Annotated in this window: 46 protein-coding genes, 5 tRNA genes and 1 other RNA gene; 49 read left to right on the forward strand and 3 right to left on the reverse strand. The window is 48.3% G+C overall.

The features are described from left to right. Positions 1-21 precede the first annotated feature (21 nt). From DXB18_RS14695 to DXB18_RS14720, 6 genes are all read left to right on the forward strand, one after another. Positions 22-94, forward strand: a tRNA-Thr gene (locus DXB18_RS14695). Between the two features lie 38 nt (positions 95-132). After that, positions 133-214 (forward strand) — tRNA-Tyr (locus tag DXB18_RS14700). A 28-nt stretch (positions 215-242) separates the two neighbouring features. Further along, positions 243-316, forward strand: a tRNA-Met gene (locus DXB18_RS14705). 4 nt (positions 317-320) lie between these two features. Continuing rightward, positions 321-393, forward strand: a tRNA-Phe gene (locus DXB18_RS14710). Positions 394-396: 3 nt separating this feature from the next. Then, positions 397-469, forward strand: a tRNA-Lys gene (locus DXB18_RS14715). A gap of 210 nt (positions 470-679) precedes the next feature. After that, positions 680-2,344, forward strand: coding sequence for a hypothetical protein (locus DXB18_RS14720; protein ID WP_118708655.1), 1,665 nt, complete (start codon positions 680-682; stop codon positions 2,342-2,344). 119 nt (positions 2,345-2,463) lie between these two features. Here the strand turns inward: DXB18_RS14720 and DXB18_RS14725 are convergent, their stop codons facing one another. After that, on the reverse strand, positions 2,464-2,691 hold the full coding sequence (locus DXB18_RS14725) for a hypothetical protein (RefSeq protein ID WP_118544110.1): 228 nt from the start codon (positions 2,689-2,691) through the stop codon (positions 2,464-2,466). A gap of 168 nt (positions 2,692-2,859) precedes the next feature. On the opposite strand from DXB18_RS14725, the gene DXB18_RS14730 reads away from it, so the two are divergent. The 28 genes from DXB18_RS14730 to araA all read left to right on the forward strand — a co-directional run bounded on the left by DXB18_RS14730 (position 2,860) and on the right by araA (position 30,756). Further along, entirely contained in the window at positions 2,860-4,371 is a 1,512-nt protein-coding gene (locus tag DXB18_RS14730) for an aminotransferase class I/II-fold pyridoxal phosphate-dependent enzyme (protein ID WP_118708657.1), read from the forward strand. Between the two features lie 55 nt (positions 4,372-4,426). Beyond that, on the forward strand, positions 4,427-5,035 hold the full coding sequence (locus DXB18_RS14735; RefSeq protein WP_118708659.1) for a guanylate kinase: 609 nt from the start codon (positions 4,427-4,429) through the stop codon (positions 5,033-5,035). 147 nt (positions 5,036-5,182) lie between these two features. Next, positions 5,183-6,175, forward strand: coding sequence for a DNA polymerase III subunit delta' (gene holB, locus DXB18_RS14740; protein ID WP_118708661.1), 993 nt, complete (start codon positions 5,183-5,185; stop codon positions 6,173-6,175). Between the two features lie 75 nt (positions 6,176-6,250). Next, on the forward strand, positions 6,251-7,162 hold the full coding sequence (locus DXB18_RS14745) for a stage 0 sporulation family protein (protein ID WP_118708663.1): 912 nt from the start codon (positions 6,251-6,253) through the stop codon (positions 7,160-7,162). Then, complete coding sequence (locus tag DXB18_RS14750; protein ID WP_118544115.1) at positions 7,155-7,895, forward strand: tRNA1(Val) (adenine(37)-N6)-methyltransferase; 741 nt, start codon at positions 7,155-7,157, stop codon at positions 7,893-7,895. The genes DXB18_RS14745 and DXB18_RS14750 overlap by 8 nt, the downstream gene beginning before the upstream one ends. 161 nt (positions 7,896-8,056) lie before the next feature. After that, positions 8,057-8,929, forward strand: coding sequence for a 16S rRNA (cytidine(1402)-2'-O)-methyltransferase (gene rsmI / locus DXB18_RS14755; protein WP_118708665.1), 873 nt, complete (start codon positions 8,057-8,059; stop codon positions 8,927-8,929). A gap of 188 nt (positions 8,930-9,117) precedes the next feature. Next, complete coding sequence (locus DXB18_RS14760) at positions 9,118-9,456, forward strand: helix-turn-helix transcriptional regulator (RefSeq protein WP_118544117.1); 339 nt, start codon at positions 9,118-9,120, stop codon at positions 9,454-9,456. A 214-nt stretch (positions 9,457-9,670) separates the two neighbouring features. Continuing rightward, the gene (locus DXB18_RS14765; RefSeq protein ID WP_118708667.1) at positions 9,671-10,636 is read left to right on the forward strand and encodes a beta-ketoacyl-ACP synthase III; all 966 of its coding nucleotides are present in this window, start codon (positions 9,671-9,673) and stop codon (positions 10,634-10,636) included. Between the two features lie 73 nt (positions 10,637-10,709). Beyond that, positions 10,710-10,943, forward strand: a complete 234-nt coding sequence (acpP, locus tag DXB18_RS14770; protein WP_118533698.1) for an acyl carrier protein — start codon at positions 10,710-10,712, stop codon at positions 10,941-10,943. Between the two features lie 92 nt (positions 10,944-11,035). Beyond that, complete coding sequence (gene fabK / locus DXB18_RS14775; RefSeq protein ID WP_118544119.1) at positions 11,036-11,962, forward strand: enoyl-[acyl-carrier-protein] reductase FabK; 927 nt, start codon at positions 11,036-11,038, stop codon at positions 11,960-11,962. A 45-nt stretch (positions 11,963-12,007) separates the two neighbouring features. Further along, positions 12,008-12,931, forward strand: coding sequence for an ACP S-malonyltransferase (gene fabD, locus DXB18_RS14780; RefSeq protein WP_118708669.1), 924 nt, complete (start codon positions 12,008-12,010; stop codon positions 12,929-12,931). Continuing rightward, entirely contained in the window at positions 12,925-13,665 is a 741-nt protein-coding gene (fabG, locus tag DXB18_RS14785) for a 3-oxoacyl-[acyl-carrier-protein] reductase (protein ID WP_118708671.1), read from the forward strand. The genes fabD and fabG overlap by 7 nt, the downstream gene beginning before the upstream one ends. A 30-nt stretch (positions 13,666-13,695) precedes the next feature. Continuing rightward, positions 13,696-14,934 carry a beta-ketoacyl-ACP synthase II gene (gene fabF / locus DXB18_RS14790; RefSeq protein ID WP_118708673.1) on the forward strand — a complete coding sequence of 413 codons (1,239 nt, stop codon included), beginning with the start codon at positions 13,696-13,698 and terminating at the stop codon, positions 14,932-14,934. Between the two features lie 18 nt (positions 14,935-14,952). Continuing rightward, positions 14,953-15,462, forward strand: a complete 510-nt coding sequence (accB, locus tag DXB18_RS14795; RefSeq protein ID WP_118708675.1) for an acetyl-CoA carboxylase biotin carboxyl carrier protein — start codon at positions 14,953-14,955, stop codon at positions 15,460-15,462. Positions 15,463-15,472: 10 nt separating this feature from the next. Beyond that, positions 15,473-15,901, forward strand: coding sequence for a 3-hydroxyacyl-ACP dehydratase FabZ (gene fabZ / locus DXB18_RS14800; RefSeq protein WP_118544124.1), 429 nt, complete (start codon positions 15,473-15,475; stop codon positions 15,899-15,901). 46 nt (positions 15,902-15,947) lie between these two features. After that, positions 15,948-17,303 carry an acetyl-CoA carboxylase biotin carboxylase subunit gene (locus DXB18_RS14805; RefSeq protein WP_118708677.1) on the forward strand — a complete coding sequence of 452 codons (1,356 nt, stop codon included), beginning with the start codon at positions 15,948-15,950 and terminating at the stop codon, positions 17,301-17,303. A gap of 74 nt (positions 17,304-17,377) precedes the next feature. Beyond that, positions 17,378-19,099, forward strand: coding sequence for an acetyl-CoA carboxylase carboxyltransferase subunit alpha (locus tag DXB18_RS14810; RefSeq protein ID WP_118708679.1), 1,722 nt, complete (start codon positions 17,378-17,380; stop codon positions 19,097-19,099). Positions 19,100-19,172: 73 nt separating this feature from the next. Then, positions 19,173-20,285 (forward strand): nitronate monooxygenase family protein, encoded by a 1,113-nt coding sequence (locus tag DXB18_RS14815; protein ID WP_118708681.1) that lies wholly within the window; start codon positions 19,173-19,175, stop codon positions 20,283-20,285. 133 nt (positions 20,286-20,418) lie between these two features. Further along, a complete protein-coding gene (locus tag DXB18_RS14820) occupies positions 20,419-21,111 on the forward strand; it encodes a nucleoside recognition domain-containing protein (protein ID WP_347560904.1) in 693 nt (230 codons plus the stop codon). Next, a complete protein-coding gene (locus tag DXB18_RS14825) occupies positions 21,108-21,623 on the forward strand; it encodes a spore maturation protein (protein ID WP_118708683.1) in 516 nt (171 codons plus the stop codon). Before DXB18_RS14820 ends, DXB18_RS14825 begins: the two co-directional genes overlap by 4 nt. 187 nt (positions 21,624-21,810) lie before the next feature. Continuing rightward, positions 21,811-22,251, forward strand: a complete 441-nt coding sequence (locus DXB18_RS14830; protein ID WP_243103527.1) for a MarR family transcriptional regulator — start codon at positions 21,811-21,813, stop codon at positions 22,249-22,251. Positions 22,252-22,275: 24 nt separating this feature from the next. After that, entirely contained in the window at positions 22,276-22,845 is a 570-nt protein-coding gene (locus DXB18_RS14835) for a hypothetical protein (protein ID WP_118544129.1), read from the forward strand. Positions 22,846-23,275: 430 nt separating this feature from the next. Continuing rightward, positions 23,276-24,496, forward strand: coding sequence for a sugar ABC transporter substrate-binding protein (locus tag DXB18_RS14840; RefSeq protein ID WP_118708685.1), 1,221 nt, complete (start codon positions 23,276-23,278; stop codon positions 24,494-24,496). A 102-nt stretch (positions 24,497-24,598) separates the two neighbouring features. After that, on the forward strand, positions 24,599-25,570 hold the full coding sequence (locus tag DXB18_RS14845) for an ABC transporter permease (RefSeq protein WP_118708687.1): 972 nt from the start codon (positions 24,599-24,601) through the stop codon (positions 25,568-25,570). Between the two features lie 19 nt (positions 25,571-25,589). Next, entirely contained in the window at positions 25,590-27,089 is a 1,500-nt protein-coding gene (locus DXB18_RS14850; protein ID WP_118708689.1) for a sugar ABC transporter ATP-binding protein, read from the forward strand. A 10-nt stretch (positions 27,090-27,099) separates the two neighbouring features. Then, a complete protein-coding gene (locus DXB18_RS14855) occupies positions 27,100-28,071 on the forward strand; it encodes an ABC transporter permease (protein WP_118708691.1) in 972 nt (323 codons plus the stop codon). Positions 28,072-28,169: 98 nt separating this feature from the next. Next, entirely contained in the window at positions 28,170-29,285 is a 1,116-nt protein-coding gene (locus tag DXB18_RS14860; RefSeq protein WP_118708693.1) for a GntR family transcriptional regulator, read from the forward strand. A 31-nt stretch (positions 29,286-29,316) separates the two neighbouring features. After that, positions 29,317-30,756: an L-arabinose isomerase gene (araA, locus tag DXB18_RS14865; RefSeq protein ID WP_118708695.1), complete on the forward strand. Its 1,440-nt coding sequence runs from the start codon at positions 29,317-29,319 to the stop codon at positions 30,754-30,756. 137 nt (positions 30,757-30,893) lie between these two features. On the opposite strand, the gene DXB18_RS14870 is transcribed toward araA, so the two are convergent. Then, positions 30,894-32,738, reverse strand: coding sequence for a DUF885 domain-containing protein (locus tag DXB18_RS14870; RefSeq protein ID WP_118708697.1), 1,845 nt, complete (start codon positions 32,736-32,738; stop codon positions 30,894-30,896). 273 nt (positions 32,739-33,011) lie between these two features. On the opposite strand from DXB18_RS14870, the gene metG reads away from it, so the two are divergent. From metG to DXB18_RS14945, 15 genes are all read left to right on the forward strand, one after another. Next, on the forward strand, positions 33,012-35,003 hold the full coding sequence (metG, locus tag DXB18_RS14875) for a methionine--tRNA ligase (RefSeq protein ID WP_118708699.1): 1,992 nt from the start codon (positions 33,012-33,014) through the stop codon (positions 35,001-35,003). 67 nt (positions 35,004-35,070) lie between these two features. Then, on the forward strand, positions 35,071-35,832 hold the full coding sequence (locus DXB18_RS14880; RefSeq protein ID WP_118708701.1) for a TraX family protein: 762 nt from the start codon (positions 35,071-35,073) through the stop codon (positions 35,830-35,832). Between the two features lie 15 nt (positions 35,833-35,847). After that, positions 35,848-36,618, forward strand: a complete 771-nt coding sequence (locus tag DXB18_RS14885; RefSeq protein WP_118708703.1) for a TatD family hydrolase — start codon at positions 35,848-35,850, stop codon at positions 36,616-36,618. A 14-nt stretch (positions 36,619-36,632) separates the two neighbouring features. Beyond that, positions 36,633-37,505, forward strand: a complete 873-nt coding sequence (rsmA, locus tag DXB18_RS14890) for a 16S rRNA (adenine(1518)-N(6)/adenine(1519)-N(6))-dimethyltransferase RsmA (protein ID WP_118544140.1) — start codon at positions 36,633-36,635, stop codon at positions 37,503-37,505. A 201-nt stretch (positions 37,506-37,706) separates the two neighbouring features. Next, positions 37,707-39,071 (forward strand): DUF6128 domain-containing protein, encoded by a 1,365-nt coding sequence (locus tag DXB18_RS14895; RefSeq protein ID WP_118708705.1) that lies wholly within the window; start codon positions 37,707-37,709, stop codon positions 39,069-39,071. A gap of 192 nt (positions 39,072-39,263) precedes the next feature. Next, the gene (gene tadA / locus DXB18_RS14900) at positions 39,264-39,794 is read left to right on the forward strand and encodes a tRNA adenosine(34) deaminase TadA (RefSeq protein ID WP_279220684.1); all 531 of its coding nucleotides are present in this window, start codon (positions 39,264-39,266) and stop codon (positions 39,792-39,794) included. A gap of 103 nt (positions 39,795-39,897) precedes the next feature. Continuing rightward, positions 39,898-40,815: an alpha/beta hydrolase gene (locus DXB18_RS14905; RefSeq protein WP_118708707.1), complete on the forward strand. Its 918-nt coding sequence runs from the start codon at positions 39,898-39,900 to the stop codon at positions 40,813-40,815. A 122-nt stretch (positions 40,816-40,937) separates the two neighbouring features. Further along, positions 40,938-41,199: signal recognition particle sRNA large type (gene ffs, locus DXB18_RS14910), an RNA gene on the forward strand. Between the two features lie 160 nt (positions 41,200-41,359). After that, positions 41,360-42,436 carry an ATP-dependent 6-phosphofructokinase gene (locus DXB18_RS14915; RefSeq protein WP_118544143.1) on the forward strand — a complete coding sequence of 359 codons (1,077 nt, stop codon included), beginning with the start codon at positions 41,360-41,362 and terminating at the stop codon, positions 42,434-42,436. 63 nt (positions 42,437-42,499) lie between these two features. After that, on the forward strand, positions 42,500-44,113 hold the full coding sequence (dnaX, locus tag DXB18_RS14920; RefSeq protein ID WP_118544144.1) for a DNA polymerase III subunit gamma/tau: 1,614 nt from the start codon (positions 42,500-42,502) through the stop codon (positions 44,111-44,113). Positions 44,114-44,165: 52 nt separating this feature from the next. After that, positions 44,166-44,519 carry a YbaB/EbfC family nucleoid-associated protein gene (locus DXB18_RS14925; RefSeq protein WP_118544145.1) on the forward strand — a complete coding sequence of 118 codons (354 nt, stop codon included), beginning with the start codon at positions 44,166-44,168 and terminating at the stop codon, positions 44,517-44,519. Between the two features lies 1 nt (position 44,520). Further along, positions 44,521-45,117: a recombination mediator RecR gene (gene recR / locus DXB18_RS14930; protein WP_118533726.1), complete on the forward strand. Its 597-nt coding sequence runs from the start codon at positions 44,521-44,523 to the stop codon at positions 45,115-45,117. A gap of 129 nt (positions 45,118-45,246) precedes the next feature. Further along, positions 45,247-47,238 (forward strand): tetratricopeptide repeat protein, encoded by a 1,992-nt coding sequence (locus tag DXB18_RS14935; RefSeq protein ID WP_118708709.1) that lies wholly within the window; start codon positions 45,247-45,249, stop codon positions 47,236-47,238. After that, a complete protein-coding gene (locus DXB18_RS14940) occupies positions 47,238-48,062 on the forward strand; it encodes a Cof-type HAD-IIB family hydrolase (protein WP_118544147.1) in 825 nt (274 codons plus the stop codon). Before DXB18_RS14935 ends, DXB18_RS14940 begins: the two co-directional genes overlap by 1 nt. A gap of 61 nt (positions 48,063-48,123) precedes the next feature. Further along, entirely contained in the window at positions 48,124-48,864 is a 741-nt protein-coding gene (locus tag DXB18_RS14945) for a CvpA family protein (RefSeq protein ID WP_118544151.1), read from the forward strand. On the opposite strand, the gene DXB18_RS16380 is transcribed toward DXB18_RS14945, so the two are convergent. Then, positions 48,824-49,265 (reverse strand): hypothetical protein (locus tag DXB18_RS16380; protein WP_207665799.1); only part of this gene is annotated, 442 nt, incomplete at its 5' end. The two genes, DXB18_RS14945 and DXB18_RS16380, sit on opposite strands and share 41 nt — an antisense overlap.

Raw genomic sequence — 49,265 nt, forward strand, 5'->3', positions numbered from 1 at the left:
CTTTCAAAGAAAACCTGGTTCGCCGATATGGCTCAATTGGCAGAGCAGCTGATTTGTAATCAGCAGGTTATCGGTTCGAGTCCGATTATCGGCTTTGAGATTTCCGCTTTGCGGTAATTAAATAATGATTATGGGGGAATTCCCGAGTGGCCAAAGGGGGCAGACTGTAAATCTGTTAGCTGTGCTTTCGGTGGTTCGAATCCACCTTCCCCCACTCAACAACTTCATATTTTCGCGAATATCGCGGGGTGGAGCAGTCTGGAAGCTCGTCGGGCTCATAACCCGAAGGTCATAGGTTCAAATCCTATCCCCGCAATTTTGCCTTGGTAGCTCAGTTGGTAGAGCAGAGGACTGAAAATCCTCGTGTCACTGGTTCGATTCCGGTCCAAGGCATACGGGCGTGTAGCTCAGTCGGTAGAGCACTTGACTTTTAATCAAGTTGTCCGGGGTTCGAATCCCCGCACGCTCATCTTTGAAAATGGCTTAAATCCTTGAAAACCTTGGATTTAAGCCATTTTTTGTTTCAGGTGACAAATATCTTCAGACAATCCCCGCACAGAAAAAGTGCTTTTGTAATCATCTATTGTATGATAAAATATAACGAGCGAATGATAATATCTTCAATTTATCTTCAAAAATGTTTGTATTACTGGGCTCCGATGAAAGAGGAAACGATGGAATGAAAGGAACCAAAACGCATAAAGTTTCAGAACAGGATAAATGGATTCATGAGTTTGAAAATCTGTATATTTTGACTTACAAATCTTTGTACCGTCATGCAAAGCTTATTTTCGGGCAGGAAGAGAAGGCAAAAGAACTTTTGATTCAGGTTTATATGGAAGCTTATCAGAGAGGAAGTCAGCTTCAGAAGGAAAAGAGTCCAGCAGACTGGCTTTTAAAGCGATCTGATTTTTTGGCAGAAACGAAGTTGGAAGCTACACGGGAAATGATTGAGGCATCTTATGCAGAAGAAAAAATGCAGTCAAAAGAAGCCAGAAAAGAAAATCTGACGAATCTGGATGAGACTTCTTTGCTTCTGGAAATAGAAGACCGCCTGGGAATTGTAGAAGGAACCGGAGAATACCCGGATGAGACGGATGTTTCCCGGGGAAAGAGAATTTGGTCCATTGTACTGCTGATAGCGGCAATTTTGCTGGCGATTGTTGGAATCTGGAAAGTGAAACACCAGCTGGATCTTTTGCAGGCACCATTTGAACGGACGTTTCATCAGACCGAAGAGACGGAAGCAAAGAAGGAAACGATAGAGATTCAATTAGGCGATAAAGCAGTAGTTCTCTCGGAAGCGGGGCAGATTCTCTATACTGTGCCATTGGAAGAAAGCAACCTCGCAGGAGAGCACGATTACAATGAAGAAATTCAGACAAGAGATGGCTGGACGTATTATCTGCCTTGTCCGGAACGAAAAGACAGTCAGCTTTCGAAGGTTCATCCATCTTTGTATCATACCTTATACCGGTCGGATACGGATCAGGAGATTGAGGTGATTGCCCAGGATGTAGATAATTTTACGTTTTGGGAAGATGGAATCTATATTATGCAGTATGGGTCTGTGCAGCGGATCAGTGTAGATGCAGCTTTTGCAACACAGCAGATAGGCGCCTATGCAGCTGTACAAAATGATGAGATTTATTTGTATGATACCCTTGGAAGAACACTGCAGACAGACATAGATGGAAATCTCCAATATGGTGATCGTGTTTTTAAAATGTCTGGAAACCGGATTGAAGATATCATGACTGCAAAACATCAGTATGGAAGTTCAGAATATTATTTGAAAGAGCAGAATGATGGAGAGGGTCAGGCAATCTTTTGCAAAAAGGGCGGAAATGAAAAACTTTTTGAGTCTATGGGCAAGTCGATTGACAGTTTCTGCATTGTAGGAGACTGGATTTATTACAGTGCATGGATGAAGGGAAAAGAGCGCGGAAAACAGTACAGTCAGTTATTTCGCCTTTCTCTGACTGAGGAAGATGCAGAAGTGGAAGAATTACACAAACGATATCCGGGAAGAATCTGGCAGTTGTATTATTCCGAAGAGGGAGACCAGATCTATGGGAATTATGCCCCTGAAAACTGGAAAAATGGTTATGGGGTGATTGCTGTTATCTCCCGTTCTGGTCAAATGAGTTATCTGGATGATGCAGAACTTCGGGAAAGACAGGAAACGACAGGCAATGACCGGGTTAAATTTGTTATGATGCAGGATGGTCAGGTGTATGGTTATTGGGAAGACTGTTACTGGAAAAAAGGAGAAGTACCGGTACCAATGTGGCGCAAGGTTCTGGTGATTCCGGATAAAAACAGAGTTGTGATAGAAGATTGATCTTCTGTCGCAACTCTGTTTTTTCTTACGGTATACAAGTTCCTCTTTCTGGATATAAACTCCTCTTTTGTCACATAAGTGGATAAGCTTATTTCTCAGTACATAAAATAAGTTCGGTTTTATTCATCAAATTCTGCAATCACGTAAAAACCGCGTGAATTTTCCTGAATATCTTTTATTACACCTTGTTTGGATTTGAGCCGGTCCCTTGACTTGTAGCAGCCGGACATGGCAACAGCCGGTTCGATGATATAGCTGTAGTTAAAGCCTTCTCGTTCTGTGACATCTACGACATCCCCGATTTTCACAAGACCCTGGCGTTCCATTTTGAATTCCATTTCGCGCAAAATATGTCATCTCTTTTCTTTTTCTGTGAATGTTTTCATGCTGCCGATTGGTAATGCGAAGCATTGGCAACGTACGGTTCGCAACATATCGATTATAATGAAAAGAGGTTGGAATGTAAAGGTGTTCTATGTTACAATCTCTTATTATAGAAGGATGAATAGAGACAAATGGAGAGAAAAGAGTTATTAACAGAGCGGTTGAAGCGCTATGCTGCATCTGATGCAGCGGCTTTTCACATGCCGGGACATAAACGGAATCTGGAGTTTGGAATGACGCGAGAGTTTCCTAACCCATTTTCCATTGATATTACGGAAATTGAAGGTTTTGACAATCTGCATCATGCAGAGGGAATTTTAAAGGAATCCATGCGCTGGGCAGCAGGTGTGTATGGTGCAGATCGCACCTATTATCTGGTCAATGGGAGCAGCTGTGGAATTTTAAGTGCCATTGGGGCAGTCATGCGTCCGGGTGAAACGATGCTTGTCAGCCGCAACTGCCATAAATCGGTATATCATGGACTTATCCTCAATTCGTTGAAACCGGAATACGTTTATCCACAAATTATTGAGGATTTGGGGATACAGGGCGGAATCTCGCCGGATGATGTGGAAAAACAATTAGAAGAATGCCCGGAAATTCGCGGAGTTTTGATCGTGTCTCCAACGTATGACGGCGTGGTTTCTGATATCAGCAAAATTGCAGAGATTGTTCACAGGCACAACATTCCTCTTATCGTGGATGAAGCGCATGGTGCACATTTCCCGTTTGGCAATGGATGTTTTCCAAAGTCGGCTTTATCATGTGGAGCGGATCTGGTAATCCAGAGTCTGCATAAAACGCTGCCCAGTCTGACGCAGACAGCAGTCCTGCATCTGAAAGGAAACAGGGTCAGCAGGGAACGTCTGGAACGTTGCCTGCAGATGTATCAGAGCAGCAGTCCTTCCTATGTGTTTATGGCAGTCATGGAGCAGTGTATTTTTGAAATGGAGAAACATGGGAGCAATTGCATGGAAGCATTTTCAAAACGCATTCGAAATATACGTGAAAGACTGGAAGCGCTGCAGATTTTGAAACTGTTAAGCCGGAAGATAAATGGAGCATATGGCGTATTCGACGTCGATGAATCAAAACTGGTGATTTCCTGCCGGGGCGCGATGACAGGCGAGGAACTTAGTGAATGGATGCGCCGGGATTTTGCAATTGAGCTGGAAATGTGCGGAGCGGATTATGTGGTAGCAATCCTGACCTTTTTGGATTCGGAGGAGCATTTGGAGCGCCTGGCAAATGCGTTGCTTGCGATAGATCAAAAATTAGTAATGCAGGGAAACGATATGAATGCGGCTGCAGGACTTGGTGGGAGAAGCGGATTCTGTGAAGCAGAAAAAGGATGGGAAAAAAGACCGGAAATCTGTATCTCCCCCGCGGAGGCATGGAATGCACCGCTTGAGCGTATCCGCCTGGAAGAATCGGCAGGACGGATTTCCGGGGAGTTCATTTATTTGTATCCGCCTGGAATTCCGATCATCACTCCAGGTGAAAAAATGACGGAGGAAATCATTCGTGAGGTCGTATATGACCGGAAGATCGGACTTCCAGTCCAGGGAATGGAGGATAAACGGGCGGAGTATCTGCGGGTGACCAGAGAAAATCTGGCAAATGAGGTAAGATTGTGTGAGTGAAGTACGATTCTGTGAATCGGAAAATTGAAAAATCAGCAGCAGGAGAAAACAAAAAATGGGGAAAATTTTTTATCTGATGGGAAAGAGTGCATCAGGAAAGGACAGTATTTATAAACGTCTGCGCAGTGACTGTCCCCAGTTGCAGAGTATTGTACTCTACACGACACGTCCGATCCGGGACGGAGAACGGGAAGGGGTCGAATACCATTTTATAGACGATGAAAAACTGCATGATCTGGAACAAAGTGGAAAAGTAATTGAAGTACGGACGTATCAGACGGTTTACGGACCATGGAGTTATGCAACGGTGGATGATGGGCAGATTGATCTGAAACATCAGAATTATCTGGTCATCGGTACCCTGGATTCGTATGAGAAGCTGCGGGAATATTACGGGGAAAAAAATCTGATTCCGTTGTATGTTACCGTAGAGGATGGGGTGCGCCTGGAGCGTGCACTTTTGCGTGAACGGCAGCAGAGGGAACCCAAATACGCCGAAATGTGCCGGCGTTTTCTGGCGGATGAAGCAGATTTTGCGCCAGAGCGCCTGGCACGTCTTGGTGTGACGGAAAACTTTGAAAATACGGAATTGGAAAGCTGCGTCAAAAAGATTACAGAGCGAATCCGGAAAGCGTGTTTTTCTACCTGTGTGCAGGAACCGTGATTTTTATGATTTAGGAGCCGGGGCATTGGCTGGGAAGAAAAAGTGTGTTATACTTTTGGCAGGCGCATTTGGCATCCCTGAATTCACGCCGCCTGATCGGCGGCAGAATTTTTATAGTAAAAATGAAAAGACTGCGAGGTGACTGTCATGTTGAATTTTCAGGAAATCATCGGTCATGAACAGATAAAAGAACATTTTCAAAAGGCAATTGAGTACAACAAGGTATCGCATGCCTATATTCTTACCGGAGAGGCCGGAATGGGGCGGAAATCCCTGGCAAATGCTTTTGCGCTCACACTTCTTTGTGAGAAGGGAAAAAGTGAGCCTTGTATGGAATGTCATGCCTGCAAACAGGTGTTGAGCGGCAGCCATCCGGATCTGATCTATGTGTCCCACGAAAAACCAGGAACGATTGGTGTGGATGATATCCGTAAACAGATCAATGATACCATCATGATCCGTCCATACAGCAGCTATTATAAAGTGTATATTGTGGATGAAGCGGAAAAGATGACCCAGCAGGCACAGAATGCGCTGTTAAAAACCATTGAGGAGCCGCCGTCCTATGCGGTTATCCTGCTTTTGACAACCAATCAGGAGGCATTTTTGCCGACGATCCTTTCCCGCTGCGTACAGTTAAAATTGAAGCCTCTTAGGGATTTTACCGTAAAGAAATATCTGACGGACAATCTGCATATTGGAGAAGCAGATGCCGATATTTACGCAGCATTTGCGCGTGGAAACCTTGGAAAAGCGATTTCCCTGGCTTCTTCCGAGGACTTTAAGTTTTTGCATGGAGAAATGCTCCATCTTTTAAAACATGTGAAGGAGATGGATATTTCTGAACTGCTGGATTATATCCGTAAAATGAAAGAAGAAAACCTGGATATCTATGAGTGTCTGGATTTTATGCAGCTCTGGTACCGGGATGTGCTGCTTTACAAAGTTGCGCGCGATATGAACCAGCTGATCTTTAAAGATGAATACAGCAGTATCAATGCAATTGGACAGACATGTTCCTATGCAGGACTGGAGAAAGTGCTTGAAGCGATTGAGAAAGCCCGTGTCCGGCTGGATGCCAATGTCAATATGGAACTAGCCATGGAACTGATGCTGCTGGTTATGAAAGAAAATAGTTAGTGTGTTGGAAGGTCTGGTAATGATTTCTGATCGTTGCAGAAATGTACTGGAAAACAGATAGGAGATAGAAAAATTATGGTAACAGTGATTGGAGTGCGCTTTCGTACGGCTGGAAAAATTTATTATTTTTCGCCTGGAAAGCTGGAAATTAAAAATGGTGATCATGTGATCGTGGAGACTGCACGTGGAATTGAATATGGTCATGTGGTTTTAGGAAACCGCGATGTGGACGATCATAAGGTTGTACAGCCTTTAAAGGCTGTAATCCGTATGGCAAATAAAGAAGATATTGCCCGGGAAGAGGCAAACCGGAAAAAAGAAAAGGATGCTTTTAAAATTTGTCAGGAAAAGATCCGTAAGCATAAGCTGGAGATGAAACTGATCGATGTGGAATACACATTTGATAATAACAAGATCCTTTTTTATTTTACGGCAGATGGAAGAATCGATTTCCGTGAGCTGGTAAAAGATCTTGCATCCGTATTTAAGACCAGGATTGAGCTTCGCCAGGTTGGCGTCCGGGACGAGACGAAAATTATAGGAGGCATTGGCATCTGCGGCAGACCGCTTTGCTGTCATTCTTACCTGTCTGAGTTTATTCCGGTATCCATCAAGATGGCAAAGGAACAGAATCTTTCCTTAAATCCGACGAAGATTTCCGGTGTATGCGGACGTCTGATGTGCTGCCTGAAGAATGAGGAAGAAACCTACGAATATTTAAACAGCAAACTTCCGGGTGTAGGAGATTATGTAACGACCGACGATGGCCTAAAGGGAGAAGTACAGAGTGTGAATGTGCTGCGCCAGCTGGTTAAGGTTGTCGTTATGGTGGAAAAAGATGAAAAAGAAATCCGGGAATACAAAGTAGAGCAGTTGAAGTTTAAACCACGCCGCAGAAAAGGCAAAGGAGAGCAGGCAGAAGATTCGGAACTGAAGAAGCTGGAAGCACTGGAAAAAAAGGAAGGAAAGTCGAAACTGAATGAATAAGGTGATCTGCGGTGAGGATGAGCGGATCGATGATCTTCAGAGAAATGGTTACCGTATCATCCAGAAAAAGAAAGGTTTTTGTTTTGGCATGGATGCCGTACTTTTGTCCGGATTTGCCCAGGTAAAAGAGGGAGAGATGGCAGTGGATCTGGGAACTGGAACCGGGATCATTCCCATTCTCCTGGAGGCAAAAACAAAAGGACGACATTTTACCGGGCTGGAGATTCAGGAGGAAGTAGCTGAGATGGCAAACCGCAGTGTAAGACTGAATCATCTGGAAGACCGGGTAGATATCGTAAGAGGAGACATCAAAGAAGCCAGCCGGCTGTTCGGCAAGGCTTCTTTTGATGTGGTTACCTCCAATCCGCCTTATATGAATGACAATCATGGATTGAAAAATCCGGATCTCCCCAAGGCAATTGCCCGCCACGAAGTGTTCTGCACGCTGGATGATGTATGCCGGGAAGCTTCGCTGCTTTTAAAAACCGGAGGACGGTTTTATATGGTACACCGGCCTCACAGGCTGGCTGAGATCATTACAGCATTAAAAAATTACAAACTGGAACCGAAGCGTATGAAACTGGTACATCCTTTTATCGACAAGGATGCGAATATGGTGCTGATCGAGGCCGTGCGGGGCGGAAAATCTATGATGAAGGTGGAAGCCCCCATCATTGTATATCAGAAACCTGGCGTGTATACACAGGAAATTTACGATATTTACGGATATTAGAGAACAGAAAACACGCAAGTACGTACAGGAACAAAAATACAGAATGATTGCGCATATTAAGGCAAAAACGGAACTGAGAGAAAAACAGTTGCAGCGAAAATTCGTTATAGCTTTGTCTGGCAGGCGAGGTATGACGGATTTTCTGCTATCAGGAGGAAATTATGGCTGAGCAGGAAAAGACAGCAGGTAAGTTATATCTTTGTGCGACCCCGATCGGAAATCTGGATGATATTACACTTCGGGTACTCAATACGTTAAAGGAAGCAGATCTGATTGCAGCAGAAGACACCAGACACAGCATCAAACTGCTGAATCATTTTGGAATCAAAACTCCGATGACCAGTTATCATGAGTACAATAAGATTGACAAAGCACGCTATCTGGTGGAACAGATGCGCCAGGGGGTCAATATTGCACTGGTGACCGATGCGGGAACACCGGGAATTTCAGATCCGGGTGAAGAACTGGTGAAACAGTGTTATGAAGCCGGAATTGAAGTGACTTCCCTGCCGGGACCGGCAGCCTGCATTACAGCGTTGACTTTATCGGGGCTGGGAACAAGACGATTCTGTTTTGAGGCATTTCTTCCGGTGGATAAAAAGGAACGTCAGTGGATTCTGGAAGAATTAAAAAGCGAGACACGGACGATGATCGTATATGAGGCACCGCATCATCTGGTGCGGACTTTGCAGGAATTATCCGATACGTTAGGAGCAAACCGGCGCATTACCATTTGCCGGGAACTGACAAAAAAATATGAGGAAGCATATCGGACTACCTTTGCGGAGGCACTGGTTCATTATGAAAGTGAAGAGCCCAAAGGGGAATGTGTCATTGTAATTGAGGGAAAAAGCATCGATGAGTTGAAGGCAGAGCAGCAAAAATCCTGGGATGAAATGAGCCTGGAAGAACATATGGATCTTTACTTAAGCCAGGGGATGGATCGGAAAGATGCCATGAAGCAGGTTGCGAAAGACCGCGGTATCACAAAGCGCGATGTATATCGTATATTAATGGAACATAAGGAAGCATAAACGCAGGGCTGAAATACAAGAACAAAGAATGCCGTGAATTCGAAGCAGGATGCATGTATAATCGGATTTGCGGCAAAAAAATGGGAAAATATGTCAAAATATCGCCATATATTATCAAAATATTAAATCTATGGCATGTCTCTGAAATCCAATAAGATAGAGGTATTCAAAGGATAAGGAGATATGACATGGAAAATGAAAGGTTGCTGCTGAAGATTGAAGAATTGATGAAGCAGCGAGGATACAGCCGGTATCGGCTTTCTCAGTTAAGTGGAATCAAGCAATCAACCCTGACAACAATGTTTAACAAAAGAAGTACGGTCAGCATCGACAATTTGACTAAGATCAGCAAAGCATTTGACATGAAATGTTCGGAATTTTTAAGTCTGGTTGAAGACGATCCGGCGAAAAGCACTGCAAAAGACTTCCCGGTATGCGAATGGGAAGCGCTGAACAAAGATCTGAAGCATGTGGTGGTTCTGATGATGCGGCTTTTAAAAGACAATCAGCTTCAAAATCAGTCCTAATCGTTTGCGCAGAACAGATCTCAGGGCGGCAGGAAAAAAGAATACCGAAACCAGGAAGCGTTTTGTCAGGAATATTGCTTGACAAAACGCTTTTTATTCTATAATATATAAAACGTCAAAATACTTTGAATATCAAAACATTTGAAAATAAAAGTAAATTTAGGATGGTTGCGACAGAGTATCGCACGAATTTCAAGAGGAAACAGGTACGAACATGACAGGCAGAATTATTGGAACCGGTTCTTATGTTCCGGAGCGCATTGTGACGAATGAAGAATTGGCAGAAGTTGTGGATACCAGTGATGAGTGGATCGTTACCCGCACCGGAATCCATGAACGCCGGATCGCTGAGACAGAGGGTACCAGTGTACTGGCTTCCCGGGCAGCCGAGCGTGCCCTGGAGAACGCAAAGGTTACGGCAGAAGAGATTGAGTTTATTTTGCTTGCAACTTCTTCTCCGGATTACTGTTTCCCAAATGGGGCCTGTGAAGTACAGGCGGCGATTGGTGCAGTACACGCGATGGCATTTGATATCAGTGCGGCATGTTCCGGATTTGAGATTGCCCTCAGCACGGCACAGGCCTTTCTTCAGGCAGGTACGTACAAGACAGGACTGATCATTGGTGCAGACTGTTTAAGCAAGCTGACAGACTGGAGCGACCGGGGCACCTGTGTGTTGTTTGGTGATGGGGCCGGGGCAGCGGTGATCCGCGCAGATGAAAAGACCGGCGTTATTCACAGTGTTATGGGTTCCGACGGTGCGCGAGGCATGGTACTTTCCTGTCTAGCACGCAGCGAGGGGAACTTTTTAAACGGAAAGAAACCGGAACTGGGTTACATTTCTATGAATGGTCAGGAAGTGTTTAAGTTCGCAGTGAAAAAAGTTCCGGAATGCATTCATCAGGTACTTTCTGAAAGCGGTACAGATATGGATGATATTCGGTACTTTATTCTTCATCAGGCAAACTACCGGATCTGTGAGGCTGTGGCAAAACGGTTGAAGCAGCCGCTCGATAAGGTGCCGATGAACATTGACAAGTATGGAAATACCTCCGGGGCTACGGTTCCGATCCTGTTAGATCAGTTAAACCGGGAAGGAAAGCTGAAACGGGGTGACAAACTGGTGCTTGCCGGTTTTGGCGGAGGACTTACCTGGGGCGCAGTGCTGCTGGAATGGTAGTAAGGAAAACAGATTTACGATCCGTTTTCTTCAAACATATAAAAACAATTACATAGTAAAGGAGATTAAAATTATGTTAGAGAAGATGAAAGAAATTATTGCAGATCAGTTAAGCGTAGATGCAGACAGCATCACTGAGGCTTCTTCCTTCAAAGAGGATTTAGGTGCGGATTCCCTGGATCTGTTCGAGCTGGTAATGGCTCTGGAGGATGAGTACTCCGTAGAGATCCCGTCTGACGACCTGCAGAACCTGCTGACAGTTGGTGATGTTATGAATTACCTGAAGGAGAAAGGTGTAGAGGCATAAGCCCTGCACCCTTTTTTGGCGAATGCCGCGACAACGGGAGAAACTGCGCAGAATATGTTTCACCTGTTAAAAGAGTGAGTTGGAGGAGTCAGATGAAAACGAGAATTACAGAACTCTTGGGAATTGAATACCCGATCATTCAGGGTGGTATGGCATGGGTGGCAGAGAGCCATCTGGCAGCTGCGGTATCCGCTGCTGGCGGTCTGGGACTGATCGGCGGGGCGAATGCACCGGCTGAGGTCATCCGGAATTATATCCGTGAGGTAAAAGCTGCAACAGACAAGCCATTCGGTGTCAATGTGATGCTGATGAGCCCTTACGCAGATGAAGTAGCAAAAGTAGTCGTGGAAGAAGGCGTGAAGGTTGTTACGACCGGAGCCGGAAACCCGGAAAAATATATGGAGATGTGGAAGGCAGCAGGTGTGAAGGTCATCCCGGTTGTTGCATCTGTAGCTCTGGCAAAGAGAATGGAGCGCTACGGCGCAGATGCAGTTGTAGCAGAGGGCACAGAGTCCGGCGGACATATCGGTGAGGCAACCACCATGACACTGGTACCGCAGGTAGTAGATGCTGTTTCCATTCCGGTGATCGCAGCAGGCGGTATCGGTGATGGCAGAGGCATCGCAGCGGCATTTATGCTGGGGGCTGAGGCCGTGCAGATGGGAACCCGTTTCCTGGTAGCGAAAGAGTGTATTGTCCATCAGAATTATAAAGACCGTGTCTTAAAGGCAAAGGATATCGATTCTACCGTAACCGGACGCACTCATGGACATCCGGTGCGCTGTCTGAGAAACCAGATGACCAGAGAGTATGTGAAGCTGGAGAACGAAGGAAAGAGCTTTGAGGAACTGGAGTACCTGACACTTGGAACGCTGCGCAAGGCAGTCCAGGAGGGCGATGTAGCGCATGGAACCGTGATGGCAGGACAGATTGCAGGTATGGTTTCCAAGGAGCAGACCTGTAAGGAAATGATCGATGAGATGATGGCACAGGCGGAGAAACTTCTGGGCCGCAAATAGAGTAGGAATAGATTAAGTATTTGAACGCAAAAAGGAGCAAGAGTGATGAGCAGGATCGCATTTATTTACCCGGGACAGGGCGCGCAGGTGTGCGGCATGGGACAGGATTTTTATGAGCAGACAAAGGCTGGAAAAGAGACCTTTGACCTGGCAAGCGAGATTCTGGGTTTTTCCGTTCCGGAGCTTTGCTTTACGGAGAATGACCGTCTGGATATCACAGAGTATACCCAGGCTGCGATGGTGACTACCAGCATTGCCATGACAAAGGTACTGGAAGAAAAGGGCGTGAAGCCGGATGTAACAGCAGGGCTTAGCCTGGGCGAATATTGCGCACTCTATGCGGCCGGTGTTATGAGCGAGAAGGATGCCATTGCAACGGTAAGACAGAGAGGCATTCTGATGCAGCAGGCAGTTCCGGCAGGACAGGGAGCGATGGCTGCTGTCCTGGCTATGGATGCCGCAGCCATTGAAGAAACCATTGCAGATATCGATGGCGTGCAGATCGCGAACTATAACTGTCCGGGACAGATCGTAATTTCCGGAAAAAAAGAGGCAGTCGAGACTGCCTGTGAGAAACTAAAGGAAGCAGGGGCAAAGCGCACGATTCTGTTAAATGTGAGCGGACCATTCCATTCCCGCATGCTGACCGGTGCCGGTGAGAAGCTGGGTGAGGTACTGGAAAACGTGGAGGTTCACACTCCGGTGATCCCGTATGTGGCGAATGTGACTGCACAGTATGTAACGGATGCCGCAGAGGTAAAACCGCTTCTGATGAAACAGGTTTCTTCTTCTGTCAGATGGGAACAGAGTGTACGCACCATGCTGGCTGACGGAGTAGATACCTTTGTCGAGATCGGACCGGGTAAGACTTTAAGCGGATTTATGAGAAAGATCGACAGAACCGTAAAGGTTCTTAATATAGAGAAGCTGGATGACGTGTTAAAAGTTGTGGAGGAACTCGGATGTTAACTGGAAAGATCGCAGTGGTGACCGGCGCAAGCCGCGGCATCGGAAAAGAAATCGCAAAGACCTTGGCAGCAAAAGGAGCGACGGTTGTTGTCAACTATAACGGCTCTGCAGCAAGAGCAGAGGAAACGGTAAAAGAGATCGAGGCACTGGGCGGCAAGGCAGAGGCCCTGCAGTGCAATGTGTCTGAGTACGACAAGGCAGCAGAGATGATGGAGTATGTGGTGAAAACCTACGGCCGCGTAGACATTCTGGTCAACAATGCCGGCATCACCCGCGATAACCTGCTGATGAAGATGAGCGAGGAAGATTTTGACGCAGTCTTAAACACCAACTTAAAGGGTGCGTTCAACTGCATTAAGCATATTTCCCGCCAGATGTTAAAGCAGAAGAGCGGACATATCGTAAACATCTCATCGGTATCCGGTGTGATGGGAAATGCAGGCCAGGTAAACTACAGCGCATCCAAAGCTGGCGTGATCGGTATGACCAAGGCAGTGGCAAGGGAAATGGCAAGCAGAGGCATTACCTGCAACGCAGTCGCACCGGGATTTATCAAAACCGATATGACGGATGTGCTGTCAGATACCATTAAGGAAAACATCAATGCACAGATTCCGATGAAAAAATTCGGTGAGACAGAGGATGTCGCAAATCTGGTCGCATTTTTAGCATCCGATGCGGCAAAGTACATTACAGGACAGGTCATCTGCGTCGACGGCGGAATGGCTATGTAATGTTGAAAGGAAGATAACAGGAGAATCGATATGAGCAGACGAGTAGTAGTAACCGGCATGGGTGCCATCACCCCGATCGGAAACAGTGTAGAAGAATTCTGGAACAGTTTAAAAGAAAAGAAAGTCGGCATTGGCCCGATCACCTATTTTGATACCACAGACTATAAGGCAAAGCTGGCAGCAGAGGTGAAAGATTTTGATCCGAAGCAGTACATGGATCCAAAGGCAGCCAAAAGAATGGAGCAGTTCTGCCAGTTCGCAGTTGCAGCAACCAGACAGGCAGTGGAGGATGCAGGACTTGATATGAGCCAGGAAGATCCGTTCCGTGTGGGCGTGAGCATCGGTTCCGGTATCGGAAGCCTGCAGTCCGTAGAGCGTGAGTACAAAAAGCTTCTGGACAAAGGACCGGGCCGTGTGAACCCGCTTTTGGTTCCGCTGATGATCAGCAACATGGCAGCAGGAAATGTTTCTATCCAGTTTGGCATGAAGGGGAAATGCATCAACGTGGTAACTGCATGTGCAACCGGTACCCACTCCATCGGTGAGGCATTCCGTACGATTCAGTATGGCGATGCAGACGTAATGGTAGCAGGCGGTGCAGAGGCAAGCATTACCCCGATCGGTGTAGCAGGCTTTACTGCCCTGACTGCATTAAATACAACCGAGGATCCGTCCCGCGCATCCATCCCGTTTGACGCAGAGCGCGGAGGCTTCATCATGGGCGAGGGTGCAGGTGTTGTTGTACTGGAGTCCTTAGAACATGCACAGGCAAGAGGTGCAAAGATCTACGCAGAGCTGGCTGGCTACGGCGCAACCGGCGATGCATACCATATCACTTCCCCGGCTGAGGACGGAAGCGGTGCGGCAAAGGCTATGGAGATGGCGATCGCAGATGCCGGCATGAAGCCGGAAGATGTAGATTACATCAATGCACATGGTACCAGCACCCATCACAATGACTTATTTGAGACCAAGGCGATCAAGCTGGCATTAGGTGATCATGCTTACAAGACCAGGATCAATTCCACCAAGTCTATGATCGGACATCTTCTGGGCGCAGCAGGCGGTGTTGAGTTCATCACCTGTGTAAAATCTATTCAGGAAGGCTTTGTTCATGCAACTGCAGGACTTGAGAAGGATGATCCGGAGTGCGATCTGGACTACTGCAAGGGCGAGGGCGTACAGATGGATGTAAATTGTGCGATCTCCAATTCCCTGGGATTTGGCGGTCACAACGCAACCCTGCTGGTAAAGAAATTCGAGGCGTAAGTCGTTAGGAGGTAGACCATGACGATTGATGAGATCGTAACACTGATCCAGGCTGTTTCCGATAACGGCCTGACCAGTTTTGTATATGAAGAGGGTGACCAGAAGCTGGTCCTCAAGAAAAAAAAGAAGAAAAACGTGGCACAGGCTCCGGTTGCCCCGGTTGTGATCTCACAGCCGGCAGCCCCGATGATGGGTGCAATGCCGATGCCGCTTCCGGCGGCTCCTGCAGCCGCTCCTGAGGCAGCGGAAAAGCCTGCTGAGGAGAAGAAAGAAAGCACTTTAGACATTGGTTCTGATAAGGTTGTAACTTCTCCGCTTGTAGGAACCTTCTATTCTTCTGCTTCCCCGGAGGCAGAGGCATTTGTCAAAGAGGGGGATACCGTAAAGAAGGGACAGGTGCTTGGCATCATTGAGGCTATGAAGCTGATGAACGAGATCGAGAGCGAATATGACGGTGTGGTAGAGGCAGTTCTGGTAAACAACGAGGATATCGTTGAGTACGGACAGCCGTTGTTCCGCATCCGGTAGGAGGAACATTATGAGACTGGGAATCAAAGAAATTCAGGAGATCATTCCGCATAGACATCCATTTTTACTGATTGATTTTATCGATGAGCTGGAGCCGGGCGTACGTGCGGTTGGATATAAATCCGTTACCTTTAACGAGCCGCAGTTTAATGGCCATTTTCCGGGACAGCCGGTTATGCCGGGCGTGCTGATGATCGAGGCTCTGGCACAGGTTGGCGCCGTAGCGATCTTAAGTCTTCCGGAGAATAAGGGCAAGACCGCATTCTTCGGTGCGATCAACAATGCGAAGTTTAAGCAGATGGTGCTGCCGGGCGACCGGTTAAAGCTGGAGTGTGAGATCATCAAGCGCAAAGGGCCGATCGGAGTCGGCAAGGCCGTTGCAACCAATGCAGAGGGCAAGGTAGCAGTATCCGCAGAGCTGACCTTTGCGATCCAGTAAGGATATTTAAGGCAGACAGTGACAGAAACAGAGTAGAGGTACGGGAATGTTTGATAAAATCTTAATCGCTAACCGCGGCGAGATTGCGGTGAGAATCATCCGGGCCTGCCGCGAGATGGGAATCAAGACCGTGGCAGTATACTCGGAAGCAGACCGCGACAGTCTGCATACACTTCTGGCAGATGAGGCCATCTGCATCGGACCGGCAGCATCCAGTCAGAGTTATTTGAATATGGAACGCATTCTGGCAGCGACGGTAGCGATGAAAGCAGAGGCCATCCATCCGGGCTTTGGTTTCCTTTCCGAGAATGCGCGGTTTGCAGAATTATGCCAGAAATGCAATATTGCGTTCATCGGACCGTCTGCAGAGATCATTAACAAGATGGGAAACAAATCTGCGGCAAGAAAGACCATGGTTGAGGCTGGTGTCCCGGTTGTCCCGGGAAGCAAAGAGCCGGTCTATACCGTGGAGGAAGCACTTAAAATGGCAAAAGAGATCGGTTTTCCAGTCATGATCAAGGCATCTTCCGGCGGCGGCGGGAAAGGCATGCGTGTCTCCTGGAGTGAGGAGGATTTTGAAGCGAACTTCCAGAATGCCCAGATGGAGTCGGTGAAGGGCTTCTCCGATGACACGATGTATCTGGAACGTTTTGTGGAAAATCCACGTCATATTGAATTTCAGATCATGGCAGATAAATACGGCAATGTGGTGCATTTAGGCGAGCGTGACTGTTCCATCCAGCGCCGCCACCAGAAGGTTCTGGAGGAGTCCCCTTCCATCGCGATCTCGGAGGAGCTGCGCAAAAAGATGGGAGAGACGGCAGTCAGGGCAGCAAAAGCCGTTGGCTATGAGAATGCAGGAACCATTGAGTTTCTGCTGGATAAAAATAAAAACTTCTACTTTATGGAGATGAACACCCGGATTCAGGTTGAGCATCCGGTGACAGAGCTGGTCAGCGGTCTGGATCTGATCAAGGAGCAGATCCGTGTGGCAGCAGGAGAACCGTTAAGCGTGACGCAGGACGATATCCATATCCAGGGACATGCGATCGAGTGCCGTATCAACGCGGAGAATCCGGCGAAGAATTTTATGCCGTGTCCGGGCAAGATCACAAACATCCACATTCCGGGAGGAAACGGAGTTCGTGTGGACACGCACATTTACAACGATTATAAGGTTCCGGCCAACTACGATTCTATGCTGATGAAGCTGATCGTGCATGGAAAAGACCGTGCCGAGGCCATTGCGAAGATGAGAAGCGCCCTGGGCGAGCTGATCATCGAGGGAATTGATACCAACCTGGATTTCCAGTTTGAGATCTTAAGCAATCCGGTTTACCAGGATGGACATAAGATCGATACGGGCTTCATCCCGGACCAGTTCCCGGAATACTGCAAATAATGTTTATGGGGCTGTCGTGAAGTGGTATATGACACTTTTGCGCCAGTCCCAACGCCTATTAAGGAGAATCATTTATGCTTAGAAATATGTTTAAAAAGACATATACCATGATCGATACGCACCACCGTAAGGGAAAAAGCGAGGAAGAGCCAAACATCCCGGAGGGACTCTGGAAAAAGTGCAACAAGTGCGGCCAGCCGATCTATGTGGAGGATGTTCGCAATAATCTGTACGTTTGCCCGAAATGCGGCGGATACTTCCGTGTGCATGCGTACCGCCGGATTGAGATGCTGCTTGATGAGGGAAGTTTTGAGGAGTGGAATAAGGAAATGGAGTTTTCCAATCCGCTGGATTTCCCGGGATATGAGAAGAAGGTAGCGGCGGCCCAGGAGAAGACTGGCCTGCAGGAAGCCATCGTAACTGGTAAGGGAACCATTAAGGGTTTTGAGACTGCCATAGGTGTCTGTGATGCGCGGTTTATCATGAGCAGTATGGGACATGTAGTCGGCGAGAAGATCACCCGCATGGTGGAGCGCGCAACAAAGGAAAAGCTTCCGGTCATTATCTTTGCCTGCTCCGGCGGAGCAAGAATGCAGGAAGGCATTGTGTCCCTGATGCAGATGGCGAAAACCTCCGCAGCGCTGGAAAAACACCATGAAGCAGGCCAGCTTTTTGTCAGCGTACTGACAGACCCGACGACAGGAGGTGTGACAGCAAGCTTTGCAATGCTGGGCGATATCATTCTGGCAGAGCCGAATGCGCTGATCGGATTTGCAGGCCCGCGCGTCATCCAGCAGACCATCGGCCAGAAGCTGCCGGAGGGCTTCCAGAGAGCAGAGTTTTTGCTGGAGCACGGTTTTGTCGATAAGATCGTGGACCGTGAAAACCAGCGCGATGTGCTGGCAGACATTCTGCGGATGCACAAAAAGACCGGGATGACCATTCGTCCACAGGAGGGACAGGTGCAGGAAGCCGAGTCTGTGGAAAACTATCTGGAAAAGCAGAAACAAAGTGGAAAAAATGCCTGGGATACCGTGCAGCTTTCCAGAAGCGCGGCACGTCCGGTCGCACTGGACTATATTCATGCGCTGTTTGATGATTTTATGGAATTTCACGGAGACCGGTATTTTGGAGATGACGGAGCCATCATTGGCGGAATCGCGACTTTTTGCGGCATGCCGGTAACGGTTATCGGACAGCAGAAAGGACGTACTACCAAAGAAAACATCCACCGGAATTTTGGTATGCCGTCCCCGGATGGTTACCGGAAGGCACTGCGCCTGATGAAGCAGGCGGAAACCTTTGGCAGACCTGTCATCTGTTTTGTGGATACTCCGGGCGCATTCTGCGGGATTGAGGCAGAGGAGCGCGGACAGGGCGAAGCGATTGCCCGCAACCTGTTTGAGATGGCAGCACTGACGGTTCCGGTCCTTTCTATTGTGATCGGTGAAGGCGGAAGCGGCGGCGCACTGGCAATGGCGGTAGCCAACGAGGTCTGGATGCTGGAGAATGCGATTTATTCCATTCTTTCCCCGGAGGGCTTTGCGTCCATTCTTTGGAAGGACAGTAAGAAAGCTCCGGATGCGGCAAGGGTTATGAAGATCACGGCAGCTGATCTTTACGAGCGCGGCCTGATCGAGCATGTGATCCCGGAGAAGGAACCGGCTTCCATTGAGACCATGCCGCAGCTTGCAGAAAATATGAGACAGGGCATGACTGCATTTTTTGAGCGTTACAATGGGAAGAGCAAAGAGGAAATCCGCGAGTCCCGTTACCAGAGATTCCGGAATATGTAAACAGCTGCAAGGGACAGAATCGTGTGAGAGGATTTCACGTTGGTTTGGTCCGGGCAGACCCAAGGAGAAGTGCATGAATAACATGAAAGCATTAAAAATCGGTGATCTTACAGCAAAATATCCGATCATCCAGGGAGGTATGGGAGTTGGTATCAGTCTGCATTCCCTGGCTGGCGCAGTGGCAAAAGCCGGAGGGATCGGCATTATCTCTACGGCGCAGATCGGCTTTAAGGATCCGGAGTTTTTGAAGGCACCGATGGAAGCAAACCTGCGTGCCATTGGCGAGGAACTAAAAAAAGCGCGGGAGATCGCGCCGAAAGGTATTATTGGATTTAATATTATGGTGGCAACCCGCAATTATGCCCAGTATGTGAAAGAAGCGGTAAAGGCAGGTGCAGACATCATTATTTCCGGCGCCGGACTTCCGGTTTCTTTGCCGGAGCTTGTGGAAGGGGCAAAGACGAAAATCGCGCCGATCGTTTCCACCGCAAAATCCGCACTGGTCATCTGCAAGATGTGGGACCGCAAGTATAAACGCATTCCAGATCTTCTGGTGATCGAGGGACCGTTGGCAGGCGGACATCTGGGATTTTCCAGAGAAGATTTAAGCCGCTATGGTGCAGATACGAACGATGTACCGCATACTTACCATCAGGAACTGTATGATGAGGAAATCCGCGGTATCATGAAGGTGGTAAAGCAGTTTGAGGAAAAGTATCAGCAGCATATTCCGGTAGCCATTGCCGGAGGCATCTACACCCGCGAGGACGTAGAACATGCCATGGAGCTTGGCGCAGATGCGGTTCAGGTGGCAACGCGCTTTGTTACGACCAAAGAGTGCGATGCACCGGAAAGCTACAAGCAGGCCTACATCGATGCGAAGGCAGAAGACATCGTGATCACCCAGAGTCCGGTCGGAATGCCGGGCCGTGCGATCGTCAATCCGTTCCTGGAGAAGATCACTGCCATGAAAGAGCGTGGGGAAAAGGCAAAGATCACGCATTGCTACCAGTGCCTGGAGCACTGTGATCCGGCCAACATCCCATACTGCATTACCAAAGCGCTGTCTAACGCAGCAGAGGGGGCGTTAAATGATGCTCTTTTATTCTGTGGCAGCAACGCATACCGTGCCGATAAGATCGAGACGGTCGAAGCTGTGGTGCAGGATTTGGTTGGGGGAGTATAAAAAAATGCTCCATGTATGACATAAATGAGATTGAAGTTCCATAGATTTAGAGCAAACGGTGCTGCGTTTCCGAAAGAGCAATTGCTAGGCAATATCAAGGTAGCAAAAAAGGAAACAGCAGTGTCATGACCATATGGGAAGTGAAACGACTTTGCTGAATTATCTCTGGGGCGGCATGCTCTTAGCCGGAATGCTGTGGGGCGCAATCAATGGAACATGGAATGAAGTGACCCAGGCTCTTCTGGACTCTGCAAAAGAATCCGTGAGTCTGGGTATTACTATGCTTGGGATCCTGTCGTTTTGGTGCGGCATTATGGAAATCGGAAGCCAATCTGGGCTCATTGGCTGGCTGGCGAAGCGCATGACACCGGTGTTGGACTTTCTGTTTCCGGAGCTTGAACGGCAGCATCCGGCCAGAGAGCCCATTGCGGTGAACATCATAGCCAATATGCTGGGACTTGGCATGGCTGCGACACCGGCCGGATTAAAGGCAATGCAGGAGATGGAAGCAGATATCCGGGATGAGGCACGGACTGCGACCGCTTCCATGTGTACATTCCTGATCTTAAATATTTCGTCGCTGCAGTTGATCCCGGTTACACTGATCGCGTATCGGAGCCAGTATGGATCAAAACAGCCAGAGGCTGTGCTTGGTCCTGCGCTTGCGGCAACGACGGTTTCTACATTGACTGCGGTAGTTTTCTGCAAGATCATGGATTTGAGAAAACGAAACAGGAGCAAGCGTAGAAAGAACATGATGGAAAGCCGTAATTCTGAAAAAGGTGTTCCTGGTGCCGGAAATGTCAGAGAGGTGACACGTCCATGATCCTGTGGATTTCTAAGATTCTGCTTCCGTTTGTGATCAGCTATGTTGTAGCCTTTGGTCTGATCTCGCATCGTCCGGTATTCGATGATTTTCTGGACGGCGCAAAAAGCGGGATGAAAACCGTGGCAGAGATTTTGCCAACGCTGGTCGGACTCATGAGCGCAGTTGGTGTGGTGCGTGCTTCCGGACTTTTAGATGCCGTGACTGATGTTTGTGCTGGAGCAGCAGGACTGCTCCATATTCCGCAGGAACTGGTGCCCATTACTCTGGTGCGTCTGGTTTCCAATTCTGCAGCTACCGGACTGTTGCTGGATCTGTTTCGGCAGTACGGACCGGACAGCCGGATCGGAATGGCAGCATCGGTACTGATGAGCAGCACGGAAACGGTGTTTTACTGCCTGAGTATTTACTTTGGCAGTGTAAAGGTGCGGCGGACCCGTTATACCGTGCCCGGGGCCTTGATTGCGACAGCAGCAGGTATTGCTGCAAGTATCTGGATTACGGGAGCATAATGCAGAAGAAATCTGCCGCCAGAATTGTATCATGCGGGATTTTCCGTTCAGGGGAACTCTGCCACTGGACAGTAACCAGTACACAATTCTTTCACAAACTCGTAAGAAAAACGCGGTTGTCGAAAGAGGGTAAATCATGTATAATCAAGGACGGAGCGACAGGCTTCGTGTGCAGTGAGGGAGAAAAGTGGATACTTACGCGACATTAAACGATGCCCTGGTGAATCTGTTCCGTGATGTTATGGACTTAGAGGAGAAGGCCATTATCACGGAAGAATTCCAGGATATTACAAATAACGATATGCATGTGATTCAGGCAATCGGTATTGGGGAACCGAAGAATATGTCTACGATAGCGAAGACGCTTTCCGTGACAGTGGGAACCCTGACCATAGCCATGAACAGTCTGGTTAAGAAAGGCTACGTGACCCGGGAACGAGGAAAGGAAGACCGGCGTGTAGTCTATATTTCGTTGTCTGATAAAGGACGGAATGCGTATCAGCATCACGAGAAGTTTCACCATGACATGATCGATGCAATCCTGCAGAATCTGACTGCTGACGAGACTGAGAGTCTGGTCAGTGCCCTTGCCAAGCTGAATCTGTGGTTCCGTAAGGCAAAAGGATAACATACACAAGGAGGCTTTATTATCATGAAGAAATTAGTCATGGGCTTACTGGGAGCCATGATGATCTTATCATTAGCAGCATGTACACCGACCACCGAGAAAAATAAGACCGGTGAGGTAAAAGAACCGGAAGCAGAAGTGGTAGAGACCACCGCTGATGCAGGTCCGGGTGTGGTAACCGGCAGACCGGTCGACCAGGATGCACCGGATCTTACCATGGTGTCTGTTTACAGTCTGAGCGAAGACGGCAGCAAGATCCAGAGCAATATGGACTCTGTAGAAGATCTGGAAGAGCAGAGCCTGACAGATCTTCTGGTTCAGTACGGTGTGCTGGATGAGGGAACAGAGGCGGTCAGCTTTAAGGCGGAAGGCAGCGCGGAAAGTCAGGAAGCAGGACCGGGTGTAACTGCGGATACTTCGATTGCAGCGAAAGGCACCCTGGAACTGAGCCAGTTCCCAACCGATAACCGGGAAAAACGACTGCAGGCAGTTGCAAATACGTTCTGCGAAAACATGAATGTAGAAATTCTTACGGTCGTGGTAAGTGGTGAGACTCTGGCAGATGGTTTAACTTATGTAGATGCGGGAAAATAAAAAAAGATATGGAAAGATCCTGTACCTGACAATTTATGCGGGTACAGGATCTTTTTTTGTATTGCATACCGGGGAAGTGCCAATGGCGCGTCTGCTGATTGTGCCCGATCTATGAAAATAATACAGCTTTTTAAAATGAGCAAAGTTGTATTTTGGAAAAAGTGAGAACGTTAAGAAAATAGCACATGTTTTGACATAAACATACAAAAAATAAGCGCGAATCACCAGAGAAAATGATAAGAAATGCACATTGTTGATAAAAAATGTCACTGAAAATGCTAATTTTTAGATAAAGTTTCATAAGAAAAAGTACAACTTCTGATAAAAAATATCTTGTATTCTATTGCGCATTTTGACAGGAAAACATATAATAAAGCCATGAGAGTTGTTGAAAACAATCAAAAACTATAACATGTTGGGAGGAATCAAAATGAAGAAAGTCTTCAAAAAAGCAACGGCAACCGTGACAGCAGCAGCAATGCTGGCCAGCCTGACTGCATGCGGCGGCGGTGCTGCATCATCCAGTGCGACTACGGCAGCTCCGGCAGGCGAGTCCAAGGCAGAGGGCGGTGCCGAAACCACAGCAGCAGCTTCCGGTATTGACAACAAGGACATCAAGATCGGTGTTTCCATCTGGTCTTCTACCGACGTTCTTGGTTCCCAGTGTAAACTGATCCTGGATGAAGCCGCAAAGGCTCTGGGGGTACAGGTTCAGTATGTTGACCAGGGACATGTATCTGAGAAGGTTACCGCTTCTGTTGAGCAGCTTGCAGCAGCAGGATGCCAGGGTATCATCATCTGTAACTCTTCCGATACCGAGATGACTTCTGCGATCAAGACCGCAAACGACAACAAAGTATATCTGGCACAGTTCTTCCGTGTAATCAGCAAGGACAACAGCGCAGATATCTACGATATGGCTACCCAGTCTCCGTACTACATCGGTGCAGTTCATGAGAACGAGCCGGAGAACGGCGAAAAACTGGTTCAGATCCTTTTGGACAAGGGCGACAGAAACATCGGTCTGATCGGCTGGGAGCAGGGTGATGCTACCTGGTTAGGCAGATGGGAAGGTTATAAAGCAGGCGTTGAGAAATGGAATTCCGAGCATCCGGATGATCAGGCTAAGCTTTCTGAGCCGCAGTACGCAGGTACTTCTTCCGAGGGTGGTTCCAAGGCAGCAGAAGCTTTAATGTCTGCAGATCCGACTCTTGATGCACTCATCCCGGCAGGCGGCGGCGGTGACCCGCTTCAGGGTGCTATCGCAGCTGTTGAGCGTGCAGGCAAAGTTCAGGATATCGATATCGTTTCCACCGACTTCCTCCCGGACCTTGGCGAGAGACTTGAGAATGGTTCCATGGCTGGTCAGTCCGGCGGACATTACTGCGACCCGCTTATCGCTTTCATGATGGTTTACAATGCAATCAAGGGCAACTACAGCGGATTCGAAGGCAAGTTTGAGGATGTTCCGTTCCCGTACCTGTATGTATCTTCTGCAGATGATTACAAAGCTTACGAGCAGTACTTCGTAGATCAGCTTCCTTACACCGATGAGGAACTGGTTTCCATGTCTGAGCTGGATCTTGACGGTCTGAAAGAGGCAGCAGCTAAGATTTCCATCGAGGATGCAGCTGCACGTGCAGGCAAATAAATTACACGAGATTCATTTAGGCTGAGTGGCTTAAGACGGCCGGTATCGCGCGGCGATGCCGGCCGTCATGTCTTAGTATGAAATAAGAACGAGGTAAAAAATATGGGTACTCCTGTTGTTGACACACCCGGAAAGAAAAAACTTTCGGGAACTGTGAAGGGCTATCTGATCCTGTTTGGTCTGGTAGTGCTTTCCTGGCTGATCTTTAAGATCCTGACACCTAGCAACTTTGGTTCACCGGCTAACATGCTGAGCTATTTCCAGGCCAGCCTGATTGCCACAGTCGGTGCAGTTGGCTTCTATTTCGTTATGGTTATGGGAATGTTTGATTTCTCTATTGGTGCAAACATCATGCTTTCCGCAATCGTTGGCTGCGTGTTCGCATCAAGATTCGGAATGGGCTATGCCGGACTCATCATCGGAAGTATCGTGACCGGTTCCATCGTTGGTCTGTTGAACGGCGTTTTCTATGTTAAGCTTCACATTCCGTCTATGATCGTAACCACGGGTCTTGCGCTGATTTATGAGTCTGTTGCGAACTATATCGCAGGCGGTGTGGAGCAGACGCTTCCGTCTAACCTGCGTGCCTTTGGCCAGATGCCGGGCAACATTATCCTGGCAGTGTTAGCATGCGTGGTTGCGTACATCTTTTTAAATTACACCAAGATCGGTACATACACCTACGCGATCGGCAGCAACGAGTTTGTAGCCAAGAACATGGGTATCAACGTAGATAAATACAAGGTTCTGGCATTCATCTTAAGTGGCGCCTTCCTTGGCGTCATGGCAGTCCTGACCATCAGCTATGGTTCTTCCATGGTAGCAGTAACCGGAATGGCCTCCATGAGCCGTAACTTCGTTCCGACCATGGGCTGCTTCTTTGGGCTTGCATTTAAGAAATACGGTATGCCGTTACAGGCAATTGTGATCGGTGAGTTTGTCATCAACATCATCTTCTTCGGATTCATCGCCATGGGTGCGCCGACCGCAATCCAGGATGTTATCACCGGCCTTGCGCTGCTGATCATCATTACGGTAACCACCAAAGTAACAAAAGGCGAGATCGTCAAGTAGATCATAGGGAGGAAATGCAATGAGCGAAGTAAGGTTAGAGGTAAAAAATCTTTGCAAGTCCTTCGGTATCACGAAGGCGGTTCAGAATGTTTCATTTAACGTAAACAAAGGCGAGGTACATGCGTTGATCGGTGAGAATGGTTCCGGTAAATCAACCCTGACCAACATGTTGACCGGTATCTACAGCATCGGAAGCGGTACCTTCGTACTGGATGGAAAAGAGATCCATCCGAAAAATCAGGTTGAGGCAAATAACGAGGGTGTCTCCATTATCGTGCAGGAGCTTGGTACCCTGTCTGGCCTGACTGTGGCAGAGAATATCTTCCTGGGTCATGAGGACCAGTTCGTACATATGGGAATCAAGAACACCAATGCCATGAACAAGAAGGCAACGGAGCTCTTAAAGAAATATGGCTTTGAGCGTATCAAGGCAGCAGACATTATTGATGAGTATAACTTTGAGGACCGTAAGCTGATCGAGATCGTAAAGGCAACCTACTTTGATCCGAAGATCGTTGTCATCGATGAGACGACCACCGCACTTTCTCAGGAGGGACGTGAAGAGCTGTACAAGCACATGAACCGGATCCGCGAGAGCGGCAACTCTATCATCTTCATTTCCCATGACCTTCCGGAGGTTCTGGATAAATCTGATACCATCACTATCATGCGTGATGGCGTTTACATTGACACTGTAAAGAGCAAAGACGTAACAGAGGATGACTTAAAGCGTCTCATGGTTGGCCGTGAGGTAACTGGTGACTATTATCGTTCCGATTACGGAGAGAAGGTTTCTGATGAGGTGGTTCTTTCTGTAAAGAATGTATCTGTTCCTGGACTGATCCACGATGTAAGCTTTGACCTGCACAAGGGTGAGATCCTTGGCTTTGGCGGTCTGTCCGAGTCCGGTATGCATGAAATCGGAAAAGCTATTTTCGGCGCTTCCTATGACCGTACCGGTATCGTAGAACTGGCAGATGGAACCCAGATCAATGATATTCCGACTGCCATTAAACACAGCATTGCTTACACGTCCAAAGACCGTGATAATGAGTCTGTTGTGTTAAACCAGAGTATCGGTGATAATATCTGCCTTCCGTCCTTAGACAGCCTGGCCGGTAAGAGCCATCTGTTAAGCGATAAGAAGTTAAAAGAGTTTGCAAACAAATATGCAAAGCAGATGTCCGTTAAGATGGTCAATGTAGATCAGTTTGTATCCGACCTTTCCGGCGGTAATAAACAGAAGGTTGTTCTGGCAAGATGGATCGGTAAAGACTCTGATATCGTTGTATTAGACAGTCCGACCCGAGGCATCGATATCAAGGTAAAACAGGATATCTACCAGTTAATGAACCAGATGAGAAAGAATGGCAAGTCCATCATCATGATTTCCGAGGAGTTAATGGAGCTCATTGGTATGTGCGACCGCATCATGATCATGAAGGATGGCAGGACCAGCGGAGAGCTGGAGCGTAATGAGGCCCTCGATGAGAACAGCCTGATTACGATGATGGTATAAGGAGGCAGCAATGGAGAATCAAGTTAAGACAAACACAGACCAGAAGGAGCAGCAGCTCAGAAAAATATCAAAAATGTCGATGATCCGTGCCTTGCTTCCGATCGCGGGACTGATTATCATTTTCTTACTGTTTAATGTACTCACGAATTTCCGAATGATGAAGAACCTGCCGCTGGTACTGTCACAGGTATATGTGACTATGATCGCAGCAACCGGTGTATTCTTTATTATGACCATGGGTGGTCTGGATTTCTCTCAGGGCTCTATCCTGGGTATTGCATCCATCGTAGTATGTATGCTTTCCAAGACCAGCATTCCGCTTGCAATTGTGGGTGGTATCGTGGCAGGCGCAGTGATCGGGGCAATCAACGGTTACTTCTATGTATACCGCAAGATCAAATCCTTTATTGTTACGATCTGTACCATGTTCCTGTTCCGCGGATTTATCAAGTATCTGACCACCAACGCGCCGGTCGCAGGTTCTGCAAAGCTGATCAACTTTGACAGCACCGGATTAAAGATTGCGTGTACCGTACTGATTCTGGCTATTGGATTTGTACTGTTCCGCTTCACGAAGTTCGGCACTTACTTAAAAGCTATCGGTGCAGGTGAGAAGGCCGCAATGTTCTCTGGTATCCGCACCGACCGCATGAAGTTCTGGATCTACGTTTTAGCTGGCGCAATTACCGGTTTTGCAGCGTTTATCAACGTTATCAAAGTTGGTTCTGTTACTTCTTCCGGCGGTAACCAGTTAGAGACCCAGATCCTGATCGCACTGGTACTTGGCGGTATGCCAATCTCCGGCGGCGCAAAGGTACGCTTTGAGAACATCATCGTAGGTTCTCTGCTTTACATCGTATTAAACAGCGGACTGACCATGATGGGCTTCACTACACAGCTCATGCAGCTGATCCAGGGTGTAGTCTTCCTGGTATTCGTAGCAGTATTTGCAGACCGTCAGTCCCTGCAGGTTATTAAATAACCGGCTGGGGAGCAGCTGCCTGCAGAACGAAGTAAGCACAGCGAAAATTTATGCGGCGGGAATGCCGGTATCAGGAGAAGTATCGGAGGTTTGATGATATGCCCAGAACAGCTGGAAGTCAGAATCAGGAAAATCTGAAATACCAGAAGCTTTACAACTGGGGTCGTACCCTGATCACCAGCGGGGTGATCAAAAACCAGGACAAATTCCCGTCCGAACATATCCTTCAGAAAAAATTCGGATATTCCAGGCAGACGGTCCGCAATGCTTTGGACCGTCTGGAAAGGGATGGTCTGATCGTACGGATAAAGGGAAGCGGTACCTATGTATCTTATCAGAACCAAGACGCAGACGGGGCACGTCCCCATGTGGGGCTGATCTTAAGCTATCTTTCGGACTATCTGTTTCCACAGGTGTATGCAGGAATTGAGTCGGTACTCCAGGAAAAAGGATTCGAGATCGATGTAGCGGTAACCAGAAATCGTCTGAACGATGAGGAAATGTATTTAAAAGGTTTCTTAAACCGGAATGTGGCGGGACTGATCATTGAGGGCACCCGTTCTACATTTCCAAATCCGAACCTGCGTCTTTACAAGGAAATCCGGAAGCGGAATATTCCGACCCTGTTCATTCACAACCATTACCAGAATGAGCAGTTTGACAGCGTGGAAATGTCAGATGCAAAAGCCGGGTATGAACTGACCCGGTTTCTCATCCAGAAAGGTCACCGGCGTATCGGCGGAATTTTCAAGTATGATGACATGCAGGGGATTGAGCGATATCGCGGTTTTATTGAATGCCTGTCCGACTATGGAATTAATTTTGACGATGATTGTATCCGTTGGTATTCCACCAAGGATATGGAAGAAAAGTTAAGCAGGAAGAGTTTACTGCGGATGTACCGCAGGACAAAAGACTGCACGGCCATGATCCTCTATAACGATGAGGTGGCTGGCTTCTATATGGATTTTTTAAAGGAACGCGGACTGAAGGTCCCGGATGATATTTCCCTGGTATCGTTTGATGATGCCGGGCCGGAGCAGGACGCGGAACTGAAGATCTTATCGGTGATCCATCCCAAATATAATCTTGGAAAGATCACGGCCAGGAACCTTCTTCGCATGATGGAGGATCCGGAATGGCAGAAAAAGAATTACGCACACCAGTTTCCGGTGACATTCAACAACGGAAACTCGGTACGTGATATAAGATGAACATTCATATTTATCAAGGAGGTAGATTGAAATGAAAAAGTTATACTTTGCAGTAGGCTCCCAGGACCTTTACGGAGACGAGTGCTTAAAACAGGTGGCTGAGGACAGCCGCCAGATGGCAGAGTTTTTAAATGACAAATTAAAAGATATCGTAGAGGTAGAGTTGGTTCCGACCATCATCAACTCCGAGAGCTGCATCAAGACCATGCGTCAGGCATCCTGCGATGATGACTGTGTCGGCGTGATCACCTGGATGCATACCTTCTCCCCGGCTAAGATGTGGATCAAGGGCCTTCAGGAACTGAGAAAACCGCTTTTACATCTGCATACCCAGGCAAACGAGAAGCTTCCGTACGATGCGATCGATATGGACTTCATGAACTTAAACCAGTCTGCACATGGTGACCGTGAGTACGGCTTCATCGTAGCAAGAATGGGAATCCCGCACGAGGTTGTTGCAGGCTACTATAAACATGACGATGTAGTTGCAAAGATCCGCCAGTTCGCATCCGTTGCAAAGGCAATCGCTTATTCCAAATCCTTAAAGGTTGCTTCCTTCGGCAACAACATGCGTGAAGTAGCCGTAACCGATGGCGACCGTGTAGAGAGCCAGATCAAATACGGCTGGGAGTGCAACTACTTTGCACTGGGTGACATCGTAGACATCATCAATGCAGTGACCGAAGATGAGATCGATGCAAAGATGAAAGAGTACACCGATAAGTACACCATGAAGACTGAGCGGATCGATTCTGTCCGCGAGCAGGCAAAATATGAGGTTGGTCTGGAGAAATTCCTGGCTGCCAACGGTATCGGCGCATTTGCAGACACCTTCCAGGATCTGCACGGATTAAAACAGCTTCCGGGTATCGCAGCACAGAACTTAATGGCAAAGGGAATCGGCTTTGGTCCGGAGGGCGACTATAAGATCTCTGCTTTATCCGCGGTTCTGATGAAGATGTCTGAGGGCAAAGAGGGCGCAACCGGCTTTATCGAGGACTATACCTACGATCTGACTCCGGGTCAGGAGTTAGAGCTGGCTTCCCATATGCTGGAGGTTCCGCCGGCATTTGCAGCTACTAAACCGGAGATCGATGTACTGCCGCTTGGCATTGGCGGTAAAGAAGATCCGGCAAGACTGATCTTCGACGGCGTGACCGGTGATGGTATCCAGGTAACCCTGGTTGATATGGGTGACCGCTTCCGCCTGATCTGCGCAGACATCGAGCTGGTAAAACAGCCGAAGCCGATGCCGAACCTTCCGGTAGCAAGAATCATGTACCGTCATAAACCGAACTTCCAGATCGGTACCGCAGCATGGTGCTACGCAGGTGGTGCACATCATTCTGTAGTATCTACCGCACTGACCAGAGACGATATCGCGATGTTCGCCCGTCTGACCGGCACAGAGCTCATCACCATTGGTGACGATACCACCGAGGCAGACCTGCAGAAGTTTTTCATGAAATAAATTATTTGGGAATGTGATCATAATGGCATAAAAACAGACAGCCGCCTCACGGAGAAATCCGTGGGCGGCTGTTTTGGTGTTCATGGGAACTTGTGCTCTGTGAAACGAAAAGGTTCTGCGAGGCTGTGTGGAAATTACTACCCCATTTTCTGGTTCATGAGCCAGGTAGTAAAGTAGGCCTGGATCACATCGAACGGTGCATTTCCCATATCCAGAAGGAAGGTGTGAAAGGCTTTGGCAGAGAACTTTTCGCCAAGCTGCAGCTTAGCGTTTTCCCTCATGTTGCGGATCTCCAGGGAGCCGATGAAGTAAGAAAGATAGTTGGCAGGATTATCCACCATGGCCTCAAACATGGAATCGGTGATGGAGTCCGGGTCACTGAAATAGGAGGAGAGGTATTTGCGGACATCTTCCCGCTCCCAGCCAAGGTAATTCACGGCCAGGTCCAGATACGCATGGATACCGAGGGTCGCTTTGGAGTTCGCTTCCAGCAGTTCGCCAAGCAGCGGGTCCAGACCGTTATCCAGCCGGTAGGACAGTGCTTCCACGTAAGCGGCCCAGCCTTCCGTGTAGCCGGAAAAGCTTAAGATCTTGCGCAGGTCAGAATCGCAGTGGGTGTGAAACCATACGGTCTGATACAGGTGGCCCGGATAACCCTCATGGGCTATGGTATTGTAGAGCGGCTGGTTATCGTAGACGGGATTCCGGTTGATGTAGATCACATTTTCAGAGCTGTCATCCAATGGTGAGGTTAAGTAAAAGGCAGGACTTAAGGAAAGCTCTAAGGCCTTTGGAACATCCTTTAAGGTGTAGCTGCATTCCGGAAGCTGCGGGAAGTCTTTTAAGGTCTGTTCCTTTAACTCTTCCATAATGGCAGTTGGCTCCGTCTGGCGGTAGTGATAGTCAGACAGCATGGATTCCAGCTCCGGGTGTTCGGAAAGCAGCTTTGAGGTGGTCTGCAGGTTCGTGGAAATCTCCTGCTCTGTGGCAGTCATCAGTTCATCGATCGAATGGTAGGAGGTGCCGGTTGCCGTGTAGACAAGATATTCATAGTATGCCTTTCCGTTCGGGTATCCGCACATTCCCTTTTCATTTGTTCCGGTGCCTTTTAAGGTTTCCAGGCCATCGATCAGAAGCTTATATGCCGGGACAAAATGTTCCTCCAGGGCCTTTTCATTGCGGGAGCAAAGCTCCTTTTTTTCATCGTCTGTCAGATCGGGAAGAGCCGCTAACCGTTCCTTAAAGGAATCGATCATAAAGTTGTTTCCCGGGACGAGCAGGTAGCTTTTGCAGGAATCGATGACGTGGTCCAGGGAGGTGTCACTCATCATCAGGCCGGCACTGGCTTTTTCCTGCTCAAAAGAGAGAATCTGCCCGTAAAATGTGTCCAGATATTCTAAAATATTCAGATAGTCCTCCACATCCTGGCGGGTATAAAAGAGATATTCACAGAGCAGCATCGGAAGCTGGGCCTGGGTTCCGATGGTGGGCGCTAACGGCTGGCTGTAAAGCTCCAGTCCTTCTCCTTTTTTCTCTGTTTTCATCAGGCTTTCCAGGATGCGGAGCGTAAGCTTCTGATCTTCGGTCAGAAGTGCAGGCTGAAAAGATGCGAGCTCATTGCGAAGATCTTCCTGGTCTTTCCGGGTCTGCAAAAATGCATCCATGGAAACGGGAGAGATCAGTGCATCCGTTTTGGTGATGCCGCGGCTTTCCGGGTTTTTCAGTAGAAAATGAAGATCCAGACGGGAGGCTGAGACCTCGTCCTGAAACAGTGTTTCTTCCAGATCCGCAAAACGCTGCTGTTCTTTTAAGCTGCTTTCTGTCAGCTGTTCATAGTCTGAAGTGCTTTCCTCCTCGTATGGGGCAGCTGTGGTGGGCTGCGGCGTGCGGGAGATGGGAGAGCAGGAACAAAGCAGCATGACGCAGAGCACTCCGGTCAGTAATGACACCAGAGCACGCCTTTTTTTATGATCGTTATGCATGAAGCAATCCTCCAAAGTTAGTCTTAAGTGTTCCTAATTATATCCTATACGCGCCGGAAATACAACAGAACCATAGAATGCAGAATATTGAGTTTTCACGGACTTTATGATATCATTGACTTAATTGGCGCAACAAACTACAGGCTTGCGCAGTTGCAGCGCCGGATATACAGACTGTACGCATTACGGTTCACAGGTTTCACAGACAGTAATGCACAGGCGTCACATTTGACAGGCAGGTCCGGCAGCGAAAGTTTAGGAGGAATATGGCTCATGTGTCAGAATGAAAATTGTAATTGTAAGAAACCGTATTATATCACCACCGCGATCGCTTATACATCCGGTAAGCCGCATATCGGCAATACCTATGAGATCGTATTGGCAGACAGCATCGCGCGTTTTAAAAGAGAGCAGGGCTATGATGTCCGCTTTCAGACCGGTACTGATGAGCACGGTCAGAAAATTGAGTTAAAGGCTGAGGCTGCTGGTGTAACTCCGAAGCAGTTTGTAGACGATGTGGCAGGTCAGATCAAGACAATCTGGGATCTGATGAACACTTCCTACGACAAATTCATCCGTACCACCGATTCCGATCATGAGGCTCAGGTACAGAAAATCTTCAAAAAACTGTACGATCAGGGTGATATTTACAAAGGCTATTATGAGGGCCTTTACTGCACACCGTGTGAGTCCTTCTTTACCGAGTCCCAGTTGGTAGACGGCAAGTGCCCGGACTGCGGCCGTGAAGTGCAGCCGGCAAAGGAAGAAGCTTACTTCTTCAAAATGAGCAAATACGCAGACCGCCTGATCGCGTACATCAACGAGCATCCGGAGTTCATCCAGCCGGTATCCAGAAAGAATGAGATGATGAACAATTTCCTTCTGCCGGGTCTGCAGGATCTGTGCGTATCCAGAACCTCCTTCACCTGGGGCATTCCGGTTTCCTTTGATCCGAAGCATGTTACCTATGTATGGCTGGATGCACTGACCAACTATATCACCGGCCTTGGCTACGACTGCGATGGCCATAGCGGAGAACTGTTTGATAAATACTGGCCGGCAGACCTTCACCTGATCGGTAAAGATATCATCCGCTTCCATACCATTTACTGGCCGATCTTCCTGATGGCACTGGATCTTCCGCTGCCGAAGCAGGTATTTGGCCATCCGTGGCTGTTACAGGGTGACGGCAAGATGAGTAAATCCAAGGGCAACGTCCTTTATGCAGACACTCTGGTAGATTTCTTCGGTGTCGATGCAGTCCGTTACTTTGTTCTGCACGAGATGCCGTTCGAGAACGATGGCGTGATCTCCTGGGAGCTGATGGTAGAGCGCATGAACTCTGATCTGGCAAACATCCTTGGAAATCTGGTAAACCGTACCATTTCCATGTCCAATAAATACTTTGGCGGTGAGGTAAGAAATGGCGGCGCTGCCGATGCAGTGGATGAGGACTTAAAGAATGTCGTTCTGGAATCCGTAAAGAAAGCAGAGGGCAAGATGAATGAGCTGCGTGTGGCAGATGCCATCACCGAGATCTTCAACATCTTCCGCCGCTGCAATAAATATATTGATGAAACCATGCCGTGGTCTCTGGCAAAGGATGAGGCTCAGAAAGACCGTCTGGCAACTGTGCTCTACAATCTGGTAGAGGCAATCACCATCGGCGCATCCTTACTGGAGTCCTTCATGCCGGATACCTCTAAGAAGATCCTGGCACAGCTCCATGCACAGAAGCGTGTCCTTTCCGAGATGGATCAGTTCGGTCTGTATCCGTCCGGCGAGCATGTAACCGACGCTCCGGAGATTCTGTTCGCAAGAATGGATATCAAAGAAGTGATGGAAAAAGTAGAAGCAATGCGCGCTGCTGAGAAGGCTGCAGCACCGGCCGCAGAGGAGGCAAAGGAAGAGGAGCCGGTCATCGACATCGAGCCGAAGGATGAAATCGAGTACGATGACTTTGCAAAGCTCCAGTTCCAGGTTGGCGAGATCATTGCCTGCGAGGCTGTGAAGAAGTCCAAGAAGCTTCTCTGCTCCCAGGTTAAGATCGGCAGCCAGGTAAAACAGATCGTCAGCGGAATCAAGGCACATTATTCACCGGAAGAGATGGTAGGCAAGAAGGTTATGGTAGTTGTAAACTTAAAGCCTGCAAAGCTGGCTGGTGTACTGTCTGAGGGTATGCTTCTCTGCGCAGAAGATGCAGACGGAAACCTGTCCTTAATGGTTCCGGAGAAGAAGATGCCGTCCGGCGCTGAGATCTGCTAAGGTGATAACCCGGAAGTAAAAGCATGCCGGCTGCGGGACAGCCGCAAAGAATGAGGAACAAAGACAGATGTCTGAAAAACAAATTTTGAGACATGGATTAAACGGCAATCAGTTAAAGCTGATTGCCGTTGTCAGTATGTTATGCGATCATGCAGCAATCCGCCTGCTGGCTTACGGGCTGATCCCGGCGCTGCGTGAGACAGGAGCGGATGCCGCGGCAGATCTGTGGAACCAGGTTTTCTGGATTTTGCGCTCGGTGGGGCGTATGGCATTTCCGATTTATGTATTTCTTCTCGTGGAAGGATTCTGCCATACGGCAAACCGCAGGCGCTATGCAATGCGCCTTGGAATCTTTGCCCTTCTCTCCGAGGTCCCGTATGACCTGCTGTTATTTGGAAAACCCTGGGATATGCGGGCGCAGAATGTGTTTATCACCCTGTTCCTTGGAATTTTGATGTTAACGGTCATAGACTGGATCGGAAAAAATACCGAAGCGGGCATGGCACCTTACCGGCAGATGGGTGTGATCGCGGCAACAGCATTTCTTGCCTGTTTTTTGAAGTGCGATTACGATGCTGTAGGAATTATGCTGATCGCGCTGTTCTTCTGGCTTCGTCCGCAGCCGGGGACGGCATGCCTGCTGGGACTGCTTTTTCTGGCGGCAGCCGAGTCAAAACCGGTCTACCTGCCCGGACTGGCAGCTGCGTTCTGCCTGATCCGCTGCTATAACGGGACACGCGGGGGATTCCGGGGGAAATGGTTTTTCTATCTGGTGTATCCGGTGCATTTGCTGCTTTTGTATGGGTTATCCAGATTGCTGTTTGGTTAGTTAAAGGAGAACATTATGATTTTTGATACCCATGCCCATTACGATGATGAGGCATTTCACGAGGACCGCGATGCTGTTTTAAAAAGTCTGTCAGAGCACGGCATTGAGGCCGTGGTCAATGTAGGCGCAAGCATCCAGACAACGAAAAATACATTGGAGCTGATGAAAAAATATCCATTTGTCTATGGTGCGGTCGGCGTGCATCCAAGTGAGACAGCAGAGCTGAATGATCACCTGTTTGACTGGCTGCGCCATGTGTCAGAGAAAGAGAAAGTGGTGGCGATCGGAGAAATCGGTCTGGATTATCACTGGGACGAGCCAGAGCCGGAGCTTCAGAAAACCTGGTTTGTGCGTCAGCTTGGACTGGCAAGGGACCGGAAACTTCCGGTTATCATTCACAGCCGTGATGCTGCAAAAGACACGCTTGATATCATGAAGGCAGAAAAAGCGGGAGAAATCGGAGGAGTGATTCACTGCTTTTCTTACAGTCTGGAAATGGCGAAGGAATATCTGAATATGGGCTTTTATCTGGGAATCGGCGGTGTGCTGACGTTCAATAACGCGAAAAAGTTAAAAGAAGTGGTTGCGTATATGCCGCTGGAGCGGATCGTACTGGAGACCGATTGTCCGTACCTTTCCCCAGTGCCAAACCGCGGTAAAAGGAATTCTTCGCTGAACCTTCCCTATGTGGTGGAGGAAATCAGCCGGATCAAACAGGTGCCGGCTGAGCGGATCATTGAGATCACAAACCGGAATGCAAAGCAGATGTACCGGATGGAAAAATAAAGGAGGGAAGAAGCATGAGAGAAAAGCTTGGTAATCCGAAGAATACCATCGAAGTAATCCAGAAATATCAGTTTGCCTTTCAGAAAAAGTTTGGCCAGAACTTTCTGATTGATCCCCATGTGCTGGACAAGATCATAGGGGCAGCAGGCGTCACAAAAGAGGATATGGTGCTGGAAATCGGACCTGGTATTGGAACCATGACGCAGTACCTGGCAGAGGCAGCCGGAAAGGTCGTTGCAGTAGAGATCGACAACAACCTGATCCCGATTTTAAAAGAGACGCTGGCTGATTACGATAACATTACCATTATCAATGAAGATATCCTGAAAGTTGACATAAAAAAACTGGCAGAGGAATACAATGGTGGCCGCCCGATCAAGGTTGTGGCAAATCTGCCGTATTATATTACCACACCGATCATTATGGGACTGTTTGAAAGCAATGTGCCGATCGACAACATTACCGTTATGGTGCAGAAAGAGGTTGCAGACCGCATGCAGGTAGGACCGGGCTCCAAGGACTATGGCGCACTGTCTCTGGCCGTGCAGTATTACGCGGAGCCGTATATTGTGGCGAATGTACCGCCGAACTGCTTCATCCCGCGCCCGAATGTGGGGTCTGCGGTCATCCGTCTGACCCGCCATAAGGAAATGCCGGTTCAGGTAACCGATCCGAAGCTGATGTTCCGTCTGATCCGCGCATCTTTCAACCAGCGCAGAAAGACATTGCAGAACGGTTTGAATAACGCACCGGACATTTCTTTTACTAAGGAACAGATCATAGCGGCCATTGAAAGCCTGGGAGTTCCGGCAACGATCCGTGGTGAGGCACTGGATTTAAAACAGTTTGCGCAGTTAGCGAATTATTTTACGGAACATTGTAAATAAAGTAACTGTTCAGTAGGTCTGCGCATTTACTGCGCTGACCGTAAGAAAACATAGGCTGGCAGGCAAAAATCCCATTGCCGCAGGCAATTTTTCATGGATTTTTGCTTGTGACTGTGAAGGTACTGAACAGTTACTAAATAAATATTTTGGACATAGCTCTCATATCTTCCGCATATACATAATAGCGGAGGGATGAGAGCTATGTCTGATTATCGGAGACTGATTTCGTACATATATGCATACGAGGGTGGAGAAAAAGGGAAAAATATAGGGTTTGCCAAGATCGATATGCGTGGTCCACAGTGCCGGATCCAGGTGAATGTCAAGAAGGTTTATGTAGGCAGCAGCGATATCGGTGTATATCTGCTTCATACCGGCGGGGAAGTTCTGCTGGGACGGATCTTTATCCGCAGCGGTGCGGGAGAGTTTCGCACCCAGGTGCAGTCCGAAGATGTGGATGGAACCGGCATTCGCATAGAAGACTGTTACGGTCTCACGATCCATGATATGGAAAATGCCTGGCAGAGCTATACTACGATTTGGGAAGATGCAGTAGCGCAGACCGCAGAGATCCAGCTGGCAGAGGTAACGGCAGAGCATATCCGCAGGCAGCAGGAAGAGAGGATGCAGCAGGAACGAAAACAGCAGGAACAAAAACAGCAGGAACAAAAACAACAGGAAGAACAGCAGGATCAGCAGGCACAGCAAAGTCTTCCTATATCAGCAGAAATCGAGCGTGAACTGGAGGCAGAGGAAGAAAAGCTGGAAGCGACTGCGCCGTGGGAAGAAAATGTAGCAGTGGATGGGGGAAAAAACGAACAGTCGTGTCAGAATATTGAGGGAAGTAAGCGGGAAAGTGTACAGGCAGAATCTGTGAAAGAAGCCTGTGTGGAGAACATGCAGGCAGAATCTACAGTGGAAAATTGTCTGGAGAGCAAGCAACCGGAATCGGTGGCTGAAAAACGTCTAGAGAGTATGCTGACAGAGCCTGTGGTGGAAAAACATTTGGAGGATTTTGCGCCAGATTCCAGGATGGAAAAGCATCGAAAACGAATACCGGAAGAAGGTATGGCAGAGGTGCAGCAAATAAATCTGCCGGAAGAACAGACAGAGAAGCAGCCGGACGATCAGGATGTGCATCAAGGCCCGGAAGACACCGCACGTCTGGCAGAGCTTGACCGGGAAGAAAATGAAGAACTTGCAGATACGAATATCTGGAAAAAAATGAGTGGTCACTACACAAAAGTTCTGGCTTTTGACTATGACAATGACTGCGAAATCCTCTCCATCAAACCCCAGGATATCGGGCTTTTGCCCCGGGAAATCTGGGTGTATGGAAACAACAGTTTCCTGCTTCACGGATATTATAATTACCGGCACCTGATCCTGGCGAAGCTGCAGGATCCGCAGAAGGCACCCCGCTATCTTCTGGGAGTGCCAGGACATTATTTCAGTAACGAAAAATACATGGCTTCCATGTTCGGCTTCCCGCATTTTGTCCTGGCAAGGAAACAGCCTCAGGGGGACGGAAGATTTGGCTACTGGTATACGGATATCCGGTTGTGAAGACTGCTGATATCCGTTATACTGTTGATATGGGTTACTGTTTGGTACTGGACACGTGCGCGTGTACAGGAGCGTTGTTTGCGCATGCTGAATGGTAACGGCTAGAAAACAACTGGATCTGTAAATGAAACATACAGAACCGGGAAGGAATTTATTGTGGCAGAAGAAAAGAGAGTAGAAGAAAATGCAACGATAGAAAAAGATACGCAGGAAGCATTTGTATCACCGGAGGATATCCGATATATGAAAGAGGCAATCCGGCAGGCAAAAAAGGCCGCGGCTCTGGGGGATGTCCCGATTGGCTGCGTGATCGTATATCAGGGAAAGATCATTGGCCGTGGCTATAACCGGCGTATGGCGGACAAAACAGTCCTGGCTCATGCCGAAATCATCGCGATGCGGAAAGCCTGCAAAAAAATGGGGGACTGGCGTCTGGAAGACTGCACGATGTATGTGACACTGGAACCGTGTCCTATGTGCGCGGGAGCCATTGTGCAGGCGCGGATTCCGAATGTGGTCATTGGCTGTATGAATCCCAAGGCCGGTTGCGCGGGATCGGTACTGGACATGCTCCATGAGGAAGGGTTTAACCATCAGGTAGAGACCAGGATCCATGTATGCAGGGAAGAATGCTCCGGAATGCTGTCACAGTTTTTCAGAGACCTGAGAAAAAAACGGGCAGCAGAAAAACAAAATGGAAATTTTTCTGGAAAGTATGAATAAAACTTATAAGGAATATAGTTTTTTCGTAGTTACGTTTGGTTTTGTGCAGTGCTAGTATGGTAATAACAGGAAAATGTTTTTGTAAAATATTGGAGGGATTAAGATGGCACTGTCACAGGAAGAGAGAAAACATTGGGAAGATGTGATTCGTGAAACGGGCGGTACCCGGGAAATTATGTTAAACAGCCGTGAAATTCCGGAAAAACTCAGCAAATGCAGAGAACTGGTGGAACGGACAGAAATGATGCTGCCTGTAGGGAAAGCTGGTATTCCGGATGTGCGGATTGTTATTACAAAAGCACTGGATCGGAAAGATGGCTGTCCGGTACACGTAAATTGCCATGGAGGCGGATTTGTTTTTCCACAGGGAGAAGATGACGACTATTATTGTGCCCATATTGCATCTGGAATTCATGGCATTGTAGTAGATGTCGATTATGCAGTAGGTCCGGATCATCCATTTCCGACAGCATTTGAACAGAGTTATGCAGCGGTTCAGTGGGCATTTTCGCAGTGCGAAAACTGGCATGCCGACGAAAAACGGGTTTCCATGGGTGGACAGAGTGCTGGCGGAAATTTAACAGCAGCTGTGGCATTGCGGGCAAATGAAAGCAAAGATTTCCAGCTCTGCCTTCAGGTATTGGCATATGCAGCAATGAATTTTCAGACGGATCCGGCTTCCAGACCAGAGACAACACCAGGTGCCGTGGAACGTATGAGGGCATTTGATGCGTTTTATACAGCTGGAGACAAAGCATTAAATTTATCGCCATTTGTTTCTCCCGGACTGGCAACCGATGCGATGATCAAAGATCTGCCGTCCACGCTCATTATTACGGCAGGAAGATGCAATCTGCGTTTCGAGGATGAGGCGTATGGAATGCGGCTGGTTGAAGCAGGGACAGAAGTTACCATGAAGCGGTTTTTGAATTCACGCCACGGTTTTGCCGGAAGAATGGTAGATGAATGGTGGGAGGCGCAGGAATGCGTGATCCATGCGATTCTTGGCGCATCCTTATAAGTGTTTTACGATTGTATCCAAGTGATCGTGACAGAAATCTTGACAAAACGCTTGTTTCTAATGTATACTAAACAGGCATTTGTGAAAACATACAGATGTCACAAGAACATGTCATAAAGCTTCCGCGCAGCCGGGGAGATAGCGGTGCCCTGTATCTGCAATCCGCTCCAGCAGAGGTGATATCCCGCCTCGGATGCGAACTTGCAGGGCTGCCCCTGGTAAGCGGCGTTGACGTTTGGGTCTTGCGCAACAGAACCTCATGAACCGTGTCAGGGCAGGAATGCAGCAGCACTAAGTGAGTCCCTCTGTGTGCCGTAAGGAAGCCTGGACCGAGCTGGCTGCCAGGGTAACGCCTGTGAGCCGTATACAAAGCGGGGTGCGCGGATTTCATAAAGAATAATAGTGGGTATATCTTCAGAGAATGAAGGTATGCCCATTTTTTCCTTTCTCCGAATAAAAGATGGACAAACGAGAAAGCGGTGTATTATAATAAAGTGGGTTTTTTTATTTAGGATAACTATAAAGAAAGAAGGGTGTGTCTTCGATGAGAGTAGGAATACTGACCAGCGGCGGCGATTGCCAGAGCTTAAACGCAACCATGCGCGGTGTGGCAAAAGCACTGTATAAGATGTTTGAAGATGTAGAGATCATTGGTTTTGAAGATGGCTATAAAGGCTTAATGTATGCAGATTACCAGATCATGAAACCTTCGGATTTTTCCGGAATCCTGACAAAGGGCGGAACCATCCTCGGTACGTCAAGACAGCCATTTAAGCTGATGCGTGTTCCAGATGAAAATGGTCTGGACAAGGTTGAGGCCATGAAGCACACATACCGGAAATTGAAATTGGAATGTCTGGTGGTGCTGGGCGGAAACGGAAGCCAGAAAACGGCGAACCTTCTGCGGGAAGAGGGCTTAAATGTGGTATCTCTTCCGAAGACAATTGATAATGATCTTTGGGGAAGCGATGTAACCTTCGGTTTCCAGAGTGCGATCAATGTAGCAACCAACGCCATCGACTGCATTCATACAACAGCGGCATCCCATGGACGTGTTTTCATCGTGGAGGTCATGGGCCATAAGGTTGGCTGGCTGACCCTGTACGCAGGAATGGCTGGCGGTGCCGACATTATCCTGCTTCCGGAAATCCCGTACGATATTAATGTCATTGTTGCGGCATTAAAGGAGCGCAGCAAACAGGGCAAGCGTTTTTCCATCCTGGCTGTTGCGGAAGGCGCAATCTCCAAGGAAGATGCGGGCTTAAGCAAGAAGGAATTAAAAGAAAAGAAAAAGAACCAGGTGATCTATCCGTCAGTTGCTTACGAGCTTGGCGCACAGATCACGGAACGGACCGGACAGGAAGTCCGTGTGACAGTTCCGGGCCATACCCAGAGAGGCGGCGAGCCGTGTCCGTACGACCGGGTGCTTTCTACCCGTCTTGGCGCGGCAGCGGCAAAGCTGATCCAGGAAAAGAAATATGGGTATATGGTAGCAGTGCGGAATAACGAGATTACGGAAGTTCCGCTGGAAGAGGTTGCCGGAAAATTAAAAACGGTAGATCCGAACTGCTCCATGATCCAGGAAGCCAAGATGATCGGGATCAGCTTTGGTGATGAATAAAGACAGCCTGACAGGCAGATGAATTCAGTGAGTCAGACTGCCGGAAACAAGGAGTTAAAGAATATGTCATATACTGCACTATACCGGAAATGGCGCCCTGCCCAGTTTGATGATGTCAAGGGTCAGGATCATATTGTGCAGACATTAAAAAACCAGATTACTAGCGGACGGATCGGCCATGCTTATCTGTTTTGCGGAACCCGCGGAACCGGTAAAACTACCATTGCAAAGATTTTTGCAAAGGCAGTAAACTGTGAGCATCCAGTGGACGGAAGTCCGTGCAATGAATGCGCAGCCTGCAAGGCAATCGCATCCGGAAGCTCCATGAATGTAGTAGAGATCGATGCGGCATCCAACAACGGTGTGGAGAATATCCGTGAGATCCGGGAACAGGTCCAGTATCCGCCGACGGAAGGCGCGTACCGGGTCTATATCATCGACGAGGTGCATATGCTTTCTACCGGTGCATTTAATGCGCTGTTAAAAACACTGGAGGAGCCGCCTTCTTACGTGATCTTTATCCTGGCAACGACAGAGGTGCACAAGATCCCGGTCACGGTATTGTCCCGCTGCCAGCGCTATGATTTCCGGCGTATCACGATCGATACCATTGCGGCGCGTCTGCGGGAGCTGGCCGATGCGGAAAATATCCAGGTAGAGGAGAAAGCGCTGCGCTATGTAGCCAAGGCAGCGGATGGCTCCATGCGAGATGCTTTAAGCCTGTTGGACCAGTGTGTCGCGTTTCATTATGGCACGCTGCTCACTTACGATAATGTGCTGGAAGTGCTGGGCGCAGTGGATTCTGGTGTTTTTAGTGAACTGCTGCGTGCTGTGATCGCAAAGGACACAACGGCGTGCATGAAAAAACTGGAAGAAATGGTGATCCAGGGTCGGGAACTGGGGCAGTTTGTCACAGATTTCATCTGGTACCTGAGGAATCTTCTGGTGTTAAAAACAGCCGATGACGCAGAAAATATGCTGGATATGTCAGAAGACAACTTAAAGCTATTGCGGGAAGAGGCAGAAATGATCAGTGGGGAAACGCTCATGCGTTTTATCCGGATCTTTTCAGAACTTTCCAATCAGATCCGCTATGCAAGCCAGAAGCGGGTGCTGATTGAACTGGCATTGATTAAGCTGACAAAGCCGCAGATGGAGCCGAATCTGGATTCCATTTTACAGCGGTTGGAAGAACTGGAAGACCGGATGGATGAAGGAGTTCCGGTCAATTCCCAGATGATGCAGCAGATGGCGGCCCAGATGGGACAGCAGGGAGCAGGAACGCCGGTATCAGCCGACGCAGAACCGGCACAGCCACCGCAGCAGGTATCCATTCCGAAAGCTCAATTGGAAGATTTAAACCTCATCCGTCAGGACTGGGGGAAAATTATCCGGGAACTTGGCGGAGCAATCCGTCCAAGCTTCCGTGATACGGTACTGGAACCAAGTGGAGACAGTTGTCTGTGCATCGTATTTTCAAATGGGGACAACTATGCCATCGGCAGCAGGCCCACGGTCCTTGGCGCGCTGGAAAAGTATGTGGAGGAGCAGTATGGCAAGACCATGTATTTCAAAGCGCGCATGAGAAATGCCGGTGAGCGGCTGAACACCATTTACGTCAGTGACGAAGAATTAAAAAATGCGGTTCACATGGATATTACAATAGAAGATGAGTAACTGAGCAGATGCAAAACAGTTACAAAGATGACAAAGATTAGGAGGAAGCATCATGGCAAAACGTGGTGGATTCCCGGGCGGAATGCCGGGAAATATGAATAATTTAATGAAACAGGCGCAGAGAATGCAGCGCCAGATGGAAGAGACAACGAAAGAACTGGAAGAGAAGGAGTACAGTGCATCCGCAGGCGGCGGTGCTGTAACTGTAACCGTTTCCGGTAAAAAAGAAGTGCTTTCTGTAAAGCTTTCTGAGGAAGTAGTAGATCCAGATGACATCGAGATGCTTCAGGATCTGATCGTGGCAGCAACCAATGAGGCTCTGCGCAAGATGGAAGATGAGTCTCAGGCAGCCATGTCAAAGCTGACCGGCGGATTAGGCGGTCTGGGCGGAGGCTTCCCATTCTAAAATGGATTACTACAGCAAACAGATCACAACACTGATCGAGGAATTATCAAAGCTTCCGGGTGTTGGAAGCAAATCAGCACAGAGACTGGCATTTCATATCATCAATATGCCGCAGGAGCAGGTGGCGAGTCTGGCTGGCGCGATCACGCAGGCCAAGGCGAATATCCGTTACTGCAAGGAGTGTTATACTCTGACAGATCAGGAACTCTGTCCAATCTGCAGCAGCGACAAGCGTGACCATAAAACGATCATGGTGGTTGAAAACACCAGGGATCTGGCTGCATACGAAAAGACAGGAAAGTATGAAGGTGTATACCATGTACTGCACGGAGCCATTTCTCCGATGCTGGGTATAGGACCCAATGACATCAGGCTGAAGGAGCTGATGCAGCGTCTTCAGGGGGACATAAAAGAAGTGATCATTGCCACCAATTCCAGCCTGGAAGGGGAAACTACGGCCATGTACATCAGTAAGCTGATCAAGCCTACAGGAATCCGTGTAAGCAGGATTGCAAGCGGGGTACCGGTTGGAGGAGATCTGGAGTATATTGATGAGGTAACCCTGTTAAGGGCATTAGAAGGGCGCGTGGAGTTGTAGGGCAGGTCAGAGACCAGCTGCCGGTGTCTGCGGAGCAGAAAAACGGCGGCGAGAGAATGGATATTTGCCCGTTGCTGGCCATGCGTACATGAACAGCAGCGAAATGACAGTGGCAAAGGAGTGCAGAAGATGGATAAATACGAGTTTAACATAAAAGTAGAACAAATCAGAAAATTAAGCAATCAGGGCGATTTTGAGACAGCCATGAAAATTGCGGATACCATTGACTGGAAGAAGGTCCGCAATGCGAATCTGCTGTCTATGGTTGCCAACGTTTACGAAAAGAACCATGAGTATCAGGATGCAAAAGACATTCTGCTGATGGCTTTTGAGCGTGCGCCGATCGGGAAACGGCTGCTTTACAAGCTGACCGATCTTGCGTTAAAGGAAGGCAATGTAGAGGAAGCAAATGCTTACTACCGGGAGTTCTGTGACCTGGCGGGAGATGATCCGCGCCAGCATCTGCTCCGTTATATGATCTTAAAGGCGATGGATGCGCCGATTGAGCAGCAGATCCATTCTCTGGAGGGCTATACCGAAGAAGAGCTGGATGAAAAATGGCTGTACGAGCTGGCAGAGCTGTATCACCGTGCCGGTGATGCGCAGCGCTGTGTGGCAGCCTGCGATAAGATCATGCTGATGTTTGGTCTTGGCAAATATGTAGATAAGGCCATGGAGCTGAAGGTCCAGTATGCGCCGTTAAATAAGTACCAGATGGACCTGGTAGAAAACCGGGATAAATACGAGGAAAAACTGCGCGCAGTAGAGCAGGCCTTTGAAGAGGAAGATGCGATGGATGACGAGCCGGAGACTGATGTGCAGCCGGAGGCAGAACAGTCAGGAAATGCCGCTGAAGAAACAGATGCAGAGGCAGAAGCAGAGCTGGCTTCAGAAGTGGTTTCGGAAGTGCCTGCACCGGCGGATGCTGTTCAGGCAGTCCCGGAAGAACAGAATTTGCTAAAAGAGGCTGCTGTAAAAGACGTCGATGAAGAAAACACAGAAGCACCGGAGGTAAATATTACTCCGGATCTTTCCTATGGAAAAGAAGCAATTGTGGCACAGGTACAGCAGGCAGAGACCGAGGCACAGCTTGCAAAAGAGGTATCGCGGATCGGGAAAGATGCAGTGGAAGAGGAGAGTGACCTGGGCAAGACCCGGGTACTGGATTCCATTCGCCGTATGTCGGCAGCAGATGCTGCACGGAAAGCGGAAACAGAAGCTGCGGAGCCGGAAATCGAAGAGATCGACGAATTTGACGAGGAACCAGAGCTTCCGCGCATGACCAATCATCTGATGATTGAGGCAAGATCGCCTGAAAAAGGCATGGAGATTGCGATTCAGACCTTAAAACAGATTCAAAAAGAAACCGGAATAAAAAATCCGGTGGCAAAGATTACCGGTTCCAAGCTGAACAAGCGAGGAATCCTTGCCTGTGCAGACAAACTGAGCGGAAAAGATCTTATGATCGAGGAGGCCGGAGACTTAACGCCTCAGATGATCGGGGAACTGGAAACACTTATGACCCGCGATACCAGCGGCATGCGTATTATCCTGATCGACAACCCGAAACAGATGGAGATGCTGCATGCGCAGAATCCGTCGCTGGCAGACAAGTTTGAGTGCATTGGCTGTGATTATCCGCCGGTACAGGCAGCGGAGCCAGAGGTTGCTGCGGCAGAGCCGGAAAGCATGGCAGAACCGGAGCGAGAATCAAACTTTAAGCAGGCAGAGCGTCCGGTACGTAAGGTGGTTCCAACCAGCAATGGGGCTATGCGGGCGCCGGAACCGGAATTAGAAGCTTCAGAACAGGAAGCGGCAGAACTAGCTGAACCTGCAGAAGAAGCAGAAATGGATATCGATGAATTTGCGCAGTATTGCTGCAAATATGCATCAGAAATTGACTGCAGCATTACCGGTAAGAGCATGCTTGCGCTTTATGAGCGGATCGAGATCATGGAAGAAGACGGAATCCCGCTGACCAGAAAGGAAGCACAGGCTTTGATCGAGGAAGCTGCGGACCGTGCGGAAAAACCATCTCTCGGCAAAGCCATTAAGGGATTGTTTTCTTCTAAGTATGACAAAGACGGCATGCTGATTTTAAAGGAAGAGCATTTTATATAATGAGAAGAGAAATTAGATTAATTGCACTTGATTTAGACGGGACGCTTCTGGATAGCCAGAAGCGTCTCTCTGCGAGAAATGAAAAGGCACTGAAAGAATGTATTGCCCGCGGGATTTATATTGTACCCTGTACCGGCCGCATCTGGGGAGGCGTGCCGGAGTTTCTGCGTACTTTGCCAGGAATCCGTTATGCCATTACGACGAATGGTGCGATCGTGGAAGACGTGGCAGAGCATAAGATCCTGGATGAGCGGAAGCTGGGCTGCGCACAGGCAATCGATATTTTGGAAATGGCAGGAAAGTTTCATACCATGTACGATGCCTATGTGAATGGATGTGCATATGGGGAAAAGCGGTTTCTGGAACATATGGATGATTACGCGATCCCGGATACGATCCAGGCAATGGTCCGCCAGACAAGACAGGAAGTACCGGATGTCGTGGAGAAGGTCCGCGCGTTAGGGCTTACGGTGGAAAAAATCAATTATTTCTTTGGTGACCAGCAGGAGCGTGCCCGCGCAAGAAGAGCCTTGCAGGACCGCGGGGACGTAATTGTCAGTTCATCCCTGGACAATAACCTGGAGATCAATGCGCCCGGAGCAACAAAAGGGGAAGCAATCCTTCGCCTGGCAAAGCATCTGGGCTTAAGCCGGGAACAGACCATGGGTTTCGGCGACGGGGAAAATGATATGACTATGATCCGCATGGCCGGAATCGGTGTTGCCATGGGAAATGCTGTGGAAGCATTAAAGGCAGAGGCAGACTATGTAACCGTGACGAATGATGAAGACGGGGTTGCGGATGCAATCGAAAAATTGTTGTGAAAATTTGCATGAAAGAAATATATGTATGTGGTGGCCGGAAGCGTAGAATGGAGTATATCATATGGATTTTTTAGCAGAACACTGGCTGTCTGTCGGTGTGGGCGTATTCTGGCTGTCTATGGTGCTTTATGGACATTATAGAGGGTTGGTGCGCATTGCAGTGACATTATTAGCGTTGATCCTGAGCCTTGTTGTGACACGTGTAGCCATGCCGTGTGTGACGGCTGCATTGAATCATAATACTGCCATCCATCAGATGGTGGGGGAGAGTCTTTTGAAAATGGCCGGGGCAAAAGCTGGAATGGAAGAAACAGATGAGCCAGATGGAACAGAAGTACAGCCCTCGTATCAGAGAAATATAATAGAAAATTTAAAGCTTCCGGAACAAATGAAGGAGGTACTGCTGGAAAATAACAATAGTGAGATTTACCGTATGCTGGGCGTGAACCGTTTTTTTGATTATCTCGGGTCATATCTGGCAACGATGGTAATCCGGACGTTTGGCTCCGGAATCTTATTTGCGGTAGTATTTCTCTTCTTCCGGATGGGCGCACATTGGCTGGACCAGGTAGCACGGCTTCCAATCATATCAGAATTGAACCAGCTAGCTGGTGCATTACTTGGAGGTGTTGCGGGTCTTCTGATCATATGGCTCGCCGGTCTTATTATAAAGGCCTGCTCTGGTATGGTGTGGGCGCAGCCGGTGCTTATACAGATTGAAAAAAGCTGGTGGCTGAGCTTGCTGTATCAGAATAATCTGTTTAACTGGCTGTTCTTGTGTATTTTGAAGGGCTTTTCGTGAGGACTAGGGCAGAATGCGGTGTATAATCCGGTTGCTGTTTGCGCACCGCGTAAATAGCAACCGGATTTTGCCTGATTTTTAAGCCTTTTTGCGTGTGGCTTTTTGTTTTTATATTTTTTGAAAAAAGTTGTTGACAAACCATTTCCTGGATGGTATAGTATAACTCACCCGCGAAAAACAGCGGGACAGAAAAAAGAAAATAAAAAAACTGTTGACAAAAGCGTAAACATCTGGTAAGATACAACACGCTGCTGAAAACAGCAAAGCGAATCTGAAAAGATTCAAAAAGAAATTTAAAAAAGTTGTTGACAAAAGCTTGAAGCTGTGCTAAACTATCAAAGTTGCCGCTGAGAGCGAGACAACAAGATGAACCTTGAAAATGAAAGATTGAACAGTGTTTA

Source organism: Clostridium sp. OM02-18AC (assembly GCF_003481825.1).
Lineage (GTDB): Bacteria > Bacillota > Clostridia > Lachnospirales > Lachnospiraceae > Brotaphodocola.

Excerpts from the sequence above, each read along its gene's own strand:
- DXB18_RS14720 (WP_118708655.1), top strand. The coding sequence starts at position 680 with ATGAAAGGAACCAAAACGCATAAAGTTTCAGAACAGGATAAATGGATT.
- DXB18_RS14730 (WP_118708657.1), top strand. The coding sequence starts at position 2,860 with ATGGAGAGAAAAGAGTTATTAACAGAGCGGTTGAAGCGCTATGCTGCA.
- DXB18_RS14735 (WP_118708659.1), top strand. The coding sequence starts at position 4,427 with ATGGGGAAAATTTTTTATCTGATGGGAAAGAGTGCATCAGGAAAGGAC.
- holB (WP_118708661.1), top strand. The coding sequence starts at position 5,183 with ATGTTGAATTTTCAGGAAATCATCGGTCATGAACAGATAAAAGAACAT.
- DXB18_RS14745 (WP_118708663.1), top strand. The coding sequence starts at position 6,251 with ATGGTAACAGTGATTGGAGTGCGCTTTCGTACGGCTGGAAAAATTTAT.
- DXB18_RS14750 (WP_118544115.1), top strand. The coding sequence starts at position 7,155 with ATGAATAAGGTGATCTGCGGTGAGGATGAGCGGATCGATGATCTTCAG.
- rsmI (WP_118708665.1), top strand. The coding sequence starts at position 8,057 with ATGGCTGAGCAGGAAAAGACAGCAGGTAAGTTATATCTTTGTGCGACC.
- DXB18_RS14760 (WP_118544117.1), top strand. The coding sequence starts at position 9,118 with ATGGAAAATGAAAGGTTGCTGCTGAAGATTGAAGAATTGATGAAGCAG.
- DXB18_RS14765 (WP_118708667.1), top strand. The coding sequence starts at position 9,671 with ATGACAGGCAGAATTATTGGAACCGGTTCTTATGTTCCGGAGCGCATT.
- acpP (WP_118533698.1), top strand. The coding sequence starts at position 10,710 with ATGTTAGAGAAGATGAAAGAAATTATTGCAGATCAGTTAAGCGTAGAT.
- fabK (WP_118544119.1), top strand. The coding sequence starts at position 11,036 with ATGAAAACGAGAATTACAGAACTCTTGGGAATTGAATACCCGATCATT.
- fabD (WP_118708669.1), top strand. The coding sequence starts at position 12,008 with ATGAGCAGGATCGCATTTATTTACCCGGGACAGGGCGCGCAGGTGTGC.
- fabG (WP_118708671.1), top strand. The coding sequence starts at position 12,925 with ATGTTAACTGGAAAGATCGCAGTGGTGACCGGCGCAAGCCGCGGCATC.
- fabF (WP_118708673.1), top strand. The coding sequence starts at position 13,696 with ATGAGCAGACGAGTAGTAGTAACCGGCATGGGTGCCATCACCCCGATC.
- accB (WP_118708675.1), top strand. The coding sequence starts at position 14,953 with ATGACGATTGATGAGATCGTAACACTGATCCAGGCTGTTTCCGATAAC.
- fabZ (WP_118544124.1), top strand. The coding sequence starts at position 15,473 with ATGAGACTGGGAATCAAAGAAATTCAGGAGATCATTCCGCATAGACAT.
- DXB18_RS14805 (WP_118708677.1), top strand. The coding sequence starts at position 15,948 with ATGTTTGATAAAATCTTAATCGCTAACCGCGGCGAGATTGCGGTGAGA.
- DXB18_RS14810 (WP_118708679.1), top strand. The coding sequence starts at position 17,378 with ATGCTTAGAAATATGTTTAAAAAGACATATACCATGATCGATACGCAC.
- DXB18_RS14815 (WP_118708681.1), top strand. The coding sequence starts at position 19,173 with ATGAATAACATGAAAGCATTAAAAATCGGTGATCTTACAGCAAAATAT.
- DXB18_RS14820 (WP_347560904.1), top strand. The coding sequence starts at position 20,419 with ATGGGAAGTGAAACGACTTTGCTGAATTATCTCTGGGGCGGCATGCTC.
- DXB18_RS14825 (WP_118708683.1), top strand. The coding sequence starts at position 21,108 with ATGATCCTGTGGATTTCTAAGATTCTGCTTCCGTTTGTGATCAGCTAT.
- DXB18_RS14835 (WP_118544129.1), top strand. The coding sequence starts at position 22,276 with ATGAAGAAATTAGTCATGGGCTTACTGGGAGCCATGATGATCTTATCA.
- DXB18_RS14840 (WP_118708685.1), top strand. The coding sequence starts at position 23,276 with ATGAAGAAAGTCTTCAAAAAAGCAACGGCAACCGTGACAGCAGCAGCA.
- DXB18_RS14845 (WP_118708687.1), top strand. The coding sequence starts at position 24,599 with ATGGGTACTCCTGTTGTTGACACACCCGGAAAGAAAAAACTTTCGGGA.
- DXB18_RS14850 (WP_118708689.1), top strand. The coding sequence starts at position 25,590 with ATGAGCGAAGTAAGGTTAGAGGTAAAAAATCTTTGCAAGTCCTTCGGT.
- DXB18_RS14855 (WP_118708691.1), top strand. The coding sequence starts at position 27,100 with ATGGAGAATCAAGTTAAGACAAACACAGACCAGAAGGAGCAGCAGCTC.
- DXB18_RS14860 (WP_118708693.1), top strand. The coding sequence starts at position 28,170 with ATGCCCAGAACAGCTGGAAGTCAGAATCAGGAAAATCTGAAATACCAG.
- araA (WP_118708695.1), top strand. The coding sequence starts at position 29,317 with ATGAAAAAGTTATACTTTGCAGTAGGCTCCCAGGACCTTTACGGAGAC.
- DXB18_RS14870 (WP_118708697.1), bottom strand. The coding sequence starts at position 32,738 with ATGCATAACGATCATAAAAAAAGGCGTGCTCTGGTGTCATTACTGACC.
- metG (WP_118708699.1), top strand. The coding sequence starts at position 33,012 with ATGTGTCAGAATGAAAATTGTAATTGTAAGAAACCGTATTATATCACC.
- DXB18_RS14880 (WP_118708701.1), top strand. The coding sequence starts at position 35,071 with ATGTCTGAAAAACAAATTTTGAGACATGGATTAAACGGCAATCAGTTA.
- DXB18_RS14885 (WP_118708703.1), top strand. The coding sequence starts at position 35,848 with ATGATTTTTGATACCCATGCCCATTACGATGATGAGGCATTTCACGAG.
- rsmA (WP_118544140.1), top strand. The coding sequence starts at position 36,633 with ATGAGAGAAAAGCTTGGTAATCCGAAGAATACCATCGAAGTAATCCAG.
- DXB18_RS14895 (WP_118708705.1), top strand. The coding sequence starts at position 37,707 with ATGTCTGATTATCGGAGACTGATTTCGTACATATATGCATACGAGGGT.
- DXB18_RS14905 (WP_118708707.1), top strand. The coding sequence starts at position 39,898 with ATGGCACTGTCACAGGAAGAGAGAAAACATTGGGAAGATGTGATTCGT.
- DXB18_RS14915 (WP_118544143.1), top strand. The coding sequence starts at position 41,360 with ATGAGAGTAGGAATACTGACCAGCGGCGGCGATTGCCAGAGCTTAAAC.
- dnaX (WP_118544144.1), top strand. The coding sequence starts at position 42,500 with ATGTCATATACTGCACTATACCGGAAATGGCGCCCTGCCCAGTTTGAT.
- DXB18_RS14925 (WP_118544145.1), top strand. The coding sequence starts at position 44,166 with ATGGCAAAACGTGGTGGATTCCCGGGCGGAATGCCGGGAAATATGAAT.
- recR (WP_118533726.1), top strand. The coding sequence starts at position 44,521 with ATGGATTACTACAGCAAACAGATCACAACACTGATCGAGGAATTATCA.
- DXB18_RS14935 (WP_118708709.1), top strand. The coding sequence starts at position 45,247 with ATGGATAAATACGAGTTTAACATAAAAGTAGAACAAATCAGAAAATTA.
- DXB18_RS14940 (WP_118544147.1), top strand. The coding sequence starts at position 47,238 with ATGAGAAGAGAAATTAGATTAATTGCACTTGATTTAGACGGGACGCTT.
- DXB18_RS14945 (WP_118544151.1), top strand. The coding sequence starts at position 48,124 with ATGGATTTTTTAGCAGAACACTGGCTGTCTGTCGGTGTGGGCGTATTC.